Consider the following 43,085-nt stretch of genomic DNA (forward strand, 5'->3'; position numbering starts at 1 on the left):
GCAAAACCTTACGGCAAAACAATAATTCACTCTGATGCAGATTTAAAAGCATATATTATCGAGTTTGCAAACGGCAGAAAAATTAAAGCGTTGAGTTCCAACCCAAAAGCATTCCGCTCAAAAGAAGGAAAAGTTGTTCTTGATGAATTTGCACACCATAACAACCCAAAAGAATTATGGATGGCAGCGAAACCTTGTATTACATGGGGATTTCCTCTCAGAATTTTATCAACGCATAACGGGCAATCCAGCAAATTTTACCAATTTGTTGAAAGTATCAAGCAGAAAAAAAGAAAATGGAGCCTGCATTCAACACCCATACAGCTTGCAGTTGACGAAGGATTTGTTGATAAAATATTCAAGAGGGAAACCACAGAAGAAGAACGGCAAGAATGGTTAAAAGAGCAGGAAACAGACTGTTTTGACGATTATACTTGGAAGCAGGAATTTTGCTGTATCCCTGTTGATGAATCTACATCTTTTATTCCGTACGATATGATTGTTTCCTGCGAACTTGAAAATATTTTAAAAATGCCGGAAGAAATGACAGGCGATATTTATGTGGGAATGGATATAGGCAGGGTAAAAGATTTAACAGCAATATGGGTGCTGGAAAAGCGGGACAACATTTGCTATACAAGACGGCTTGAAATTCTTAAAAACACTCCATATCACATACAGCAAAAAGTTTTATACGACATTCTCAGCCATCCGAACCTCAGAAGGTGCAGTATGGATGCAACAGGTATGGGCAAACCATTAGCCGAATTTGCCCAAGACAAGTTCGGTTATCTTATTGAACCGATAACTTTTAATCCAAAAGTGAAAGAGAATCTTGCCTATGGACTCAGAGTACATTTTGAAAACAAAACTGTTTACATTCATTCGGAGCGGGAAGTCAGGGACGACTTGCATTCCCTCAGAAGATTACCGGTCTTGCAGGGAAATACCGTCAAGTTTGATGTTGAAAGAACAGAAACAGACGGTCATGCAGACAGGTTCTGGGCATTAGCTTTAGCACTTTATGCTTCAAAAACAAACTATGAGCCTATGCAGGTAGAAACTAGAATGCGGCGAAAAAGCATAGATATGACAAAGGGCTTGTTTAAAAAATCAAACCTCGATTATTTCCGCAACCGCTAAAAAACCAAAGATATAATCCCATAACACTTTAAGACACTTAAAGGGAAATTTTGCAATGAAAAAATTATGGATTAATGAGCGAGAATATGTGCTTTTCAATGAGGTTAAAACCAGCCTCAGCAATGAAATTGCATCAAGAAAACGCTCGATTGATTTTTATTCCATACTGCAAAATCTTCCCGACCCCGACCCTATGCTGAGAAGTCAGGGTAAAGATATTCGTGTCTACAGAGAACTCCTTGCAGATCCGCACGTTTGGGCTTGCGTGCAGTCGAGAAAAGCCGGTGTTCTTTCTCTCGAATGGGAAATCGACAGGGGTAAAGCAAAATCAAGACAGGCAAAAATTATTGAATCTGTTTTCAGCAGTCTTGATTTAAACACCATAATCACAGAAATTCTTGATGCTGTTTTGTTTGGCTTCCAGCCTCTTGAAGTTATGTGGCAGCAGCAGGGCAACTTGATTTTACCGACAGAAATCAAGGCAAAGCCTCCGGAATGGTTTGTCTTCGATATAGACAATAACCTGAAACTAAAAACAAAAGACAATTTTAACGGAGAATTATTGCCGGAAAGAAAATTCCTGTGTCCGCAGTACAACCCAAGCTATCAGAATCCTTATGGCGAAAGAACAATGGCTCGTATTTTCTGGAGTATAACTCTGAAAAACGGCGGATTAAATTACTGGATAGCATTTACTGAAAAATACGGGATGCCGTTTTTAGTCGGCAAACATCCTCGTGGCACAGGAGACACTGCAAATCTTGCAGACATCCTCGAAAGAATGGTTCAGGATGCAATTGCTGTTATACCAAATGATTCTGCCATAGAAATTATGGAATCGTCCAAAAATTCAGGCTCTGATGTTTATGAGCGGCTCATCGACAAAATGAATGCTGAAGTTTCCAAAGCAATTTTAGGGCAGACTTTAACAACAGAAATTGGAAGCAAGGGCAGTTATGCCGCATCAAATACTCATATGAATGTCAGAAAAGACATTATTGATGCAGACAAACGCATAGTTGAAAGAACTCTGAACCAGCTTATTAAGTGGATTTATGAGTTGAATTTCGCAGAGAATAATATTCCTGAATTTTCCATGTACGAAGAGGAAGATGTCGATTTAACGCTTGCCCAGCGTGACAAAATTCTCTCCGAATCAGGATTTAAGTTTACAAAAAAATATGCAATGAGAGCTTACGGCTTTGAAGAAGATGATTTGGAGATTGAAGAAACTCCTATTGCTAAGCCTGCAAAGGAGATTCAGTCACCTGCTGCAATGGAACACAATTTTAAAACTTTTAAAGAAGAGGCTTTATCATTCCCTGATCAGAAAGCCATTGATAATTTTATAGAATCTTTTACGGCTGATGAATTGCAAGGGCAAGCAAAAACAATTTTCGGCTCTGTCATGGAACTTGTAAATAATGCAAGTTCTTATGAAGAAATTCAGGAAAAACTTGCAGAGCAAGGGCTGGAAACAAATCAAATAGAAAAAGTGTTACAAAAAGCGATATTTATATCAGAAGTTTGGGGCAGATTATATGGACTTGATTAACAAAATGATAGTTGGAGACAGCTTAAATTCACTCAAACAAATTCCGGATCAAACAGTAGACTGTGTTGTAACCTCACCGCCATATTGGGCATTGCGAGATTACGGCACAAATCCTGTTACTTGGAATGACGGCTGGCAAGGAGAACTGGGGTCAGAACCTGATTTTAACCGGTACATTGAACATCTTTGCGATATTTTTGATGAAGCCAAAAGAGTTCTAAAAGATTCAGGAACTTGCTGGGTTAATATTGGCGACACTTACGGCGGAAGCTGTATGGGTTTGTCTTACTCAGGATATTCTAAAGGCAAGAACTCTTTCCTGCCAGATGATTTGAGCTATATGCCAAAAATTGCACATGCAAGAGGCAAATATGATAAAAGTCTGCTTTTAATTCCGTTCAGGTTTGCAGTTGAGATGGTAAACAGAGGCTGGATTTTAAGAAACGTAATCATTTGGCAAAAACCAAATTGCACACCGACAAGTGCAAAAGACAGGTTCACAGTCGATTTTGAATACTTCTTCTTTTTTTCTAAAAAACGCAAATATTATTTTGAACAACAAATAGAACCCTTTAAAGAATCAACAATAAAACGCTGCAAAACCGGATGCAATGAAAATAAAGGCAGTTTTTATCAGGGGTTAAGTAAAGAAAACTTTGAAAAAATTCAGCAGAAAGTTTTAACTGGAAAACTTACCGGAAAAAATAAACGTGCAGTTTGGAATATTTCTACAACAAATTTTAGCGGAGCACACTTTGCTGTATATCCTCCGAAACTTATCGAAACGCCTATAAAAGCAGGCTGTCCTGAAAACGGCATAGTTCTTGATCCTTTTATGGGCAGTGGAACAACAGGATTGGTTGCTAAAAAGTTAAACCGCAACTGGCTTGGCATAGAATTAAACCCCGAATACGCAAAAATGTCTGAGGATAGAATAAATGCAGCCTGACTTAAAATATTTGATAACTCTTCAGCCGGAGCAGGCTATAAAATATCTTAAATCCAAGGGGTATAAGTTCTCTTGGGATTGGCATGAAGTTTGGCAGGATGCTCATACAAGGTCATTCACCGTTGCTAAAGTCATGAGAAAAGACATCCTTGATGACATCAGGGAAATTGTTCAGAAATCTCTGGATGAAGGACTTACCCTGAAACAGTTTCAAAAAGAACTTGAACCGAAGCTGAAAGACAAAGGCTGGTGGGGAATTATTTCAGGAACTCCAGATGAAGTAAGAGATGAACTTGTAAAACGCAAGCTGATAAAAGACAAATCACTAATTACAGACGGAGAAGAAATTGTCACAATTAAACTTGGAACACCGTGGCGGTTGAAAACTATTTACAGGACAAATATTCAGACTTCCTATATGGCTGGCAGGTACAAAGAACAAATTGATAACACAGAAAATCGTCCGTATTTTCAATATGTGGCTGTTATGGACAGAAGGACACGACCGTCTCACGCAATTTTGAACGGCAGAGTTTTTAGGTATGACGATGAGTTCTGGAATTCGTTCTATCCTCCCAACGGCTGGGGATGCAGGTGCAGAGTCAGGGCATTGTCAGATGACAACATAAAAAACAGAAATCTTGATGTTGATTCTTCAAAAGGGCAATTATCCGAAGAAATGAGAGTTATTTCTAAAAAAACAGGCGAAGAAAAACCTGTTGCAGTTTATACGGATTCATTAACAGGTCATAAAGTTTCACCGGATGCAGGTTGGAGCTACAACCCCGGAAAATTAAGAGATTGGAGGCAAAACAATGGCAACAATTGACAGAAGATATTTAATTAACTGGGTTGGAGGTAAGCGGCTACTGAGAAAAGCTATTGCACCTTTAATTCCGACTGATATCGTTTCATACCTCGAAGTTTTCGGTGGTGGTGGCTGGGTGCTTTTCTATAAAGACAAATGGGCTGATGTTGAAGTTTACAATGACCTTGATGGCAGACTTGTTAATCTTTTTAGAATAGTAAAATATCATCCATACGCTTTAAAGGAAGAACTAAAATATCTGCTTGGAAGCAGGGAAATGTTTATACAGTTCCTAAAAATGATACCGATAACAGATATCCAGAAAGCTGTTCAGTTTTTTTACTTGATAACCCGCTCTTTTGGAGGCAGGGGCGAATCTTTCGGATGTACAAGAAAATCCTGTGGCGGAGCGTGCAAAAGTCAGGAAAACACACTGACCAGAATAGATTCTATTCACAAACGGCTTGATAAAGTCTTAATTGAAAACAAGGACTTTGAAGCATTTATTAAGCAATACGACCATGTAGATGCGTTTTTCTACTGCGACCCTCCCTACAGTTGCGGAGCCGGTTATGCGGTAACAACTACTAAAGGATTTGACCATGAAAGGCTAAGAGCGACTCTCGGACAAATTCAAGGCAGATTTTTATTGTCCTATGATGATGCTCCCATCATTCGTGAGCTTTACAAAGGTTATGAAATGATTGCAACTGAAAGACTTAACGGCATCAACAATAAGCAGGGAGATGACCGCAAAAACAAAATGTTTAAAGAACTTTTGATTGCAAATTATCCGATAAAGGAAAAATTTTATGCCGGAACCGATAGAAATAAAGATTGAGGATAAAGAAATACAGCAACTCCTCAAGAAATTAATTGCTAAAACTGAAAATCTTCGTCCGCTCATGAAAAATATTGCCGGAATTATGATGGATTCTGTCGAGGAAAATTTTGAAAAAGAAGGCAGACCTGAAAAATGGCAAGAACTTTCCGAAGTTACAATCAAGCAGAGAAAGAAAAAAGGCTATTATCCTTGTACTATTCTTACTATGCGTGGCGAGCTTGCGGTTTCTATTACCAGCAAATATGACGATAATTCTGCTATTGTCGGGACAAACAAGGCTTATGCTGCTATTCAGCAATTCGGCGGCAATGCCGGTAAAAATAAAAAAGTTAAAATTCCTGCCCGACCATTTTTGATGTTGGGAGAGAAGGAAAAAGTTGAAATTTTAGAAGAAGTTCAAAATTATGTTCAGGAATAATTTGTTTGCATATAGTTGAGAAAAACTGTTAAGACCTTTTTCTCTTGAGTTTGAGGTTGGTGGTCAATTTGACCACCAACCTCTTTTGGAGAGTTCTTTCTAGCAATAATAAAAAAAATCATAAGCGATAAATTATTAAATTTATACCAGCCCGATATATTTTTCAAAGAATCTCAAAAGTTTATCAATAACAGATTCTTTCTTTTGTTGTCTTTGTCCTCCACCGAAACGTGAAATCGGCGGTAAAATTTTATCTAAATCAGTGCCGGTTGTTTTAAGTGTTCCATCTCTAAATGAGTTATCAACAAAGGTTTTTGTTTCTTCTTCCTTGAGTTGTTCTTCTTGAATTATAGTTGATAAATCTGTTTCTTTTTGGGTATTAACAAAATTCTTCCAATCTTCTTCAACTTGAGTTGAAACATTTACTGTATCAATAAAGCTTTCAATAAGTTGCTTTTTGCTACGAAGTTCAATACTTGAATCGATTGCTTTTTGTATACTGGTAAGAATATTTTTATCTTCACAGTTAGATTTATGATATTTTGCAACAAGCATGAGAATATAATCAATGTTAATCTCTACTTGTTTTATGAGTTCAATTTCAAAAATAATATCATCGTTTATATTTTCTTTATCCACTTGTTCTTTATTAGAATATTCTTGATACAAGTCGATATAAATACTTTGATAGTCTTGTAAATCTCTTTCTGAAATTTTATTGTCGTTTGTAAAATCATCAAACGCAGTCAGAATATTTCTTAATCTTAGGATTGTACCAAATAATGAAATAAAATCTTTTTGATTCTTTTCACCAATAATAGCTTGTCCAAGAGGAAATATGCTTTTTAGCTTATTTATTAATTCATCATAACCGGCAAAATGCTTGCCATTGTCATCTGTGTAACCGTTGTAATACTCATTATATGTTTTTAAAAGAACAATGCTTCCTGCCTTTTCATCACCAAATAAAGCTATGGCTTTATCTGTTGCCTCTTGCAAATCTCTAAAACAAACAATATTGCCAAAAGTTTTGACCGAATTTAAAATTCTGTTTGTTCTTGAAAATGCTTGAATAAGTCCGTGGTATTTTAAGTTTTTATCAACCCAAAGAGTGTTTAATGTTGTGGCATCAAAGCCGGTTAAGAACATATTAACAACAATCAGTAAATCTATTTCACGGTTTTTCATTCTTAATGAAACGTCTTTGTAGTAGTTTTGAAACTTGTCTGCTGAAGTATCATAGTTTGTGCTGAATTTTGCGTTATAGTCTTGAATTGAATATTCTAAAAACTCCCTTGACGGTTTATCTAAATTTTCAGTATCAAAACTTTCTTCATCTAATAAAATATCATCAGGGTCTTCTTCATTTGCACTAAAACTGAAGATTGTTGCTATTGTAAGGTCTTTACGTTTTTCAGCTAATTGTTTTTTGAATTCTTCATAGTACTGTTTTGCAACAGGAATCGAACTAACCGCAAAAATTGAATTAAAACCTGATAATCTGACTTTTTGTTTGATTTCCTCTACGTTTGTACGCTCGTTTGCGGTTATAACATCACTGATATTTGTGAGCTTGTTAAAAATATAGGATTTATCATTTCTCTTTGTTTTTTGGTTAAAGTGATCTAAAACGTAATCCACAATATTGCTTATACGTTCCGGAGAAGCTAGTGCTTTTTCTCTGTCTATAGCTTTAACTTGCTTATCTTTAGTTCCGTCTTTTTCTTTCATTGTATTTATGTAATCAATACGGAAAGGCAAAACGTTATTGTCGTTAATCGCATTAACGATTGTGTATGTATGCAATGATAGAACTTCTTTGCCCTCTTCATCAGGTTCACCGCCAAATACTTGAGGAGTTGTTTTCAATAAAGGGTTGCCGCCTGATGCAGAATTTTTGGCAAAAATCGGCGTTCCGGTAAACCCAAACAAATTATAATTTTTAAACGCTTTAACTATTTGTGAATGTAAATCCCCAAATTGAGAGCGGTGGCATTCATCAAAAATAAGAACCATATGCTTTTTGAATATTTCATGATCTTTGTTTTTAGAAATAAATACGCCTAATTTTTGAATAGTTGTGATAATAATTTTTGTATTATCACTTTCAAGCTGTTTTTGCAAAACTCTTGTCGACTTATTACTGTTTGCCGCACCTTTTTCAAATTTGTCATACTCTTTCATAGTTTGATAATCTAAATCTTTACGGTCAACGACAAATAAAACCTTGTCAATGTATGTTAAATTTGTTGCTAATTGTGCAGTTTTGAAAGATGTGAGAGTTTTTCCGCTTCCTGTTGTATGCCAAATATAGCCGCCTGCTTTTATAGTACCGACTTTTTTATAATTTGTTGAAACTTGAATTCTTGATAAAATTCTTTCGCAAGCTGCTATTTGGTAAGGTCGCATTACAAGCAATAAATCGTCAGATGTGAATACACAATACTTTGTTAATACGTTTAACAAGGTATGTTTTGACAAAAATGTCTTTGTAAAATCAACAAGATCCGCAATAACTTTGTTGTTACCGTCAGCCCAAAACGAAGTGAATTCAAAACTATTACTCGTTTTTTTGCTTTTTGTTTTTTGACCGGAATTTGCTTCTTTTATGTGGCTGTCTCTTGTAGTGTTTGAATAATATTTTGTATGAGTGCCGTTTGAGATGACAAATATTTGAATATACTCGTATAACCCTGATGAAGCCCAAAAACTGTCTCTTTGATAACGTTTGATTTGATTAAATGCTTCTCTTATTGCAACGCCTCTGCGTTTTAGTTCAACATGAAGCAATGGCAAACCGTTTACTAATATTGTTACATCATATCGAGTGTTGTGATTGCCTTCAGCTTCTTCATATTGATTAATTACTTGAAGTTTATTGTTATGGATATTCTTTTTGTCTAATAAATAAATGTTTTTTGTTTCGCCATTATCCCGTTTTAATATTTGAATATGATCTGCTTGGATTTTTCTTGTTTTTTCAATAATACTTTCATTTTTGTTTGTAAGATTGTTGTTGAAAAAACTTTTCCATTCACTATCAGAAAATTTGTAATCGTTTAATTGTTCAAGTTGCAATCTAAGATTTGAAATAAGTTCAGCCTCATTGCGAATGGTTAAATAATCATAGCTTTGAGAAGACAATAACTGTATAAACTCGTGTTCTAATTGAGCTTCGCTCTGGTAAGAATCAGAACGAGCTTCTGTCGGTTTATATTCGGCAACAACCGTGCTTTCGTTTGTACTTGCAACTATGTTATAACCCATTTATGCGACTTTCTCCTCGAATGATAATAATTTATCACGATAATATTCATATTGTTTTTTTCTAGCTTCAATCTCAGCAGGCAAACCTATTGAAATATCATTACACAACGCATCAAACCTGTCTAAGATTGCAACAATACGCTCTTGCTCAAGAAGTGGTGGGACTGGAATTTGTACTTTATTTAATACAGTTTGTGTAAGACTCGGTACACCTCCAGCAGTATTAAGATTTTCTAAATGTTGCATTTTAAGATAGTAATAAATGTACTTAGGTACAACAATATCTGTATTTATATCTGTATAAAAAATTGTGTCAACTGTCCAAAACGGAGTATCGAGATAGTAAAGTTTACCAATCGAGCCTTTTCTAGGTATAAGTACAGACGGTTTATTGTACGCAAACCTATCAATATAATTAATAATCCCCCCTGTACCATAGACAGGGATATCACCACTAGGAAAACTCTTATAGTCTTTACCGTTTTTAATTGTAAGAACATCTCCCAAAATCATCCAATTAACATTTTCATCATCACCAAACACAAGAAGTGAATCTCGATAATGCTCATACTGTTTTTTTCTAGCTGTAAGCTCCGCTGTAAGCTCCGCTGTAAGCTCCGTGAAATTGTCCAAAATTCGGACAATTTCACGTTGTACCTCCATTGGAGGTACAGGGATTAATATTTTTTCTAATTTAGATGGTGTTACTTCAATGACTTTTGTCCCTTGTGCAATTTTAGCTTTTTGTGCAAAGAATGCTCGTGTTTGTAGCCAATATGCAATAAATTTTGCATTTTGATTATGCTTGAAAATCGCAGTATGTCCACCTGTAACAATTTCTTCATCGCCCAACCATGCAACGCATTTACACACATCATCTAAGTTTTCACTGGTAACAGCTATTATAATATCGTCTTTATTTACTTTTTTTAAAGTCTTTGCTAGTTCTTTTGATACAAATGATTTAGTAGTGTTTGTAAATGTTCCATAATAGGTATATATTTGACCATAATGAATGCATTGCACTCCAGATTCGGTAAAGTCTGATTTTTTAAGACCATTACCTCTCGTAATAGTTCCAATTTCAGCCAAAGTTTTATATTCTACCCCGTCAGGACATAATTTTTCAATTAATTCATCTAATTTACTCATTAGGAACCTGCCTCGATTTCAGCGACAATCTTATCTATTTCGGTTCTTAATTCTTGTTCACGTGTAACAATTCTCTCAATTTCTTTATTAAGCTTGGTTATATCAACGATTTCCCGAGTGTCTTCTTGTTCTACATAAGTGCTTACCGACAAATTATAATCTTTTTCTTCTATTTTTGAATTTGGAACAAGTTTTGAAGCATACTCTTTATCTTTACGGTCTATGTATGTTTGAAGAATAGAATTGATATTAGCTTCTTTCAACTTGTTATTATTCGTTATCTTTACGCACTCTTTGCTTGCATCAATAAATAAAGTTGAATTATCACTCTTTGATTTTTTCAATACCATTATACAAGTTGCAATTGGTGTTCCAAAGAACAAATTACCGGGCAATTGAATCACGCAATCAACAAAATTGTTATCAATCAAATATTTTCTTATCTTTTGTTCAGCACCGCATCTATACATTATCCCCGGGAAGCATACAATAGCTGCTGTTCCGTTAGTCGCAAGCCAAGAAAGTGAATGCATTATAAATGCCAAATCAGCTTTTGACTTTGGAGCTAGAACCCCGGCAGGTGAGAACCTTGGATCATTTATCAACAGAGAATTATCATCACCTTCCCAGTTTATAGAATAAGGAGGATTTGAAACGATAGCTTCAAACGGTTCATCATCCCAATGTTTTGGATCTATAAGGGTATCTCCGTGAGAAATATCAAATTTGTCATAGTCAATATCGTGTAAAAACATATTGATACGGCACAAGTTATATGTTGTAATATTTACTTCTTGACCATAAAAACCTTGTCTTACGTTATCTTTTCCAAGAATTTTTGCAAAATTTAAAAGTAATGAACCACTACCGCAAGCAGGGTCATAAACTTTGTTTACTTCTGTTTTTCCGACAAGAGCAATTTTTGTAAGTAATTCTGAAACTTCTTGGGGTGTAAAGAATTCGCCTCCGCTTTTACCTGCTTTTGATGCGTACATACTCATTAAAAACTCATACGCATCGCCAAATGCATCGATGGTATTGTCTTTAAAATCGCCCAAGTTCATTTTAAAAACACCATCTATCAATTTTACTAAGTTCTTATTCCGTTCAATGACAGTTCCACCTAGTTTTTTACTGTTAACATCAATATCATCAAACAATCCTTTTAAATCGGATTCGCTTTCTGAGCCAATAGCAGAATGTTCAATATTTTTAAATATTTTTTCAAGAGTTTCATTTAAATTTTCATCATTTGAAGCATTTTGTTTTACATTTTCAAATAATTCACTTGGATATATAAAAAAGCCTTTTGTTGTTACCAATTCATCCTTGGCTTCTTTCGCTTGTTCATCGCTCAATTTTGCATAATTAAAATCTTTGTTGCCGGATTCAATTTCGCCTTTGTTGATATAATTGGTTAAATTTTCTGATATATATCTGTAAAACAATATCCCTAAAACATATTGCTTAAAATCCCACCCGTCAACACTCCCCCTAAGGTCATCAGCGATACTCCAAATTGTGCGATGCAATTCTGTACGCTCTTGTTCTTTTTTATTATCCATAAATATTTCCACTCTACTATAATTATTTATAAAGATTCTAGCATAAACAGGTTATTATTTATTGTTTAATAATACACAAAAGTAGTTGTTTATGTCCTTTTTTGACATATGGGCTTAATGTAGTGTAATATAAACAATGTTTACAAGAAGGGACTTATAAATGCGTTACGAAAGAGTAGAAGATATATTAAAACTGGCAATTTTGCTACAAACAACCCCTTATGGTTTGTCATTATATGATATTCAGGAAAATTTCAGAGTATCACGCAGAACAGCAGAGAGAATGCGTGATGCTGTTGTTAGGCTTTTCCCGGATATTGAGTACTTTGATACACCTGACAAAATCAGGCGATGGAAACTAAACAGCAGTTTAAATCTTGTTTCTTTTACTTCCGATGAAATTGCGGAACTTGAAAACACAAAGAAAAAACTTCATGTTGATGGACTGGAAAATAAAGCTGAAATTATTGAGGATGTTATTCTTAAAATCAAAGCCTTGAACAAAAACGATATAAGCAAATTAGAAACTGATATTGAGGCAGTGATGGAAGCTGAAGGATATGCAATTCGGCAATATCCAAGATTTAAAGTTTCAAGAGAGCTGTTAAGCAAAATCAGAGAAGCAATAAAAGCATATAAAGTTCTGCATATTGTATATGAAAACAAAAACAAAGAAATTCAGGAATGTAATATTCATCCTTACGGCGTTATGTATGCAGAAAAACATTTTCTTGTAGCATATAACCCTGAAAGAAAAGCGTTAAGGCTATATAATCTCTCTAATATCAAGTCTATGGAAATCCTTGATGAGTATTTCGAAAAAGATGAGTCTTTCTCTCTTGAGTCATACGCAAATAATTCCTTTGGGATTTATCAGGAAAAACCTGTTCCTATTACATTGTTGTTCGATAAATCCGTTGCAGAAGATGTTAAAAACTTTCATTTTCACCCGACCCAAAAAATTAAAGAAGAAAAAGATGGCAGTATAAAACTTCAATTTAAAGCTGGTGGAATGCTTGAAATATGTTGGCATATTTTCAAATGGGGAGATAAAGTTAAAATCATCAAGCCGGAGAGTTTAAAACAGGAATATCTGTCTTTATTAAACAAAGCGCAGGAAACAGTAAACGATTAATTTTATACATGTCCACATTTGACACGCACATGCTTTAAACTAGTTTATAATAATAAAGTTAGAAAACAGAAAGGTATAAAATTATGGAAGAAGTTTTCAAGCAAAGTATTAAAAATTTTAATGATTTTGGAAATGAAATTGGAACAACTCATAATCGCTACACCTTAAAAGAGCTGATTAATAAAATTATTCCACAAGAATTAATTGATAAAGATAGACAAGATAAAAAAGAACTATATATTTTTGAAGATATTAAAACACCTTTGCTACAAGAAGAACAATGGGGGCTACATCCAGAAGGCAAATATCATGTTAGCACTTTAGCGAGAGTAAAGTATAAAGATGAAATATTGCCTCAAAAAAATAAGTTAAACGATAAAGGTAAAGAAATGCGAGGTTATTTAGTTTTAGCACAAAATGAGTCTTCAAATGGAATAAAATTAAATACTACAAAGCATATATATGAATTTGCTGCAGAAACCTTTTTAAGAGAGCGACCTTGTGATGGTGCTGTTCACCATATTACAAATAATGGTTATGATAATAGACCTGAAAACCTAATCAGACTTAAATGGTGTGTTCATGCTTGTATACATCCGTTTATGGTTGATTTCAGAATTCCATATGTATGCCAAAAATGTTCAGTATGCAAAGAACTTAAAGATATTTTGAAAGAATATAAAAATAAAAAAAACATTAATACTATAAACGATTTACATGATTGGAGCATTTTTTTAATTGACGAGAATAATTTTAGTGCAGGAGTAATTTGCACTTAAAATAAGAAAGCCAACAAAAATGAAAAAAATTCTTGTAGTTGATGATTCTCCTGATTGGAGAAACACGCATATATTTGCACTAAAATATCATTTTGGAAAAAATGTTGAGATTCATAGTGCAAATTCTGCAAAACAGGGACATCTTATAATAACAAAAAATATGTTTGCTCCGTATGACATAATACTTGTCGATATGGAAATGGAGGAGGATTTTACTCCGCTATATGCAGGTGAATGGCTGATTAAACAAATACAATCATTGAGCGAGTACAGTAACTCGAAAATTTTTATTGTATCTTCTGTTGGAGAAATAGCCGAAATGGCTGCAAAATACGGAGTTAATTACATTCCAAAAGACAAATGCGAAGACATTATGGAATATAAATTTAATGAATAATTTTAATCCTATTGATTTTTAGACGAATTTTAGAGGATATAAGAAAATGAGAAAATATCTGGATGTTTGGCATATAGAAGATTTTGGCGAAACCGGCTTAGCTAAAATGAAATCCACTGACAATAAGCATTATCTGATTGATACATCAGGAAAAGTTGTGTTAGAACAGGCTGCACATGTTGAGATTATGGGAAATTACGAGAAATATGCTTTATTTAATAAAGCAGGAGAAATTATAGTGCCTTATGGTGTATATAATAACATCGATTTTTCTATTATGGAAAACCTAACAGGAACAGCTTTTGTTGCTGGTAAAGGAGATTCTGTAGGATTAATAGACGATAAAGGGAACGAAATTGTACCGCTTGGTTATTATGAGCAAATTATTCAAACTTACTACAGAGGTTTACCTGAAGGGTATATTTTACCTTATGAATTTGCGAAAAATACATATTTGGCAGTAAAAAATGGTAAAGCAGGCTTGATTAACGATAAGGGCGAAAAAATTGATTATAAATATTGTAATACAGAAGAAGAGTTGTTAATGCAATTTGCTATACCTGCAATTTACACTCCACATCTAACCCCAAAGCGTGGTAATAATGGATTGTTCGGCTATATTAACCAACAAAATGAACTAATTATTCCTTATCAATTTATTAATGCTCTTGAATTTGTAAATGGTTTTGCGTGTGTTTCCGATTCCCTAAATATTGAAGATGCTGATGAGTGGAAATGGCATCATATTGATGAAACAGGCAAACGCTTGCAATACACTGTGAATTATAACGAAAATGGAGAAATAGATGCAAAATAAAAAGAATATTTTTATTTTTGCAACAACATTGTTTCTTTGTTTAGGCATATTTTTATTGGCGTTGAGAATTTATAAACAAAATCAAGAATTTAAAATTGATGAAGAAAAAATTCAACAAAGAGGCTATTCTTATGTATATTCAAACTCTACAAACAAGTGGAGAGAGTATAAAGCAAATAATATTTTAGCTTCTGATGACATAATGGTTAGCAAAGTCGAAGAAGGTAAGTGTTATATTTTTTATTTTTCGTCATATCAGCTTAAATATTTAAACCAAAATCTGTTATTGGAGAATGTTTCAACTTTTATAAAAAATGGCAAATTATATACTTTTGATTATTCCAGTCTTAAAATGAGCGAAATCATAGCTGCCGGAAGCAAATTCAATAATAAAAGACTCGATGTAAACGAAATTCAAAAGATCTATCCGTATGTTGAAGTAATCAAAGTCAGCGATTTTAAAAACGGTTATCTGAAAATAAAGAAAAACAAATCCTCTCAGAGTTATTTGCTTCTTTCAGATGCCAATTATTATGCCTATAACTATAATATTGGCGGTTGTGGATTTGAATTAAAAAGAGAAGATTATTTGCCAATGTTCACAATAACCTCTAATAAGGCAAAAATTGTATATTCATTTTTTGGAAATTGTAATCGGTGTGATGATGAACATCCGTGCTTAACTATGGAGTTTTTTGATTAAAAAATGTATTTAAGCTTCTCGAAAAAATATGTACCCCACTCCGATAATACACAATAAATACAGGCATTTAAAGCAGCATAAATAGCTTGTTGCAAACCTTATGTGGAATAAAAACTTTATAAAATATGCTAACGGCAAAGCAAGCAATCCCATAATTGCATAAGAAGCAACAACTACTGTTAAAAATTCTAATACTCTATTAATTTTAATTTTCATAAATTCAGCATATCAGACACACATGTCAGTATCGGGCATGTGTAAAAATACAAAAAATTATAAATGTCCGATTCTGACATACTGTTATGCGAAAATAATTCTCATAGAGAAAAATTTAAGGATAAATTTATGAAAAAGAAGATATTTATTGATTTTGACGGTGTTCTAAATACTTATAACGGCTGGCAGGGAGATAATGAACTGTTTGAACCTATGCCATATGCAAAAGAATTTTTAAAAAGACTCTCTGAAACTTATGAAGTTTACGTTTTTACTACAAGAAACAGGGAAAAGGTTTATAAATGGTTGATAAGATATTTTCTTAATGACTATATTGAAGACGTTACAAATAAAAAAGAGCCTGCGTATCTATATATTGATGACAGGGCTTTAAAATTCGATGGAGATTATACAAAAATCCTTGAAGAAATTGAAAATTTCAAACCACACTGGAAATAAATTAATTCAAACAACTTAAACATGTTTTTTATATAATTATTTCAAAACAGCAGGAGTAAAATGAGTGTTAAGGCAAGATGGCGAATATAAAATAGTGTCTTTTAGCGTTGGTGAAACCAAGAACGGTGACACTATGGCTAAACTACAGATAAAAGACATACAAAATGAAGAAACTTTTAACTGCATAATATGGAGCGATTTTCTTGTAAAGATTGACAAAAAAGCATTAAGAGTCGGCAATATTATCTCGGTGATTGAGTCTGAGTATAACGAAAAATTTAATAATGAAAAAATAAAGCAGATTAAACTTATTAAGGAAGCCAGAACAGGTTTATCGGAAACCGAAAGACAAGTTTTATTTGATAAAATTCTCGAGATTATTAATTCTTTTAAAGATGACAAATTAAAAACTTCTTTGATGGAAGTTATATTTGAAAACGAAAACTTGTTTAAGACTTCTCCTGCTGCAAAAACACATCATCATAATTACATAGGCGGCTTGATTCAGCATGCTATCGAGTGTGTGGAGTTTGCAAAAGCAATATTTCCTGTGATTCCTGTTGATATAAATCATGAATTAGTGCTTACAGGTTGTATAGCTCATGATTTAGGTAAGATGTTTGAATATACTATCGACTTGGAATCCGGCGTTGTTGCCGTTGATGAAAAATTTATTAATGAGTGGATAAGTCATATTCACTGGGGATTCAGTTGGGCAAATCAGAATGGTTTTCCTGAATTGGCACATATTATAGCTTCTCATCACGGGATAAAGGATTATGGTGCCCTCGTAGAACCTGCAACAAAAGAAGCTGAACTTTTCCACGAGATTGATATGCTTTCTTCAAGACTCGGAAGATTAAGTGTTGAAGAGTTAGAAAGAGTTTAAAAAATGCAAAATGAATTAAAAATTATACTGAATCAATTAAAAGAAAATCCGATATTTAGAATGTCTTTATGTTCAAAAGAATTGTTTCATTCTAACTTTTGGGCGTGGATGCTTGAACAATATCCGGATTCCATCAAATGTTTTGTACAAGACTATAAAAAAGATAATTATGGTGAATTTGAAAAAGTCTATAGAGAAAAGCAAAGTTTTGATCTTGTAATAGAAACAGACAAAAAATTTATAGTAATAGAAAATAAATTTAAGTCTATGCCAATCAAAGGTCAGTTAAATAAATATAGTAAAAAAGATGGAAATATTGATAAATTCATTAATGAAAGGAGTTCGGATAAAAAAGAAGTCAAATTATTAATTAGTTACATTGAGCCATATTTTGATGTAAATGAAATAGGTTGGGAGTATATAACTTATGAAAGACTTTCTGAAAAATTAAATGATTTTTTCAAAGACGTTCATGATAAAAATCCTTACATAAAAAACTACCTTGAAATGCTTAATTCTTTTATTCAAATAAAAAAACTTTTTGCATTAGAAAAAAATCCTAACTATAAAGATTTTTTTGAAATTTTTAATAATGATAAAAACTTACAAGATTTATTATCTGATATGAATTTTGAAAGCACCCTTAAAAGAATTTACATGTCAGAAGTTTATAAATATATTAGAAAAAATATCAAAGAAAAATTACCAGATATAAGATTTTATATTAGAGATGATATTGACGAAAAAAACAATGAATTTTTAAAATTTAATAATTGTATGATATTAAACCTTGATTACAGCGGTTTGACTAAAAATGTTTTTATAGATTTTTTTGTTTATCAAGAGAAAATGGCAATTGGTTTTACGATTTCGGCTTCTCATTATAGGATTACATTGGGATCATATAGTAAAGAGAAGGATTTATCAAAAATTGTTAAAAATTTAATTGAAGATGAAAAATTTGAGTTTTTTAATGATAAGAATATAACCCCAAAAAATAAAAAATATTATAGTTTTGGTGAAAATTGGAAATATCAAATTCTTCAAGAAATTGAATCTGAAAGAAAAATTTCAGAATTATCCAGTCTTCTTATCTGCGATCTGGAAAAACTCTTAAAGCATGATTTAAAGACATTACTTTGTTGTGACCAAAACTGACGTAAGCTTATGATAATATCAACATGTTAATATTTTGGAGGTAATTAAATGATTCAGGCACAAAAAAATAGAATAGAAGAATTTTTATTAAATTCGAGCATTAAAGGCATTCACGGTACTCTAATAAATTGTTGCAGTATTCCCCCTGAATATTCTCAAGTTTTTCATTTAGCGTTCGGACCAAAATCAAAATATATTGTAGTAGATAATACTGATGCGGCAGCAGATGCAATAAAATTAATTAAAGAGAATAAGCTTGGTAGAGCAGTATTTATTGTACTCGATATGTTAGATCCTCATCCTGCACTAGATAAAGTTGAATTCGCTGGATTTATTGATTATTTTATAAATTTAGCAAAATGTGATGAAATATTCAAACCTGCTTTGTATAATGCTTTAGAAAACACTATATTAGTAGAAGAGCTTGAACTTGCAAAAAATCAGTTCACTAAATTCAGAATGGTTACTTTAGATGGATGTATATTAGAGAGAGATGGTAGGATTACCGGCGGATATATACCCAATTAATCATAATAAAATTGTTTTATTTAAATAAAAATTTTTATAGGTGACATTCAAAAATGATAAATACGGCAGTTGAACAAAGAAAAATAACACCGAACTCTAAACAAATGGAGTGCATTAAAACTCTTGACGGTTCCGTTATGGTTTTGGCTGGTCCCGGAACTGGAAAAACATTTACTATAATTCAGCGTATCAAATATATGCTAGAACAGGGCATTCTCCCTGAATCTATTCTTTGCCTTACTTTCTCGGAAGCCGCAGCCAATGAAATGAAAGCCCGTCTTGTAAAAGAAATGGGAACTATTGCTTCTGCTGTAACAATTCACACATATCACGCTTTTTGTAACGAGATTATTCAGCAATATCCTGCACAATTCGAGTTGCTGGACGGTGTGAGCCTTATCGATGATATTTCCAAACGTAACATTATGAAAGAATGCCTTGATGAGTACAAGACTACTTTTTACCGTACAAAATGGGGCGATGCGTATTACTACATCGGTGAATTACTAAAAGCAGTCGAGGAAATCAAGAAAAATCAGGTTACAAAAGAACAGTATTTTGAAACTTTAAGCTCACATCCAAACTGGCAAGGTAAGCTTGATGAGCTTTTAATTGAATATAAAGAGCGTGAAGCCAAAGGCAAACTGGTTAAAACATTCTTGAATAACCTTGAAACCCACAAAAGAAAGATGGGCAAGGCTCAGGAAGCTTGGGAAATATATGAAATTTATGACAAAAAACTAAAACAGAATAACTTTATCGACTTTAACGATATGATAAATCTTGTGCTGGAAGTATTTGACAGCAATGAGGACTTGCTTAAAAAGGCTTCAAGAAGGTATTTGTATTTTCTGATAGATGAATATCAGGATACAAATTACTCTCAAAACCAGATAGTGTTTAAGCTTGCGGAAGGCTCAGACAATGAAAACATTTTTGTGGTGGGTGATGACGACCAGATAATTTATGGTTTTCAGGGTGCACAGATAGATAACCTTGAAAAATTCCTTAAACGCTACCCGAAAACAAAAGTTATCTGCCTTGATGAAAATAATCGCTCAACGCAAACTATTCTTAATTTAAGCTATGAAGTTATTTCGCAGGACAAGACCAGACTTGAGATTAACTCTGAGTTTGAAGATTACCAAATTTCTAAAAAACTCATTGCTAAAAATGAAAAGATTACCTGCCACGATAAAAAAGTGCGGATTCATGGCTTTGGGGATATTAAACAGGAAAATAACTATATTGTTGAAGACATAGAAAAACTTATAACTTCTCCATCCGCTCCAAAAAATGATGACGGCGAAGTTGATTTGTCCCAAATAGCAATACTTTCAAAGAAAAATTCAGAACTGGAAACATTTGCAGAGTTGCTAAAAGCAAAAAATATTCCGTTCCAGATCAAATCCAGCAAGAGCATTTTTGAATTAAGACCGTCAATCCTTATTTATTTCTACCTAAAGGCTTTGCAAAACAATGAATTGTACTCTGACAAATTGTTTGGGCTTTTGTTATCACAGCCGTTTGAACTTGATGCAGGAGATTACAATTTCTTGCTTAATCAAAACAGGCTCAACCACAGGGATTTTATTTCCAACATAAACGAAAACATAAACAGGGATTGGGCAAATAAAGAAAAAATTTCCAATTTTATCCAAACTTACAATGAATTAAAAGAAATTAAATCTCATCATTCCTTGAAAAATATAATCATAGAGCTGATTAACAGAACAGGAATTCTTGAATACTTCTTGAAATCAGAGATTAATAGAATACAAAACATCCTTGCTATTAAAAAGATTGTGGATGAAGCTTCAGCGTTTGCTAATTTGCATATATCTGCTAATATTCAGGACTTTATCGAGTATCTTGATATGGCATTTAACGAGAGTATTCCTATTACAATAGACCAAGATGATTACGTGCAGAACGCTGTACAGCTTTTAACCCTGCACGGTTCTAAAGGGCGTGAGTTTGAATATGTTTACATAAATAATCTTGTGGCAAAGAATTGGGAGAAGAAACGCAACCCAAATAATATGGACTTGCCGATAGAAAAAGATTCAGATGTTTCAGATGATGAAGACCTAAAAAAAGCAGAGCAGCTTAGACTTTTATTTGTTGGGATTACAAGAGCGAAGCACAGTTTGTGTTTAACATATTCCAACAAGATAAATGGAAATGCTCAGGAGCTTACAAGTTATCTTGCAGCAATAACAGAAAGAGCAGACCTGTTTGAAAAGTTTAATCATGAGCTGAATGACGAGGAATATTCACTTGAAATACTTAAATCTTATACAAAGCAGGACTTTGATTATTCAAGAGCATTTATCGAAGAGCTAAAAGCAAGGTTAAAAGATTTTATCCTTAGTCCAAGTGCTTTAAACAGTTATTCGAATTGTCCGAGAAGTTTCCTATATTCATATATTCTTAGAATTCCAATACTTGATACAGAATGGGAAGCGGCAAATTATGGTAGTGCAATCCATAAAACCCTTGAATGGGCAACAACAGAAGCAAGGGATAAAGGAAATTACCCAACTAATGAAGATTTTAATGCTGCTTTTATCAAGAAACTCAACAATCAAAAATTTATATCCCAATCCAAAAGAACAGAGCTTCAGGAAAGAGGACTTAACAGCTTGGGTGAATATTATCCTAACTTTAAGCAAACTTCACCCGATAAAATCTTTGCAACTGAGTATGCTCTTGAGTTTGTTCCTGTTGAAGATAGAACTATCAAAGGTTTTATTGACAGAATAGAAATCAATAATGACGGAACGTATTCCCTGTATGATTACAAAACTGGTTCAGCTAAATCAAAATCACAAATAGCTGACGGAAAAGACTACGAATCATATTTAAACCAGCTTAGATTCTACAAATTTGCGTTTGAAGCTTTGCATACAGATAAAAAGGTTTCGCAAGTCGGACTTATTTTTGTTGAAGAACACGATAAGAGCTATTATACAAAACTTTGTGAAGCTGATAATTTATACATCAAGACAAAAATTATGGATACATACAAACAAATTCGCAATCTGAATTTCCAGCCGATAGAATATGCACCTGATAAAAAATGCAAATTCTGTGAATACAAGCAGCTTTGCAGACTAGATATTTTGTAAGGAGTAAATAATGGATAATAAACAAAAATTTCAAAATTATATGCTAGATTTAATAAAAAAAGGCGAGTGTGGGTCATATGAATCTAGATGTAGAAATTTTGAGTTTTGGGATTCGTTAGAGAAAATTATTGAAACTATAACCCAGAAAAACATATTTCAAGTTAATTCAACAAATGAATTAGAAAATATTCTAAGAATATTAAAGAGAAATCTGGATTGGAAGCGGTTTAATGCTGGTCATCAAAACGGTATCCCTTATGCACTTTTAAATAAGCATTACAGGTATTTCATAAGTAATAATACAAATTTAACACTGCAACTTGAAAATCCTCGAACAAATGAAAATAAATCATCTGATTTAGACAAATTAAGAGAAGAACTAATACAATTTGGAGAATCTTTAAATTCAGAGAGATTTGATAGAAATGATGGACAAAGTACAGTTTTAAAAGTAAAAAATAGCTATGATAAACAGTTTGTTGCTGTTCATTTTGATAATGCAAATAAAAATGGCGTAAGAATTAGGTTGTCAAATAAATATGTTAGCGAAAAATTAAAAAATAGAACTGAAATCGAAAATTATGAAAAAAACTTTAATTTGAAATTTCTTGTTAAATCCGCTGATGACCTAAACATAGCGAAAGAACTTATTAAAAACTCAATAGAAAACGCTATAGAGATAGAAAATAATTTTAATGATATTGATACTTTACTTAAAAAATATAAGGAATTAAAAAATTCATCTGAATATAATGAGCAGTATAAGTGGGATTACGCTATAAAAACCCAAGGTGTATTTCAAAATTTAGACAATTTAAATGAAAAAATTAAGAGTCTTGGTTCTCAGAATTTTCAATCATTTTTTATGAGGAATAGTGGCATTAAGTGGATGGCAGAAAAACATCCTGATATTTTAATGAGTAGTTTTGAATCACTATTTAATAACAGTATGAATTTAGAAGACAGAATAAAAGGCTTTAGAGACAGTATAAAAGATACTTTAAATAATGATGAAGGTTGGAAAAATAAAGGTTTAACAGATCCTGGTATTGATACAGCATCTTTTTTTCTTTTTACAAATGATTATAAAAATCTTTTGTTGTTCACAAAAATCAAACCCTTTAATAATTATGCGAAAAAATTTAGCATTGATTATTTATTAAAATTTGAAGATTATGAAAAACGATACACCGATTGGATAAATTACTGTAATAAAGAATTAATTCCTAAAATGAACGAGGTATTAAATAAAGAAAATGATCTGCTTGATGCCCAAGATTTTATCTGGTTTGTAGGAAATCAAGGTAATATTGATTTGAACGCTTTTAGAGAAAGTCTTTTAGAATATGGAAAATCTTTAGGTGCTACAATAAATGAAACTGAGGCATATACAGCACTTAAAACAAAAAATAATATTGCAGAAGTTCATAAAATATCTGACAAAAGTAAGCAATTTAGGGTTTTGGTTTCCTATGATAAATTAGATGAAGAACTAAAGAATATAACTGAAAAAGTGCCGGATAGTTATCAATGGACATTAAATGGAAGTTTTTATGTAAATTCGGAAGAAACACTGGAGCAAGCAAAAGAACTTATTGCAAAAGTAATAAATAAAACTGAAAATGATTTTAATGTTGAGGAAAATATAATGAACAATAGCAGTATTCCACTTAACCAAATTCTATACGGACCACCCGGAACAGGAAAAACATATCAGGCAAGGAAACTTGTTGAAACAATTTTATCACCGCAATTAAATATTCCGGTAGACGAAAAGCTAAAATTATCTAAAATATTAGAAAATATGTATTGGTATCAAGCTTTAGCTCTTACTATGTATAGAAATGGCGAAAACAGGAAATATAAGGTTAAAGATTTAATTGATGCCCAAGAAATACAAATCTATTCAGAATTTAAAAATAGCAAAGACCTCCCTCCAACTCTTTGGGTGCAATTAAATACCAGAACATCGCCTGATAGTACGACTGTCAAAACTAATAAAGACTCAAGAATATATCCATACCTCTTTGATAAAACCGAAAATTCTGAATGGTTTTTGACAGACGAAGGTAAAAAATATGTTCATGAAGAATTGTCTGAAGTTTTAAATGAATTAAAAGAGACTAAGCAATTTGAAATTAAAGATTTTTATGAATTTATTACTTTTCACCAGAGTTATTCTTACGAAGAATTTGTTGAAGGAATCAAGCCGGTATTAACAGATAGCACTGAAACCAATGAAAGCATTTCTTATAAACTTGAAGATGGTGTTTTTAAGAAAATATGCTTAGAGGCAAAAAACAACCCTAATCTAAATTTTGTCTTGTTAATTGATGAAATAAACAGAGGAAATATTTCTAAAATATTTGGAGAATTAATTACTCTTGTTGAAGATACAAAACGCTTAAATAATAAAGAAGCTATTAATGCTCAGTTGCCGTATTCTAAAAAATCTTTCGGTGTTCCAAATAACCTCTATATTATCGGTACTATGAATACTTCTGACCGTTCAATTGCTTCTGTTGATATTGCTTTGCGTAGAAGATTCAAATTTATTGAAATAATGCCTGATTCTTCACTTGTTCCGATTGATGTTGAAGGAGTAAAAGTCAGAGAAATATTTGAAAATTTAAACCAAAAAATATCCATATTGCTTGATAGAGACCACCAAATCGGTCATAGCTACTTTATTGGTGTTGATTCTATAGAAAAATTAGAACGTATCTGGTTTGATAACGTCATTCCGTTGCTTAATGAATACTTCTATGGCGAATGGGATAAATTACAAACAATTCTTGGTGATTTTATTTCTGTAAAAGATGTTCCGCCTGTATTAAAAGATATTTATGATGATAATAAATACTACGACTTTAAGAAACCGGAAGAAATTGATTTTATTCAGGCAATAAAAAAACTAGAGAATAATGCTTATCATCAAACTCTTGTTGAGGCATAAATAATGAAGTCTCAAACTTTTTTTGAGTATGACTTTGCCAAAGACCAAGATGGCAAAAAGCTTGAATTAGACAGCATCTTTGAAAACGAAGATGCTAAAAAGTTTGAGCTGTTTTTAGAAAAAAATAAACTTACAAAAGTTTTTAATATTACCCAAACAAGTATTCAAGCTCAAAATTATGTTGGAGTAATAAAATATAAAAATTATCAGTTTGAAATACTGCCTAAGTTGCTGGGCAAGAATGAAGAAGACAGGGACACTATACTGAAGAATCTTTTCTATATGCTTTCTTACACAAAGCAACTTGATATAAAAGACAATGATGTTGCGAAACTTTCAAAAACGGAAAATCCTTTTCTGGAAGTTTTAATAGGTATATTTGCCTCCTCGCTCCTTGATTCATTGTTGCGATTTATTCCTAAAAACTATGTTTTGCAGGAAGATAATTTGAAATATTTAAAAGGCAAACTGAATTTTACAGAAAATACAAAGAAAAATATAATCAATAAAGCCTGTTTTTATTGTGAATATGATGAATTCAGCGAAGATAACCTTTTAAACCAACTTTTTTATTACGTTTGCCTTATGCTGAGTCAGCTTACAAAAACAGACGAAAATAAAAGAACTCTTAAGCAAATTTTAAATATTTATTCAGAAATATCTTTTGTGCAAATTACTAAAGAAAAAATAAGAAATTTAAAACTTTTCAGAAGTCAGAAAAGTTTTGAAAAGTCCTTCAATCTTGCAAAAATGTTTATTGAAAACTCTTCTGTGGAAATAAGTTCTAAAAAATTCAAGACGATTTCTCTTATGTGGGATATGAACCTGCTTTTTGAAGAGTTTATTTATCAATATTTAAGAAAAAATCAGCATAAAGTTCCCGAAATAAGTAAAATACGATATCAAAATAACGAAAAACTTGTTAAAAAATCAGTGAATTTGCTTGAAGAAACAAATCATAAAAGAAGTTTTAAAAATACTTATACAGATATACTTATAGAACTTTATGACGGCAGGCTTATAATTCTTGATACAAAATGGAAATTAAATGACGGAAACAAAAACGAATTCAAAAATGCAGATATATATCAGCTATTAGCATATAAAGAAATTCATAACCGATTAAATGAAAATCAGCAAATTTATCCTGTCCTTGCTTATCCGCTAACTAAAGAAGATTTTGCTTGGCAACATGAAGTTGATGAGGGAAAAGAAGTTTTGCTTACTTGTTTTGATTTAAGGACAAATTTAAAAGAAAATTCTGAAATTATAATAAAACGTATTAACGAAATTATTAGTTGGATAAAGTAATTCTGCATTTTACAACTCAAAATCAAAATCCACAGCCGTCTTCAGAAACTCCTTATACCTATCGGCTGTATGCTGAACTGATTTATGACCAAGTTGATTCTGGATAAAAGTCAGAGGCTGATTTTTTTGAATCATCATAACCGCATAACTGTCTTGCAGGATTTTAAAAGTTGTTTTTTCAATTCTGGCATGTTCAATAATCTTTTCAAGATCCCTGCCCCTGATATTATGCGTATTATGAAAATTCCCTGCTCCATTTGCAAAAACAGCATTGTATCTGTTGGGTCTCCAGTTTTTTTGATAGCTTTTTAAAAACTTTGCCAGCATTTCCGGCATGTCAACATACCGAATTTTAAACGGTGGCTTTCTCCAAATAGTTGATTTGGATAAAAGGTTTTTACTTATCCTGAGTTTGCGGTGTTCAAAATCCACATCATCCCAATTAATCGCAAGCAGCTCTCCTACAGAAAGTCCTGTTGCTACAGCAGTAAGTACAATAGGATACATCGCTTTGTTAAATTTCACCGCTTTTAAAATTTTCTTTATTTCTTCTTCGGAAAGTATTTTTAGCGAAGGCGTGTCTTTAAGCCTGTGTATTTCAGGGAATTTAAACTTGTCATCAAATTCAAGAATTGCTCTTTTCAGGAAGAAGAATATATTTTCAACAGTCCTATGAGTATATCCCTGACTTTGAATATGTTTAATAAATTCGACAATATCCATAGGCGAAATATCAGAAATACTTTTATCCTTGAAAAACGGCAATATATGTTTATCTGTATAAATCCTGTGTCCTCTGCTTGTTGATGGTTTCCTGCTTTTAAGACATTTTTGTATGTAAATATTTAATGCATCTGATAATTTTATTCCCACAGAAGGTATTTCAATTGGTAGATCAGGTTCTTTAAGAAAAACATATCTATTGCCTGTTTTGGTACGAATGATTCCATAAAAAATAAATTCATCAAGGTAGTGTTTAACAATCTTTTCTTCGATCTCAGTCAGCAAGACCATATCGCATAAAGTAAATTCTTTTAATCTTTTAGTAAGTTTTAAAAGCTTTTCTCTCACCGCAAATTTACTCCTTTAATTTGGACTGTCCTGAACTGCTTGAGTTCTTCCCTTGTAAACTCCCTTAAAATCCTGTTTCTAAAGCATATATAAGATGGAATTTTGTAATCAGAATCTGGGTGTAGTTGAAAATACTTTTCCTTTGCCCGATTTATCGCATCTACCATCGTAACTACTTCAAAGGACAGGTAAAACTCCTTGAAGTATTTGTAAATTTCTTCTTTGACAGAGCTTTTATGTCTAGTAAAACTGGTATATCCGGCAAGAAGAGCAGCTACCCCTCCTTCTAACAGGGAATTTCTGGCTCTCAACAGACTTGAACGAGATGTCTTCATCTCCGGGAATTTTTTATTCCACTGTTTTATAAAAAACTTGAGTTTTTCTCCGCCAAGTCCGCCCGAAGCTTCCAGCACAGCAAGATATTTATCTGCCTTCTTTTTTGCCCAAGCAGGTGCATTCAAATATATCTGGTAATCCTCGTCTTTTGTAATGTCAATAACAAGCTTTTTAGGTGTAATTGGAGGAATTTTCTTATCTTCATAAGTTGGTTTTGCTTTTACATCAGTCTTGGCAGACATGTTGTCTTTTTTTTCAGGGATGTGAATGTATCTCCCCCCTGTTATCTTTTTAATAATGCCTTTATTCTCAAGGTCAGACAGGTAAAAAAGTGTTGTTTCCTCGTCAATCTCAAGAATTGCCGATACATCGTCTGATGTGAATTTCGACATCATCCTAACCAGCTTTAGCAGTTTCGTCTGTCTCATCTGTTATGAACTCCTTTAAAGTTATTTCGTCTACAGTACTCAAGCCATTTGAATGAGCTATCTGCTCGGCTTTGTTAATAAGTCTGACAATCTGCCTGAACCTATTAGACTTTGTATAGATAAAACTGATAGCACATTCTGTCATTTCAACTTCTGAAAGTTGCGTTATTATTTCTTTCACATCTTTTTTTATGAAAGATTTAAACTCCACTATTTCAGAAACCCTGTCATAGAGGTGTTTGTATCGCATGAGTTTTTGTTTAGCCTTTCCCATTCCCACCATAATTATTGGGACACCTGTTTTATCGTGTATATCCCTTATAGTTTCTATAGTTTTTGCATCAGTAGCCAGATAATCAATTTCATCTACTATTATTGGTATTTGTTTTTCGGTTAAAAGTCTTACGCATTGTTTGAACATATCTATAGAGTAGAAGTAAGGAATTTCTCCCAGCTCTTCTACAATTTCTTGAATAAGCCACCTCCCTGACATAAGATTCGTTCCCCGAATATACACAGCATCATTTTGTGCTACCCACCATAAAACAGCCTTGCTTTTCCCTAACCCCGGCTCTCCATAAACCAGAGCCATCCCCGGAACTGTTTCAGGTCTATTTATTAAGTTGTTCATCAAATTAATAAAATTTTTGACATTTTGAGTTTTTACAAATATTTTCTTCATTCTGCTTCCCCATATATTTGCCGGTATTCGCTTGATTTTATGTAAGTTTCAAACCATTTTCTGTCTTCCTGTGAATGACAGCCATTGCTTAAGTGCCATTCATACCGTTCAAATTTAGAATTAAAAAGCGGTCTGGTGGTTGGTCTTGCCGCTATGACTTTTATTGAGCTAAATTTTTCTTCAGGCAAACCCTGTTCCTGTTTGGCTGGAAGTAAAAATTGCGATTCAATAAGATTGGAATCTTCTGCTGTAAACAATTTCCTTACCTCTTTTAAAGTTTTATTCCTGAGTTTTTGTTGTTTTACTATTTTTTGTTTGTAATCCTGAATATCATTTATATCTCCAAGATGATGTGCCATCGGATGAGTTGAAGTAACACGATTTGCCCTGCATAAAAACTCGTTTTTCATTGAATAAACTTTTACTGAACTTAAATCAAACAGGCTATACTTAACTATCGCCTTACCTTTTATTCCGTAAAGTGTGTCATCGTAATAATCCTGCTTTAAGAACCGTATGCCGTTGCGGTGAATTGTTTTGATTTCTTGTGCCATCATCAAATCATCAAGTTCCTGCTCGTTTATTTCTTGTTTATCAATACTCGCAAGGGCTTCTGCTATCGATTTACCTTTAACATGTTTGCAAGGCTGGGAGTGTTTAAACTCCAGCCAGCAGTTTATTAAATCGATTGCTTCTTGAATTGTCGGAACATAACCGCTGTGAATTTCTTTGTGAAGTGCTTCGTTTCTTTTCATATAGGCAGGTTTGTTCTCTATAGATGTTCCTATATAAGAGGGGAGTAACTTCTCGAACCCTTCTTGAAATTCTAAAAAGAATCTTTCTATAACTTTTGCCCTTGCATTATACGGAGAGGCAAACACAGGTTTTATTCCAAGTTTGCCGTAAACCCCATTAAATCCTAACTCTTCAAAGTCCTTATCTCCTGTAAAGAATTTGGCTCTGAATGCCCTGCCGTTATCCTGATAAACTATGTCAGGGATTTTTCCGAGATTTAAAATTGCGTTCCGCAGAGCAGATGCAATAGATTGTGTATCTTCTTCAAGCATAATTTCGAAGCCTACAAGCCCACCTGATTTCCAGTCCAAGAACCCGACAAGGTTTGCCCTGACTGGTTTGCCAGTAAAAGGATTTAACACTTGAAAATTCAGGCGATGCCCATCTGCTATTAATACAGAACCAACCTCTAGCACCGAAGCATCACGAACGATATACGGTTCAACCTTGTCTCTAAGGGCTTTATGCCCCTCACGAGCGAGTATCCATTTGTCATAATGGTTTGCTTGAAACCACTGTGCGTATCTTCTAAAAGTTGCATCTCTGGGAAGTATTTCTATGCCCCGTTTATTCAGAATATGTTTTGTAAGGCTTGCTGCTTTGCCTATGCTGAATCTATTCTGGTTCAGGAGTATCTTCATAAAGATTTGAATTTCTTCCTGAGTAAGCGAAGTGCGGCATTCCCTTGAACCTCTGAATTGATAATCCGGAACAAGCCTTGTCCAGTCTGCAGTCCCTGATAATTTTGTTTTCCATCTGTATAAGCTTCCTATAGATGTTGTTATCAGAACTTCAAATATTTCTTTATAGAACTCGCCTGTATTATACAAATCTAAAAATTCGTCAGAAGCTTCTTTTTTATTGCGTTTGCTTTTAATATAGGTTTGCCAAAGATTAAGCAAGTCCATCCGAGCAAGGGCAACCCGTTTCATGTTTTCCGGGATAATCTTTTCTTGTGTTGGCTGGATGTTTGTCAGAACCGCTTCCGTATCTTCAAGCACCATTGCTTGATAATATTCATTTAAATATTTGCTTTGAAGTTCAGGCTCTAAAGAACTTAAGCATATTTTGTAAATCTTGCCTCCTCTTGTATCTTGGGTTTTGAAAATATATTTGTTGGTTTGCCTTAACGATAAACGAACCGCTCTTTCTGTAATATTTTTTAAAGAAGCAACGGCTCTCACATCCAGCCAAACCTTTGTCGTGTCTATTATTTTATTTTCCATCAGTGTTGCTTATTTCCATATAACTCGTTCATACTGTTGTGTATGATAAATCGTTACAGGAAAATTTCAACAATATTGCTGCTTTTGTGTTTGTTTATATCGGAAGATGTTCTGATGTTAAGCAATTCTTTATTTATAATGATAAGGAACTAAAGTTTAGACTTTAGTTTTACCCTGTTTTTTGTAAGATAAGTTCACAAAACCGGCAAATAATACAATTTATTATCGCCAATGCTTCCTGCTTGGGCGGCTCTATGCCATGCATGTTATTAACAGCAGGATTGAAAATTATCACACTGGAAATTCGACATAAAATGATTATAAACTCGGCAGGACAAGCTTTTAAACACTCCGACACACTTCCCCTAACCTTCCCTAAACTTCCCCCTGCCACAAAAATGAGAATTAATGAGAACTCAATAAACAGGCTTGATATATAGATATATTGGGAGTGTCGGGGGAGTCGCAAAATTTTTCAATTCTCAAAATTTCTCATTTGTATCCCATAAATATCCCATTTTGGGACATTATTCTCATTTTTTCTCAATCGGTAAAAGCGGCAATGGCACGGACAAAGAGGCGATTTTCAGCAGTTGCAATGGGATAAAAAAACTATAGCGGAAATTAAGTTGTAATTTCCGGTAGAAATACGGTAAAAATTACCCATTTTTGCCCAATATTAAAATAGGGCTTAAAGGTGCATTATATTTACATTACAGCGGCTTTGTTTTACTGCAAACTACCGCTAAAAAAACAAAAGTGCGGGATGCCTTTTTCAAAAAGGCTGAAAGTAAGTGGGCGTTGAGAGGCTCGAACTCCCGACATCTTCGGTGTAAACGAAGCGCTCTACCAACTGAGCTAAACGCCCTTGACGTAAGAATAAAGTACTACGCTAAATTTTCTTCGTCAAGAGTTTTTTTATTCGGTTAAAATATTATTCCAGTCTTTAACGGCCTGATCTAAAGCTTCTTTCGGTGTTTTTTCTTTTAATAATGCCTGTTGTGTTGCATTATCAATTATTTCATTTAAATCTTTTTGATCTTTTAATTGAGGAGCAGGGAATAGTGCATTTTTTAGCTGCTGTGCGCTTATAATTCTTCCTCTTGTTGTCAAATCAGAAGAAGAGACCTCCTTGAAAAACGCCGAATCAAGAGTTTCTCTTGTTGATGGTAATACAGGCGCTAATTTGCAAAATTCAAGCTGATTTTTATGATTTGTAAGAAAAAGAGCAAAATCTACAGCTATTTTAGGATTTTTGCTTTTTTTAGGAACCACCAGATTCATCAGAGAAAAGTCAACTTTCCCGTTGCTTCCGACTATTTGAGAAGATATTCCGGAATTTTTGTATATTTCAGGGGCATTTTCTTTAATTATTTTCAGAAAATTAGCTCCTGCAACGATAAAAGCAGTTTCTCCCGACTGGTATTTTTCAAGAGCTTCTCTGTGTCCTTGAGTAATTGATTCTGCGGGAATATATTTACTTCCGTACATATTTGTCCAAAAAGATAAAACTCTTACGGCCTCATGCGTGTTAAACAGAGCTTTTTTACCTGTTTTGTCTACTATAGGAACATTGTATTTGTTAAAAAGCTTGAGCATGTACCCGCTTTCCGTAAGATTTGGCATAAGCACAAATTTGTCGGTTTTTTTCTTGATAATAGGGGCAATTTCCCCCAAATATTCATAGGTCTTTGCGGAATTATAATTACTAATACCCGCATTGTTAAGGATTTGCTTATTATATATTGTTATCGCAGAGGTTATATACCATGGAATACCGAAAGTAATTCCAGAAACACTAGAAGCTTGCCAGCTTTCAGTAAGATATTTTTTGTAACTTTTTTGGGAAACATAATTTTTCACATTAAGCAAAGCGCCTTTAGAAGCCATAGTCGAGCCAAAACCTGGGTTCATGTTTATAAGGTCGGGAACATCATTGCTCATAACAGCTGCAAGAGCTCTTTTTTCTCCTTCGGAATAAGGGACATCAATCCATTTTATCTTTACATTAGGGTGAACTTTCTCATATTCGGCTATAACGTTTTTTATGTATTCGGAAAAATCAGATAACTGTAGTGTCCAGAAAGTAATTTCTGTTTTTGTATCAACAGGTTTTTTTTGGCAGGAAGAAACCCCGAATATAACACTTAAAATCAAAATTAAAAAAATAAAGATGGATAAAGTCTTTTTCAATTTTATTCTCCGTAAAACTTATGTTTTTACTGCCTCTAATTTAGCATAATTAACTTGAATTGCTAAATAAATTTACGCGTCATTGCGGGAAGAGGCGTTAGACTCGACGAAGCAATCCATTTTATTTATTATAGATTGCTTCGCTATGCTCGCAATGACGATTTTGGCGATTTAGCAATTTGAGTTAACTAATCTATAAAAAAAATTTGTTTCTTAAAGATAAGGGTCAATCAGGTGTTGAAGATTCCGAAATGCGAGTTTGACAGCAAACTGTCCGCTCAATTCCTTTAGTGAACGGATATTGGGTAAAAAATAATAAAAATAAAAACATTGTAAAAGTCTGTTAAGTCCTTCGAATAAAGGGTTTACTTTTAAAAGTGGATAATTATAATTTACATGTGCAAAAATATATATTAATTCGAATTTATGAAAATCCAAACAAACAAATCTGGATCCGGGGAAGATTAGGCATTAATTTACAGAAGAAAAATCGAGGGTAAAAAATCACTTATGCGTGTATCAAAAATTTTATTTGCAGCTGTTTTCATGCTGTTTTTGACACTACCGGCAGTTTCAGGGAATATTTCAAAAAACAATTCCTATTCACCAGTAACTAATGACCCACTAATTATAAAGGCTCTTAATCTTATGGATGGAACTTCCGCAAGCTGGGCTAAAAAAGCTATTTTGGGAAATAATGATTCCGGATTGCCAATGAAAGTAGAATTTAAAAATCTTGCAGAAATCTCCCCTGAATATGCAACTTTTGATGCGCTTGGGTGGAAAAAAGGTAAACAGCTTTACATCTATGTTAATGAAAAACACCAAAATGCTCCAGCTGAAGCCCTTGCAAGTTTATTAAGCCATGAATCAGTCCATCAGGATTCTTATTGTTCGCTTGAAGAAGAAACTTACGCATGGGGCTACGAAGCAGATGTATGGACCCAGATGAAAGCCAAAAATCCCCAGCTGGCTCAGGTTCAATGTCCTTTAACAGAAAGATTAAACACTCTTTCAAAACTTTTTACAGCAGCCAATAACACTACGGGAAGTATAAGAAACTTAGTGTATTCAAATCCGGGCTATAAAGGCTTACCTATTCATTCACCCGGTTTCTAAAAACAAAATATTTATATAGAATACAGAAGAGCCTTTTCTTATTTAGAAAAGGCTCTTCTGTGTTTGTTCTTAAGATTTTATGGATTCATAAATGTTGTTATATTTAAAACACCTTTGAAAACAAGACCTACAGTCATACAAAAAAGAATAAAATCAAATAATAAATTTAAATACATAACTATACCAGCTAAACTACCGTCCTCTTTGGTCCCATCCTAACAAAACAGGATTTATCTTGTTAAGTATTTTGTATGTTACTACAGAGTCATTTATATTCATAGAACTTTCATTTGATTTTATCGAATTGTCAGCAACCTTTAAACAGGCTGTAGCTATTTCTATAAGCCCTCTTTCGCCTAATTCTCTAATGTTAAGATTTATTGAATTACTGTTGATTGTTGCAGGAAAATACTTGATTTTTCCAAAATTTAACGAATTTTCTTCAAGTTTTCCGCAAACATGTATAACTTTAGCATTTGGGCATAAATCCACAATATCACTGATTGAAATAACTCCTTTGCTGCCTATAATCTGCATAGAGGTTTGCGGATAATCTATAACGATGATTGCATCAAGCTCAGGAAAGCGTTTAAGAACAAAAGCATGATCTAAAGAAGCTTTAATATTGCAAGAATAGACTATTGCGCCGGCTGCTTTTAAAAGTTGCAGAGAAGAATCAAGCAAACTTCCATGCCCTACTAAAAGCACCCGTGATTTGTAAACATCAATACCCGCCTCGTAGCACCTTTTTAAGATAATATGAGAAAAATATTTATATAAATTTAAGTTTTTATCATCAGGATCTATTCCCACAACAGAAGTCCTTTCTTTATTGCATGCCTCCAGATCAATATTATCTGTATTATTAAAATCCAGATTTTCAGGAAACAATGTTATAACCCTTTTTTTATTAAGCTGATTTATGAAGGCGCCCTCAATTTTATCTATCTCTCCGCCTTTTACAACTATATTGCTTCCAAAAAGAACTTCCTGTGTTGTTATATCGACACATTTTATGTTTTCAAAGCCTAATTCTTTAGTTGTTTTAGCTATATGCTCTTTGATTTGTTGTTTAATGGTCTTTACATAAACATTTTTAGCCCCTGACATTGCAGCAATAACTGCAAGAAGGGCAGGCTCTTTTGGTGAAGAAGGCAACAAAATATTGTAATTGCTTAAATCTAAATTAAACAATTTAATATTTTGTTTAATTAATTCAAAATATTTCGAATTTCTAAAACCCATATATTGTACAACTACCTGTTTGAATTTGTGATTTCTGTTAATAAAATTAGAATCTTTTAACACTTCCCCTATGTATTTTAAATATTATCAGTTCTGCCAGAAAAGGTTAAATCAGCAATATCTCTTAATATTTAAATAATTAAGTTTTGTAAATAAATTTAAGCAGAAGAGCAATTATCTACTTTTTAAATACTTTATATATATAAGAGATACATCAAACCCCCAACAAAAAAGATAATTCTTATATTTTTATATAGATACTTCAATTTAAATTCCTGAACTTTCCTTTCCCTTTCCCTTTCCTTTCTTTAAAACAAATACCCCTAACGGGGTTTTTTTTTGCCCGTAAATTGGAAGGCAATCAAAATATAAACAAAAATCTACCAAATTGCGTGAGTGATTTTAGTTATCCGAAATTTCAAAGTAGACTTTTTCTGTAACGTCTGCGATTTTGTCCCATGAGAAGTTATTTTTAACAATTTCTTTTGATTTTTGACCCATAATTTTTAATTCTTCCTGATTAAGCGAAAGCAACATATTAAGGGCGTTTTTACAGGCGTCAGAGTCGTTTGCGGCAAAGCTTATCCCTGCGTCTCTGTCAAAAGACAGCATTTCGTCATGCGGTTGAATATCACTAAGAACAACAGGTAATTCATAAGACATCGCTTCTAAGCCTGCCAGCGGGTTTCCTTCCAATCTTGACGGTGAAACATAAGCAAGGGCATTTGAATAAACTTCCGCAAGCTCTCTGCCCTTTAGATAAGAAGTAAAAATAATTCTTTTATCATCTTTTGCGAGATTTTTGAGCAGTTTGACATATTCCGGTGTTTCCGGTGAATCTCCTGAAATTACGAGCTTGATATCAGTATTTAAATCTTTAAAAGCATTTATTAATATTTCAATGGCTTTTTCGGGAACTAATCGCCCTACGAAAGTAATATATTTGTTTTTTTCAAGCTTAAATTTTTCGTTTAAAATTTTAAGCTCTGTTTTTTTTGGAATATTAACACCGTTGGGGATTCTAAAGCAGTTTACTCCGTAAACCTCGTTATATCTTTGCATAAGCCCGTTTGAAACCATTATTCTTGCATCAGTAAGCTTTGCACTGTTCACTTCACCTATTTTTATGGCTTTTTTGGCGATTCCCTGCCATTTGTCCCTCTGCCAGTCAATTCCATGACAGGTAAATACTCTTTTCTTTTTCGGGGAAAATGATTTGGGAATTAAACTAAAAATTGCGGGACCCTGTGCGTGATAATGTATTATTTCAGCATCCGAAAATGCTGCAAATATGCTTGAAATAAAACAATGATAGCATGTTCCCCAACCTACCATATTAATTGTCGGCAGGTTTATTACTTTAACGCCTTTGTATTCGGTTTTTTCAAAAGTATTATTTTGGTTTCTGCCATAAAATGTTATTTTATGACCTTTTTCTGCGAGTTTTGTATAAAGTCCTTCCGTTGCCGTTTCTACTCCACCGTAATCTGCAGGTATATTTCTTGAGCCTACGACTGCTATTTTTAATATATTCTTTTTCATACTGCCTCTCTGAAAATATATATTTTTTTATTAAACTTTTATCAAATTTATTTGATGCCCCTACAATAAAACAGCAAAACCAAAAAGGGTATTAGCCGGTAAGTATTTTGCAGGTCAGAGTTTAACCGGATAAATCAAAAACGGTTGATGCATAAAACTTTTGTCGTATTTTAAAACCCCTTTGCCTCAAGCGAAGGAAACCATCCTACATTTTCTATTTTTTTACATAAATTATAGCTTAAAGAGGGTTTGATGATAGTTAAGCCATCTTTTTTATAGACTTTTACAGTCGCTAAATCACAAAATTTTATTATACCGCTTGAATATTCTTTATTTTCAAATAACACAGGAGTTTCTATCAATATTAAATCCGCATCAAACACTCCGATGTCTCTTGAACTTTTATTTGCCGGAACAGATATGATTTTACCGTTATCAGCAATTTTTATCGGAGTTGAAGTTTTATTTATTACTATTCCTCCGAAATGTTGTTTTTCATATTTCATAAATTCAAGATATTTTAAATTAAATGAATTTTTGTTCAGTTGAATAAATAAAGTGAAAAATATTATAAAAAATACAATAAATATAAAAATAACTATAAGCAGACGAAAAGGCTTTTTCACTTTATTTAATCCATTTTACTTTTTATTTTTACCAAACTAATAATACTCTGTAATTTTTTCGACACCAATTATTATTTAAAAAATATAGCTGTTATTTTCCAAAAAGCAATTTGTTGAGTTTTAATTTTGTCGATAATTTATAGAATAAAATTGAAAAAACTATTCCTGAAATAGTTGAAGTTAATATAATTAAGAATAAATTATCAATATGTAAAAATTTTTCCATAACAATTCTGGCGGCAGGAGAGATAATGGGATGAATAAGATAAATATATAATGACATTTTTCCTAAATAGCCAAATATTTTAAAAAAATTAACTGTTTGAATGTAAATAGAAAATAATATTACAGAAAAAATACCCAATAAAGCAGGATAAATATTTAAAAAAGTATCCTTAAATACTTCATAGGTGTTATTTGATAAAGCGATTGTTGTATTAATAATCAAAAAAGCCAAAATAAAACTAATTATAAATATTTTATACTTTTTAAATTCAAAATTATTAAACGAATCTGTTGATAAATAAGCCCCTGAAGACAAAAAGAAAAAACTTCCGGTAAATGTATCGTTAAAGAACCATATAAATTTAAAAGGATTGTAGAAACACATTATTAAAGATATTAAGAATATAAATAAATAATTTATTTTAAATAATTTGTTTAATATTAAATATAAAATTTGTATTCCGAAAAGTATATATAAAAACCACAAATGTAATATAGGATAAAACGGAAATAATAATAACTGTTTTAGTGTAATTTGATTATTAGACGCATTTTGAACGTTTGGAAAATATGAAATTAATAAATAAATTCCTCCAAATATAACAGACCAAATAATATAAGGATACAGAACAGTTTGAACTTTAGAAATAAGAGCTTTACTTAAAGGTTTTTCCGAGAAGCTTTTCATAAATAAACCGGATAAAAAGAAAAACAGCGGCATGTGAAATAGCCATATAAAATTGTAACTAAAATAATATAAATTAGGCTGAGTAGCTTTTAAAAGGTTATTTCCCAGAATGGAATGCCCTAAAACCACAAGAAGAATACCTGTACCTTTTGCGGTGTCTATCCATTCTAAACGATTAGTTGTCTTATTTATGTTCATTATTTTTTCTTCCCGAATAATTAAGCGTATTTTTTATTTTTATTATCAAGATTAAGGCTTAATTTTATATAAAAATATGTAATAATCACCCATGCAAAAAACATTGGCGTTCTGCTAAATACAGAATTATCCGAGTACATATTTATGAAAATTTGGACAAAAATTGCTATAGGGAAGATATATTCCATTCGATCAGCTAATCTTTTGTTCATAAGGGCTTTAATAAAAGTTATTAGCGGAAAAATAAAACTCATATAAAAAATTATACCGGTAACGCCAAGTTCGAACCATAATTGCAAATAGACATTGTGAGTCATCATTTTATATTGTCCTAATGATAACAAATAGCTGGAGGCTGAATCAATTCCATTGCCGAACCATACGTTCCTGCTGTTTATACCGGCCATAAGCAGTTTCCATACTTCCTGCCGCCAGGTATATGAATCGTTTTCTCCCATTCTGATTAATATACCTTCTATGATTTGCAGATTAAAAATAAAGTTGACTGCTGTCAGTAAAACAAAGATGCATATAGAAACCAGTGCTGCTTTTAATTTTCTCTTGTAAGGTAAGCAAAGAAACATTAAAAATAACATTACTAAAAAACACAGATAACCAACTTTTGTAAGTGTTAATAATAATGCAAGAACATTAAGTATGATGCTTATCCCCCAATAAATTTTTTCTTCTTTTTTTTGAGATTTCATAAGCATATATATAGCCATAGGCAAATATAAATTGACTACTATAGCCGTTACATTCGGATGCGCCAGCAGCCCCGGCGCTCTCAAAACGCCGCCTACCGACAAAAGACCAAAGCCTGTCAGTCTTTGAAAAAGAATAACAATCGAATTTATGACTGTAAATATGTTTATTAATTTAAATATAGAATAAGCCTTAGTAAGATCATCTTTAAAAGAATCATAGGCTAAATAAATAATAAAAATTTGTATAAAATATCTAAAAACATTCATCAAGCCTGATGCGAAAGAATCTTGTCTAAAACAATTAAATATAAGCAATAACATAAAAAAGAAAATATATTTAATATATGGCAATTTTTTCCAAACCGAACCTATATAATTTGATAAGATAATCATCGCTGTAGGTACAGTTATAACCGTTCCTATAACTGTCATCGGGTTTGCCCCCGCAATTACAAAAGGTCTAAAGTTATCGAACACCGGAACAATAAACAGCCATAAAACAAGGAAAAATTTATTTCGTTTATATAAAAACGGAGTTAATATCAAAAAAAATAATAAAAGTATAATGTCTAAAAGCCCGAAAATCCCCATAGAAAAAAACATAGCGAAAGTTAATAAAATAAGAAAAATGACTCCTGCGCCCAAAAATAGATATCTTTTTCTTTGCTCCAGTATTAAAGAGTATTCCATTGTTCAGATTCTCCATTATTTTTGTTATATCTGATAAAGTCTGAGCTTCCTTTATAACTGACAACTTTTGCGGGGATTCCGACAGCTACGGCGTTTTTAGTTAAATTCGAAGAAACAACGGCATTTGCTCCGATTGCAACATTATCTTCAATTTTTATATCACCGATGATTTTTGCGCCTGCGCCTATAAAAACTTGTGAACCCAATTTAGGAACGCCGTCATTTTTTCCTCTTCCGCTTCGCCCGATGACTACTCCCGGCAAAATTGAACAATTATCGCCTATTTCTGCTTTATAACTAATAATTAAACTTCCGATATGAGGAATAAAGCACGATTTCCCTATTTTTGCACCGGCAGGCAGTTCAATACAAGTCATAAATCTTAAAATATGCGAGAGAATCAATAAAATTAACGAAATAAATTGTTTAATAAGAGGGATCTTAAAGTCATATTTGAAATATCTGCAAATCCTGTAAACAACTAAAACCCACAGCCCCGGATTTACTGCAAAAAGATGCAAATAATTTTTTGTTGATTCATTTTCAAGATAATATCTTTCAAAATCACTTTTTATATAGTCAGTTAAATCACTGTAAGACATTTTTAGCCTCTAATAAATCTGTGAATAATTTTGTTAAACAGCTGATATGCTTATCTGCGTTATAATTTTTTAAAGCAAAATCATACGCATTTTGTCCCAAAGTCTTTTGTTTATCGGTCTTTCTTCCTAAGTTAACAATATTTGTCTTTAATTCATCAATATTTCCCATGTTAAATATAAACCCGTTATAATCATTGATTACCATTTCCGGAATACCTCCTGTAGCGCAACCTATAACAGATTTTCCGCATGCAAATGCTTCAATTATTGACATAGGCTGATTTTCATACCATTCAGAAGGTATTATTAATGCAATGGAATTATTGATATATTCAGGCAAGATTTTTCTGTCAACAGATCCTAAAAATTCAACGTTATTGATATTGTTTTCTGACTTATATTGCTTTAACTCTTCTTCCATAGGTCCTGTTCCTGCAATAAGAAGTTTTTGTTCAGGCAAATCTTTGAATGCTTTTAAAAGACTATACACACCTTTTTCAAAAGATAACCTGCCTGCGAAAATAAAATAATCTTTACTTTCAAAGTTTGGCGATATTTTTTCTATATCAGGCAAGCTGTTTGAAATAATTGTAATTTTATCCCTATTTATCCCGGATTTTATAACTAATTCAGCCAGAAATTGACTTGGAGAAACAAATTTGTCAATATATTTCGTATAATTTAAGATATTATGGTTAAAAAACATTTCCGCCGAAGACAAAATACTTGTACTTAAAGAGTTTTTCACACATTTATTTGCGATGCAGGGAATATAACCTGATTTGGTGCATTGTTGATTGCAGATTTCTCTTCCTCCAAGCATCAACGTATAATTCGGACAAATTGTCTGATAATCATGCAGGGTTTGAACCACAGGTGTTTTATGTTTTTTGGCAATAACCAATATTGAATACGTAAGCTGGTGGGCTATTCCGTGACAATGTATGATATCAGGCTTAAATGCCTTAAGGAACTCTTCAAATTTTTTTGCGGCTTTTGAATTATAAATAAAATTTTTCGCAATTTGTAATTTTTCCAAAAGATTATATTCTTTGCCGCAATTAGAAAATTCGACAAAATCCGCAAAATAATTTTCCCATATATAACTGGGGGGATTATTAGGATGGGTCATTGAAAAAAAAGCCACTTCATTTCCGGCTTTTTCAAGCATTTTCATTTCTTCAAGGGCGACCGCATCCTGTCCACCTTTTGGAAAAAAAAACTTATTTACTATTGCTATTTTCATATACAAAACCTGTTTACTTTTTTAATCGATTAAAATATTTTTTATCTTACCTGTTCCCTGAAATTTCAAAATAGACTTTTTCTGTAACATCAGCGATTTTATCCCATGAGAAGTTATTTTTAACAATTTCTTTTGATTTTTGACCCATAATAATTAATTCTTCCTGATTAAGCGAAAGCAATTTACTAAGAGCATTTTTGCAGGCTTCAGTGTTGTTTGCGGCAAAGCTTATCCCTGCTGCTCTGTCAAAAGAGAGCATTTCGTCATGCGGTTGAATGTCGCTAAGAACAACAGGTAATTCATAAGACATCGCTTCTAAGCCTGCCAGCGGATTTCCTTCCAATCTTGACGGTGAAATATAAGCAAGGGCGTTTGAATAAACTTCCGCAAGCTCTCTGCCCTTTAGATAAGAAGTAAAAATAATTCTTTTATCATCTTTTGCGAGATTTTTGAGCAGTTTGACATATTCCGGTGTTTCCGGTGAATCTCCTGAAATTACGAGCTTGATATCAGTATTTAAATCTTTAAAAGCATTTATTAATATTTCAATGGCTTTTTCGGGAACTAATCGCCCTACGAAAGTAATATATTTGTTTTTTTCAAGCTTAAATTTTTCGTTTAAAATTTTAAGCTCTGTTTTTTTTGGAATATTAACACCGTTGGGGATTCTAAAGCAGTTTACTCCGTAAACCTCGTTATATCTTTGCATAAGCCCGTTTGAAACCATTATTCTTGCATCAGTAAGCTTTGCACTGTTCACTTCACCTATTTTTATGGCTTTTTTGGCGATTCCCTGCCATTTGTCCCTCTGCCAGTCAATTCCATGACAGGTAAATACTCTTTTCTTTTTCGGGGAAAATGATTTGGGAATTAAACTAAAAATTGCGGGACCCTGTGCGTGATAATGTATTATTTCAGCATCCGAAAATGCTGCAAATATGCTTGAAATAAAACAATGATAGCATGTTCCCCAACCTACCATATTAATTGTCGGCAGGTTTATTACTTTAACGCCTTTGTATTCGGTTTTTTCAAAAGTATTATTTTGGTTTCTGCCATAAAATGTTATTTTATGACCTTTTTCTGCGAGTTTTGTATAAAGTCCTTCCGTTGCCGTTTCTACTCCACCGTAATCTGCAGGTATATTTCTTGAGCCTACGACTGCTATTTTTAATATATTCTTTTTCATACTGCCTCTCTGAAAATATATATTTTTTTATTAAACTTTTATCAAATTTATTTGATGCCCCTACAATAAAACAGCAAAACCAAAAAGGGTATTAGCC

36 protein-coding genes and 1 tRNA gene are annotated in these 43,085 nt (G+C 32.7%); 20 read left to right on the plus strand and 17 right to left on the minus strand.

The window, feature by feature from the left end; all coding sequences use genetic code 11:
• The 6 genes from WCG23_06710 to WCG23_06735 all read left to right on the plus strand — a co-directional run.
• The coding region (locus tag WCG23_06710; GenBank protein ID MEI8389562.1) for a terminase family protein at window positions 1-1,143 on the plus strand (1,143 nt) is incomplete at its 5' end.
• A 55-nt stretch (window positions 1,144-1,198) separates the two neighbouring features.
• A complete protein-coding gene (locus WCG23_06715; protein ID MEI8389563.1) occupies window positions 1,199-2,698 on the plus strand; it encodes a DUF935 family protein in 1,500 nt (499 codons plus the stop codon).
• A complete protein-coding gene (locus WCG23_06720; GenBank protein ID MEI8389564.1) occupies window positions 2,685-3,647 on the plus strand; it encodes a site-specific DNA-methyltransferase in 963 nt (320 codons plus the stop codon). The genes WCG23_06715 and WCG23_06720 overlap by 14 nt, the downstream gene beginning before the upstream one ends.
• On the plus strand, window positions 3,637-4,476 hold the full coding sequence (locus WCG23_06725; protein ID MEI8389565.1) for a phage minor head protein: 840 nt from the start codon (window positions 3,637-3,639) through the stop codon (window positions 4,474-4,476). Before WCG23_06720 ends, WCG23_06725 begins: the two co-directional genes overlap by 11 nt.
• On the plus strand, window positions 4,463-5,296 hold the full coding sequence (locus WCG23_06730; GenBank protein MEI8389566.1) for a DNA adenine methylase: 834 nt from the start codon (window positions 4,463-4,465) through the stop codon (window positions 5,294-5,296). The genes WCG23_06725 and WCG23_06730 overlap by 14 nt, the downstream gene beginning before the upstream one ends.
• A complete protein-coding gene (locus WCG23_06735; GenBank protein ID MEI8389567.1) occupies window positions 5,268-5,717 on the plus strand; it encodes a phage virion morphogenesis protein in 450 nt (149 codons plus the stop codon). The genes WCG23_06730 and WCG23_06735 overlap by 29 nt, the downstream gene beginning before the upstream one ends.
• Window positions 5,718-5,858: 141 nt before the next feature.
• Here the strand turns inward: WCG23_06735 and WCG23_06740 are convergent, their stop codons facing one another.
• Genes WCG23_06740 through WCG23_06750 form a run of 3 tightly spaced genes read right to left on the minus strand, consistent with a single transcriptional unit; the run spans window position 5,859 to window position 11,701 of the window.
• Window positions 5,859-8,984, minus strand: a complete 3,126-nt coding sequence (locus WCG23_06740; protein MEI8389568.1) for a type I restriction endonuclease subunit R — start codon at window positions 8,982-8,984, stop codon at window positions 5,859-5,861.
• Window positions 8,985-10,136, minus strand: coding sequence for a restriction endonuclease subunit S (locus WCG23_06745; protein ID MEI8389569.1), 1,152 nt, complete (start codon window positions 10,134-10,136; stop codon window positions 8,985-8,987).
• Window positions 10,136-11,701: a type I restriction-modification system subunit M gene (locus WCG23_06750; protein ID MEI8389570.1), complete on the minus strand. Its 1,566-nt coding sequence runs from the start codon at window positions 11,699-11,701 to the stop codon at window positions 10,136-10,138. Before WCG23_06750 ends, WCG23_06745 begins: the two co-directional genes overlap by 1 nt.
• A gap of 160 nt (window positions 11,702-11,861) precedes the next feature.
• Between WCG23_06750 and WCG23_06755 the strand changes: the two genes are divergently transcribed.
• The 12 genes from WCG23_06755 to WCG23_06810 all read left to right on the plus strand — a co-directional run bounded on the left by WCG23_06755 (window position 11,862) and on the right by WCG23_06810 (window position 26,180).
• On the plus strand, window positions 11,862-12,836 hold the full coding sequence (locus WCG23_06755; GenBank protein MEI8389571.1) for a WYL domain-containing protein: 975 nt from the start codon (window positions 11,862-11,864) through the stop codon (window positions 12,834-12,836).
• A gap of 83 nt (window positions 12,837-12,919) precedes the next feature.
• Window positions 12,920-13,615, plus strand: a complete 696-nt coding sequence (locus tag WCG23_06760) for a hypothetical protein (GenBank protein ID MEI8389572.1) — start codon at window positions 12,920-12,922, stop codon at window positions 13,613-13,615.
• 19 nt (window positions 13,616-13,634) lie between these two features.
• Window positions 13,635-14,012: a response regulator gene (locus WCG23_06765; protein ID MEI8389573.1), complete on the plus strand. Its 378-nt coding sequence runs from the start codon at window positions 13,635-13,637 to the stop codon at window positions 14,010-14,012.
• Between the two features lie 46 nt (window positions 14,013-14,058).
• Window positions 14,059-14,829: a WG repeat-containing protein gene (locus tag WCG23_06770; GenBank protein ID MEI8389574.1), complete on the plus strand. Its 771-nt coding sequence runs from the start codon at window positions 14,059-14,061 to the stop codon at window positions 14,827-14,829.
• Entirely contained in the window at window positions 14,819-15,532 is a 714-nt protein-coding gene (locus tag WCG23_06775) for a hypothetical protein (GenBank protein MEI8389575.1), read from the plus strand. Before WCG23_06770 ends, WCG23_06775 begins: the two co-directional genes overlap by 11 nt.
• 345 nt (window positions 15,533-15,877) lie before the next feature.
• Window positions 15,878-16,207, plus strand: coding sequence for an NIF family HAD-type phosphatase (locus tag WCG23_06780; GenBank protein ID MEI8389576.1), 330 nt, complete (start codon window positions 15,878-15,880; stop codon window positions 16,205-16,207).
• A 64-nt stretch (window positions 16,208-16,271) separates the two neighbouring features.
• The gene (locus WCG23_06785; protein ID MEI8389577.1) at window positions 16,272-17,096 is read left to right on the plus strand and encodes an HD domain-containing protein; all 825 of its coding nucleotides are present in this window, start codon (window positions 16,272-16,274) and stop codon (window positions 17,094-17,096) included.
• A gap of 3 nt (window positions 17,097-17,099) precedes the next feature.
• The gene (locus tag WCG23_06790) at window positions 17,100-18,254 is read left to right on the plus strand and encodes a PD-(D/E)XK nuclease family protein (GenBank protein MEI8389578.1); all 1,155 of its coding nucleotides are present in this window, start codon (window positions 17,100-17,102) and stop codon (window positions 18,252-18,254) included.
• 48 nt (window positions 18,255-18,302) lie between these two features.
• Window positions 18,303-18,782 (plus strand): hypothetical protein, encoded by a 480-nt coding sequence (locus WCG23_06795; GenBank protein ID MEI8389579.1) that lies wholly within the window; start codon window positions 18,303-18,305, stop codon window positions 18,780-18,782.
• A gap of 53 nt (window positions 18,783-18,835) precedes the next feature.
• A complete protein-coding gene (locus WCG23_06800) occupies window positions 18,836-21,913 on the plus strand; it encodes an ATP-dependent DNA helicase (GenBank protein ID MEI8389580.1) in 3,078 nt (1,025 codons plus the stop codon).
• Between the two features lie 10 nt (window positions 21,914-21,923).
• A complete protein-coding gene (locus tag WCG23_06805) occupies window positions 21,924-24,869 on the plus strand; it encodes an AAA family ATPase (protein MEI8389581.1) in 2,946 nt (981 codons plus the stop codon).
• Window positions 24,870-24,872: 3 nt separating this feature from the next.
• Window positions 24,873-26,180 (plus strand): hypothetical protein, encoded by a 1,308-nt coding sequence (locus tag WCG23_06810; GenBank protein ID MEI8389582.1) that lies wholly within the window; start codon window positions 24,873-24,875, stop codon window positions 26,178-26,180.
• Between the two features lie 9 nt (window positions 26,181-26,189).
• Here the strand turns inward: WCG23_06810 and WCG23_06815 are convergent, their stop codons facing one another.
• Genes WCG23_06815 through WCG23_06830 form a run of 4 tightly spaced genes read right to left on the minus strand, consistent with a single transcriptional unit; the run spans window position 26,190 to window position 30,718 of the window.
• Window positions 26,190-27,251, minus strand: a complete 1,062-nt coding sequence (locus tag WCG23_06815) for a tyrosine-type recombinase/integrase (GenBank protein ID MEI8389583.1) — start codon at window positions 27,249-27,251, stop codon at window positions 26,190-26,192.
• Window positions 27,248-28,015: a hypothetical protein gene (locus WCG23_06820; GenBank protein MEI8389584.1), complete on the minus strand. Its 768-nt coding sequence runs from the start codon at window positions 28,013-28,015 to the stop codon at window positions 27,248-27,250. Before WCG23_06820 ends, WCG23_06815 begins: the two co-directional genes overlap by 4 nt.
• Window positions 27,984-28,697: an ATP-binding protein gene (locus tag WCG23_06825; GenBank protein MEI8389585.1), complete on the minus strand. Its 714-nt coding sequence runs from the start codon at window positions 28,695-28,697 to the stop codon at window positions 27,984-27,986. Before WCG23_06825 ends, WCG23_06820 begins: the two co-directional genes overlap by 32 nt.
• Window positions 28,694-30,718 (minus strand): transposase family protein, encoded by a 2,025-nt coding sequence (locus tag WCG23_06830; GenBank protein MEI8389586.1) that lies wholly within the window; start codon window positions 30,716-30,718, stop codon window positions 28,694-28,696. Before WCG23_06830 ends, WCG23_06825 begins: the two co-directional genes overlap by 4 nt.
• Before the next feature lie 254 nt (window positions 30,719-30,972).
• On the opposite strand from WCG23_06830, the gene WCG23_06835 reads away from it, so the two are divergent.
• Window positions 30,973-31,158, plus strand: a complete 186-nt coding sequence (locus WCG23_06835) for a hypothetical protein (protein ID MEI8389587.1) — start codon at window positions 30,973-30,975, stop codon at window positions 31,156-31,158.
• 355 nt (window positions 31,159-31,513) lie between these two features.
• Here WCG23_06835 and WCG23_06840 read toward each other — a convergent pair.
• Window positions 31,514-31,586 (minus strand) — tRNA-Val (locus tag WCG23_06840).
• Between the two features lie 50 nt (window positions 31,587-31,636).
• On the minus strand, window positions 31,637-32,911 hold the full coding sequence (locus WCG23_06845) for a sugar ABC transporter substrate-binding protein (GenBank protein ID MEI8389588.1): 1,275 nt from the start codon (window positions 32,909-32,911) through the stop codon (window positions 31,637-31,639).
• Window positions 32,912-33,421: 510 nt separating this feature from the next.
• Here WCG23_06845 and WCG23_06850 point away from each other — a divergent pair.
• Window positions 33,422-34,030 carry a hypothetical protein gene (locus tag WCG23_06850; protein MEI8389589.1) on the plus strand — a complete coding sequence of 203 codons (609 nt, stop codon included), beginning with the start codon at window positions 33,422-33,424 and terminating at the stop codon, window positions 34,028-34,030.
• 192 nt (window positions 34,031-34,222) lie between these two features.
• Here the strand turns inward: WCG23_06850 and WCG23_06855 are convergent, their stop codons facing one another.
• From WCG23_06855 to WCG23_06890, 8 genes are all read right to left on the minus strand, one after another.
• Window positions 34,223-35,338, minus strand: coding sequence for a hypothetical protein (locus WCG23_06855; GenBank protein ID MEI8389590.1), 1,116 nt, complete (start codon window positions 35,336-35,338; stop codon window positions 34,223-34,225).
• 339 nt (window positions 35,339-35,677) lie between these two features.
• Window positions 35,678-36,817 carry a glycosyltransferase family 4 protein gene (locus WCG23_06860; protein ID MEI8389591.1) on the minus strand — a complete coding sequence of 380 codons (1,140 nt, stop codon included), beginning with the start codon at window positions 36,815-36,817 and terminating at the stop codon, window positions 35,678-35,680.
• 170 nt (window positions 36,818-36,987) lie between these two features.
• Window positions 36,988-37,323, minus strand: coding sequence for a hypothetical protein (locus tag WCG23_06865; GenBank protein ID MEI8389592.1), 336 nt, complete (start codon window positions 37,321-37,323; stop codon window positions 36,988-36,990).
• A 211-nt stretch (window positions 37,324-37,534) separates the two neighbouring features.
• A complete protein-coding gene (locus tag WCG23_06870) occupies window positions 37,535-38,554 on the minus strand; it encodes an acyltransferase (protein MEI8389593.1) in 1,020 nt (339 codons plus the stop codon).
• Between the two features lie 20 nt (window positions 38,555-38,574).
• Window positions 38,575-39,951 carry an O-antigen ligase family protein gene (locus WCG23_06875; protein ID MEI8389594.1) on the minus strand — a complete coding sequence of 459 codons (1,377 nt, stop codon included), beginning with the start codon at window positions 39,949-39,951 and terminating at the stop codon, window positions 38,575-38,577.
• Window positions 39,936-40,553 (minus strand): serine acetyltransferase, encoded by a 618-nt coding sequence (locus tag WCG23_06880; protein ID MEI8389595.1) that lies wholly within the window; start codon window positions 40,551-40,553, stop codon window positions 39,936-39,938. The genes WCG23_06875 and WCG23_06880 overlap by 16 nt, the downstream gene beginning before the upstream one ends.
• Window positions 40,540-41,799, minus strand: a complete 1,260-nt coding sequence (locus tag WCG23_06885; GenBank protein ID MEI8389596.1) for a glycosyltransferase family 4 protein — start codon at window positions 41,797-41,799, stop codon at window positions 40,540-40,542. The genes WCG23_06880 and WCG23_06885 overlap by 14 nt, the downstream gene beginning before the upstream one ends.
• Before the next feature lie 46 nt (window positions 41,800-41,845).
• Complete coding sequence (locus WCG23_06890; protein ID MEI8389597.1) at window positions 41,846-42,988, minus strand: glycosyltransferase family 4 protein; 1,143 nt, start codon at window positions 42,986-42,988, stop codon at window positions 41,846-41,848.
• Window positions 42,989-43,085 lie beyond the last annotated feature (97 nt).

This window comes from bacterium (assembly GCA_037147175.1).
GTDB lineage: Bacteria > Cyanobacteriota > Vampirovibrionia > Gastranaerophilales > UBA9971 > UBA9971.

Excerpts from the sequence above, each read along its gene's own strand:
- WCG23_06715 (MEI8389563.1), top strand. The coding sequence starts at position 1,199 with ATGAAAAAATTATGGATTAATGAGCGAGAATATGTGCTTTTCAATGAG.
- WCG23_06720 (MEI8389564.1), top strand. The coding sequence starts at position 2,685 with ATGGACTTGATTAACAAAATGATAGTTGGAGACAGCTTAAATTCACTC.
- WCG23_06725 (MEI8389565.1), top strand. The coding sequence starts at position 3,637 with ATGCAGCCTGACTTAAAATATTTGATAACTCTTCAGCCGGAGCAGGCT.
- WCG23_06730 (MEI8389566.1), top strand. The coding sequence starts at position 4,463 with ATGGCAACAATTGACAGAAGATATTTAATTAACTGGGTTGGAGGTAAG.
- WCG23_06735 (MEI8389567.1), top strand. The coding sequence starts at position 5,268 with ATGCCGGAACCGATAGAAATAAAGATTGAGGATAAAGAAATACAGCAA.
- WCG23_06740 (MEI8389568.1), bottom strand. The coding sequence starts at position 8,984 with ATGGGTTATAACATAGTTGCAAGTACAAACGAAAGCACGGTTGTTGCC.
- WCG23_06745 (MEI8389569.1), bottom strand. The coding sequence starts at position 10,136 with ATGAGTAAATTAGATGAATTAATTGAAAAATTATGTCCTGACGGGGTA.
- WCG23_06750 (MEI8389570.1), bottom strand. The coding sequence starts at position 11,701 with ATGGATAATAAAAAAGAACAAGAGCGTACAGAATTGCATCGCACAATT.
- WCG23_06755 (MEI8389571.1), top strand. The coding sequence starts at position 11,862 with ATGCGTTACGAAAGAGTAGAAGATATATTAAAACTGGCAATTTTGCTA.
- WCG23_06760 (MEI8389572.1), top strand. The coding sequence starts at position 12,920 with ATGGAAGAAGTTTTCAAGCAAAGTATTAAAAATTTTAATGATTTTGGA.
- WCG23_06765 (MEI8389573.1), top strand. The coding sequence starts at position 13,635 with ATGAAAAAAATTCTTGTAGTTGATGATTCTCCTGATTGGAGAAACACG.
- WCG23_06770 (MEI8389574.1), top strand. The coding sequence starts at position 14,059 with ATGAGAAAATATCTGGATGTTTGGCATATAGAAGATTTTGGCGAAACC.
- WCG23_06775 (MEI8389575.1), top strand. The coding sequence starts at position 14,819 with ATGCAAAATAAAAAGAATATTTTTATTTTTGCAACAACATTGTTTCTT.
- WCG23_06780 (MEI8389576.1), top strand. The coding sequence starts at position 15,878 with ATGAAAAAGAAGATATTTATTGATTTTGACGGTGTTCTAAATACTTAT.
- WCG23_06790 (MEI8389578.1), top strand. The coding sequence starts at position 17,100 with ATGCAAAATGAATTAAAAATTATACTGAATCAATTAAAAGAAAATCCG.
- WCG23_06795 (MEI8389579.1), top strand. The coding sequence starts at position 18,303 with ATGATTCAGGCACAAAAAAATAGAATAGAAGAATTTTTATTAAATTCG.
- WCG23_06800 (MEI8389580.1), top strand. The coding sequence starts at position 18,836 with ATGATAAATACGGCAGTTGAACAAAGAAAAATAACACCGAACTCTAAA.
- WCG23_06805 (MEI8389581.1), top strand. The coding sequence starts at position 21,924 with ATGGATAATAAACAAAAATTTCAAAATTATATGCTAGATTTAATAAAA.
- WCG23_06810 (MEI8389582.1), top strand. The coding sequence starts at position 24,873 with ATGAAGTCTCAAACTTTTTTTGAGTATGACTTTGCCAAAGACCAAGAT.
- WCG23_06820 (MEI8389584.1), bottom strand. The coding sequence starts at position 28,015 with ATGAGACAGACGAAACTGCTAAAGCTGGTTAGGATGATGTCGAAATTC.
- WCG23_06825 (MEI8389585.1), bottom strand. The coding sequence starts at position 28,697 with ATGAAGAAAATATTTGTAAAAACTCAAAATGTCAAAAATTTTATTAAT.
- WCG23_06830 (MEI8389586.1), bottom strand. The coding sequence starts at position 30,718 with ATGGAAAATAAAATAATAGACACGACAAAGGTTTGGCTGGATGTGAGA.
- WCG23_06835 (MEI8389587.1), top strand. The coding sequence starts at position 30,973 with ATGCCATGCATGTTATTAACAGCAGGATTGAAAATTATCACACTGGAA.
- WCG23_06850 (MEI8389589.1), top strand. The coding sequence starts at position 33,422 with ATGCGTGTATCAAAAATTTTATTTGCAGCTGTTTTCATGCTGTTTTTG.
- WCG23_06860 (MEI8389591.1), bottom strand. The coding sequence starts at position 36,817 with ATGAAAAAGAATATATTAAAAATAGCAGTCGTAGGCTCAAGAAATATA.
- WCG23_06865 (MEI8389592.1), bottom strand. The coding sequence starts at position 37,323 with ATGAAATATGAAAAACAACATTTCGGAGGAATAGTAATAAATAAAACT.
- WCG23_06870 (MEI8389593.1), bottom strand. The coding sequence starts at position 38,554 with ATGAACATAAATAAGACAACTAATCGTTTAGAATGGATAGACACCGCA.
- WCG23_06875 (MEI8389594.1), bottom strand. The coding sequence starts at position 39,951 with ATGGAATACTCTTTAATACTGGAGCAAAGAAAAAGATATCTATTTTTG.
- WCG23_06880 (MEI8389595.1), bottom strand. The coding sequence starts at position 40,553 with ATGTCTTACAGTGATTTAACTGACTATATAAAAAGTGATTTTGAAAGA.
- WCG23_06885 (MEI8389596.1), bottom strand. The coding sequence starts at position 41,799 with ATGAAAATAGCAATAGTAAATAAGTTTTTTTTTCCAAAAGGTGGACAG.
- WCG23_06890 (MEI8389597.1), bottom strand. The coding sequence starts at position 42,988 with ATGAAAAAGAATATATTAAAAATAGCAGTCGTAGGCTCAAGAAATATA.